Here is a 57,671-nt window from a genome sequence, read left to right on the forward strand (position 1 = left end):
CCAGACATCATCACCGCCTGCGCGCGGCCCAATATTCTGCCCTCCTCCACCAACCCGACGCTGCCCTACACCGTTAACACCATCGACGAACATCTGGACATGCTGATGGTCTGCCATCACCTGTCGCCGGATATCGCCGAGGACGTGGCGTTTGCCGAGTCGCGTATTCGCCGGGAGACTATCGCCGCCGAAGATGTCCTGCACGACATCGGCGCATTCTCGCTGACCTCGTCAGATTCGCAGGCCATGGGCCGCGTCGGCGAAGTCATCCTGCGCACCTGGCAAGTGGCGCACCGCATGAAGGTGCAGCGTGGTGCGCTGGAGGAAGAGACGGGCGACAACGACAACTTCCGCGTGAAGCGCTACATCGCCAAGTACACCATCAACCCGGCGCTGACCCACGGCATCGCCCATGAAGTCGGGTCGATCGAAGCAGGCAAACTGGCGGATCTGGTGCTGTGGTCGCCCGCCTTTTTTGGCGTGAAGCCTGCGACGATCGTCAAAGGCGGCATGATCGTCATGGCCCCGATGGGTGACATCAACGCCTCCATCCCGACGCCCCAGCCCGTGCACTATCGCCCGATGTTTGGCGCACTCGGCTCGGCTCGGCACCACACGCGTATGACGTTTATTTCACAGGCGGCATTCGACAACGAAGTGCCGCAGAAGCTGGCCCTGAAAAGCCAGATTGCGGTGGTAAAAGGCTGCCGGACGGTCAGAAAGGCCGACATGATCCACAACGATTTACAGCCCAATATCACCGTCGATGCCCAGACTTATGAAGTGAAGGTCGACGGCAAACTCATCACCAGCGAACCGGCGGACGTACTGCCGATGGCGCAACGCTATTTTCTGTTCTGAGGAGCCAAGATGCTGTATCTGACTCAGCGCGTCGACCACGCGCATAGCCTTACCGCCAGCGTCACGCTGCCGATTGACGTGCGGGTAAAAAGCCGCGCCAAAGTGACGCTCAGCGACGGGCGAGAGGCCGGGCTGATGCTACCGCGCGGCCTGCTGCTGCGCGGCGGGGACATTCTTTGCAGCGAAGACGGCAGCGAATTTATCGAGGTGATTGCCGCCGACGAAGGCGTCTCCGTGGTCCGCTGCGACGATCCATTCCAGCTCGCCAAAGCCTGCTATCACCTCGGCAACCGCCACGTGCCGCTGCAAATCATGCCCGGCGAGCTGCGCTTCCATCACGATCACGTCCTCGACGATATGCTGCGCCAGTTCGGGCTGGACGTGAGCTTTGCGCACCTGCCGTTTGAGCCAGAAGCCGGGGCGTACACCAGCGAAGCGCAGGGCCATCATCATCACGCTCACAGCCACTCGCACAGCCACTGATGACCCGAGACACGCAGAAGCTACGCCTGTTTCAACTCGCCAGCAGCAGCCTGCCGGTGGGCGGTTACAGCTGGTCACAAGGGCTGGAATGGGCCGTGGAAGCAGGCTGGGTGCAGGACAGCGCCGCCTTCGCACGCTGGCAGACGCAGCAGATGGAGCAGAGTTTTTTTCACGTCGATCTACCGTTGTTTGCCCGTCTATACCATGCCTGGGAGCGGGAGGATATGGAGGCCGCGAAACGCTGGACGGCATGGCTGCTGGCCTGCCGCGAAACCCGCGAGTTGCGTGAAGAAGAGCGCAACCGTGGCCAGGCTTTTACCCGTTTGCTGTACGACTGGCACCCGGAATGCCCCGGCGAATGGCGAGCTTTGTTCAACCAAAGTCAGCTGTGCGGCATGGCGTGGCTCGGCGTGCGCTGGCAGATGGAGTTGCGTGAACTGGCGCTGACGCTCGGCTACAGCTGGATTGAAAGCGCAGTCATGGCCGGGGTGAAACTCGTGCCGTTCGGCCAGCAGGCCGCGCAGAAATTAATTATGACGCTCTGCGAGCAGTACGCCGCAGGCGTTGAGCGGGGGCTGAACTGCCCCGATGAAGAGATCGGTTCCTCGACGCCGCTTGCGGCTATCGCCTCGGCGCGTCACGAAACCCAATATTCCCGAATTTTCCGTTCCTGAGGAGAAGCTATGGCCAGTTACAAACACCCGCTGCGCGTTGGCGTCGGCGGCCCGGTGGGCTCTGGTAAAACCGCCCTGCTGGAAGCGCTGTGCAAGGCGATGCGCGACACGTATCACCTGGCGGTTGTCACCAACGACATCTACACCAAAGAAGATCAGCGCATTCTCACCGAAGCGGGCGCGCTGGCCCCGGATCGCATCGTCGGTGTGGAAACGGGCGGCTGCCCGCATACCGCTATTCGGGAAGATGCGTCAATGAACCTCGCGGCCGTGGAAGCATTGAGCGAGAAATTCGGCAATCTGGATCTTATCTTCGTCGAAAGCGGCGGCGACAACCTCAGCGCCACCTTCAGCCCTGAGCTGGCGGATCTGACGATTTACGTTATCGACGTAGCGGAAGGGGAAAAGATCCCTCGCAAAGGCGGCCCGGGGATCACCAAATCCGATTTCCTGGTGATCAACAAAACCGATCTCGCGCCGTACGTTGGCGCATCGCTGGCAGTGATGGAAAGCGACACCAACCGCATGCGCGGCGACAAGCCCTGGACATTCAGCAACCTGAAGGCCGGAGAAGGCCTACAGACGATTATTGCGTTTCTGGAAGATAAGGGAATGCTGAAAGGGTGAATTGAGGTGCCGGGCGGCGCTGCGCTTGCACCGGCCTACGATATTTGCAGGCCCAGTAAGCTTGCATCGGCCTGCGGCATTTGTAGGCCCGGTAAGCTTGCGCCACCGGGCAGGATTAGCGGTGATGGAGCACCAGCGTTTCCTCTCTGCCGGGTTTCCCCTCCGGAGATTGCAGTGTCACGACCACCTCTTTTTGCAGCGGCAAATGGTGCGGACAGGCACCAAACACCTGCAACGTTTCGCCCGGCTGCAGCGTGGTTTTGTTCAGCGTCAGCGGCATTTCATCAGGCATCAGCCGGACATTGCGCTCCAGATGTATCGCTGTGCTGCCGCGATTGGTCACCGTGAGGATCTCCCCCTCGGCACGCCAGTCGAGCGAAGGTTTTTCCGTGGCCGCAGCCGCCGTACTGTGCTGAGCGGCAGCGCGTTCTGCGGCCTGAGTCAGACCCGACGAGACAAGCAGGATGACTGACACGGCGAACAGAGCCCCTAAGGTAATTTTCATGAATTGTTGTTCTCCTTAAAGCGGCCCCGCCAGCGCGGAGGGGCCGGATCAGTGGATTAAGGAATCGCCTCCCACAGGGCTGCCACGTCAGCCGGTGCCCAATGGGCCATCGACTTATGAGCCTGCAGGCAACGGTACGTTTTACCCTTGTAGCTCACCTCATTCCCCGGCTTGTAGTCGACGCCAACTTCCCACGCACCTTCTGGCTCAGGCGTCACGCTGCCTTCCTGGGTTTTCACATTCAGCGCCGCGCTGGCAAGCGATGTCTGACCTTTGCTGTTTTCCGCCACTACGGTGTAGCTGTAGGAGGTATTAGCAGTAAGGCCGCTGTCAGCAAACTGCGTGCCGGTAACAGAGTTAACCTTCACGCCATCACGTGAAACGTGATACTTCACGGCACCCGTCACGCTGCTCCACTTGATGGTTAAGTTGGTTTCCCCCGCGCTGTCCAGGCTCAGGCCCGTCGGAGCTGCCGGTGCTGTATCAGACACTTCACCGGTTTTCACTTCAAGAACGTTGCTTGCGCCGGAGATGTTACCCGCCGCATCAAAGGCTTTTACGGTGTAGCGATAGAGCACGCCGCCGAGTTCAATCTGGGTATCTGTCCAGCGGGTATCGGTGGCGGAACCCACGTCAACACCGTTACGCTGAACCTTGTAGCCTTTGACACCGACGTTGTCGCTTGACGGCTGCCAGGCAAGGGTAATGGTCTGCCCGTTATCCATCAGCTTCAGATCTGATGGCGCAGTTGGCGCGATGTCATCCACATCCGGGCGATCGCCGCCGCCCATCTCGTCTGCGCGCTGCTTCATCTCATTGAAGTAATCCACCTGCTGCGAGAGGGAAAGCTGCTGGTTGTTGGAGCCCAGCGTCCAGATGAAGAAGCCGCCGTAGCCCTGCTCTGCCTGCCAGCCCGCACGATTTACGTTATTGGTGCGGCTCTCCACGAAGCGCCCGTTCGGCCCCCACTGGTCGTTGATTGTCTGGCCGAGAACGATTTTGCTTTTGTCACCTACCGCACGGGCATAGTTGGCCATCGCCACATCATATTTGAAGTTCTGACCCGCGTCGTAGGCCATCACGTTGAAGAAGTCGAATACGTCCTTACCTTTGGTCAGCAACGGCAACGCCTCACCGTGGTGGCTTGAGCGAGCCGATTCAACGAAAGAGCAGTTCTCAGTCACGGTATTGGACTGGCAGGATTCCGGATCCGCCCCGACGTGATAAGTCGTGAGGCTGATAAGCTTTTGCGTACCACTTGCTTTCAGCAGTTCGCGCACGCGCTTCGCCAGAGCCAGCACGTTGTCATTCTCTTTTTCCGTCAGACGCGCCACTTTCTCGAAGTCGAAGTCGATCCCGTCCAGCTGTACGGTACCCGCCAACTGGTTCACGCCCATATCACACTGACCATTCCAGTTGGTGTGCAGGCAATCGCCAACCATCTCCTCCGGCTTCAGGTTTTTCTTGTAGACCGGGAAGTCGGTTTTCAACAGCTTGACCAGGTTTTGCGCCAGGGTTTCACGGGTCTGTGCATTGTCCAGATAAGCCCACATGGACTCATAGGTTTCGCCCCCGAAGGCCACCATCATCTTCTTGCCCGGCTGGGCCAGCTTTAACTGGGTCCAGGCGGTGTTGGCGGAAGCCTGAATGTACCAGGGATCGTAAGCCGGCATATCAACGATCTTATCGGAGCTGGCGATCGCGCCGCTGGCATCCCAGCCACCGAAAGAGAGCAGCAGCGTATTGGCCGTCACGTCTTTCAGGGTATCGACAGATTCAGCGTTGACGCCGCCCCAGGAGGTTAAATAGGAAACGGCACGCTGAGCGTCGGCGGCAAATGCCGACTGCGCCAGCAATGCGCCGCTGATGAGTAGAGGTAACGTTAATTTTTTCATTGCATATCCTTGTGAGCGATTTATTAAGCAACGTCCGTTGCCGTCGTCCATTGTGTTATTTATCGCATAAGAATACGTCGGGGATTGCGGATTTCATTCTCAAGAACAGACTCTGAAACAATAAGAAACATCTCCGCGCGGCTTGATAAGAAATTTCTCACCGCCGGTTCCCTTATTCGCCATAAAGAAAAGAGCGGGCACCTGTTTCCTCAGGTTTATTTCAGGAAAAATTCATTCTTTCCCCTTCCCCTTCCCTGATTAAGGACGTTATCTATGAAAATAAACACGCAGGTGTGGCACCAACAGGGTGGCTTCACCTTGCTCGAATTGCTGGTGGTGCTGATGATTATTGCGCTGCTGGCGGGGTTTGTCGGGCCAAAGGTCTTCTCAAACGTGGATTCGGCAAAAGAGAAAACCGCCGTCCGCCAGATGCGATCTTTGGCCGATGCGCTGGCCCAGTATCGCCTTGACGTGGGTCAGTATCCCAGTGAAACCGAAGGCCTGAGCGCCCTAACGGAGAAACCCTCTTCCGCTCAAAACTGGAACGGACCTTACCTCAGTCAGAAAGTACCTGCCGACCCCTGGGGCAATCCTTACCAGTGGCATAACCCTACCCGCGACAAAGAGTCGATTAATGAAGTGGATATTACTTCAAACGGCAAAGAGGGTAAGGTAATTACTTACGGATTCTGATGATGCTCCGCCATTTATTATTTATAGCGGCATTCATCCCCTTATTTTCCGCCAGGGCGAACTGCTGGACAGAGGCCGGAGCGCGTTACGGAATAGAACCCGAGTTATTACAGGCGATCGCCATTGTTGAATCCAATGGCAATATCACTGCGGTGAATAAAAATCGCGATGGCTCACTGGATGTTGGCCTGATGCAAATAAACAGCAGCCATTTTTCCGCCCTGCGTAAATTTCGTATTAGTCAAAAAGATCTCCTGGATGACCCCTGTCAAAGTGTCATGACCGGCGCGTGGATCCTGGCAGGCCAGATCCAGCAGTTCGGCTACACCTGGGATGCGGTGGGCGCCTATAACGCCGGAACGGCCAACACGCCAGCACGCCGCGCGCTTCGTCAACGCTATATAAAAAAAGTGGCTCCGCACTATGCTCGCCTTAAACGGCAGCGGCGCCACGTACAGTCGCCGGAATGAAATCATATACCGTTATCACCCTCACGGAGGGTAAACGCGTCAGCCAGACGGTGCTTGCCACCTCGTCTGACGATGCCGCACTTCGCGTGACGGCCCTTGGAGGGCTGGCGCTCAGCGTGCGGGAAAACCGGGCTCGTCGTGATAAACGCTTCCCGCTGAACCTCTTCCTGCAGGAGCTGATTGCTCTGCTTGAGGCCGGACTGGTGGTGGTAGAAGCCATTGAAGCGCTGCGCGAAAGCAGCCGCGATAGCGTTTCAACGCTGGTGCTGGAGACGCTGGTCAATCGCCTGTACGAAGGCGCGCAGCTCTCGCAGGCTATGTCTGCGCTGCCCGCGTTGTTCCCCCCCTTGCTTATCAACACCGTTGCCTCCTCTGAGCAAACCGGGCATCTGCCGGTTGCCCTTGCGCGCTTTCAGTATTACGAAGCGCGGATGGAAGCGCTGCGTAAGCGAATTAAGGCGACGATGCTATACCCGACCATCGTCATCAGCGCCGGGGGCGCCATTCTGGTGTTCCTGCTCGGCTTTATCATTCCCCGCTTCGCGACGGTCTTCGAGGGGATGAAGTCTCCCTCCACCAGCGCGCAGCTGATTCTCTGGTGGGGAAAGCTCACCCAGCACCACGGCCCGCTGCTGCTGGCTGGATGTGTCGCTGCCGTGACCGGCATTGTCCTTGCAGCGCGCAGCCCGCGTCTTCGCCAGGCCCTGTCTGGCCTGCTGCTACGGCTGCCGCAGCTTCGAGAGCAGTATCAGCTTTCGGTGCTGGTGCGCTTTTACCGCACGCTCGGCCTGCTCTTACAGGGCGGTTTGCCCGCGCCTCAGGCGCTGACGCTCAGCCGCGATGTGCTGCCCGCAAGCCACAGGCCGCAGATTGAACAGGTGATTCAGGATGTGGCCGCCGGAGAGTCCCTCTCCCGCATGCTCGAAGCGCAAAAGCTGACCACGCCCGTTGCCTGCCGCCTGCTACAGGTTGGCGAGCACAGCGGTGAACTGCCCGCCATGTGCGAGCGTATCGCCGCGTTCTACGACGAATCGCTGGAGCGGGCCATTGAAACCTTCAGCAAAATTTTTGAACCGGTCCTGATGATGATCGTTGGCGGCATCGTCGGCCTGGTGGTCTTTTTACTCTATATGCCGATTTTTGAACTGGCTGGAGGACTCCAGTAATGATCCTTTCCACTGCAACCATCCCGGGGGTCGATACGCTTGTCGCCCTCCCTGATGAGGCTCGCTGTCAGGCGCTGAGTGAGCTGCTGGACAGCTTTCCGGATGCCCTTGAGGAAACTGCCGAGGCTCTCGGCCTGATCCCACTGCCCGCCAAAAGCTTCAGCGAAGAAAATGAGGACTTCGCGTCAATCCCACTGACCGAAGCACTCAGCCATCAGGCGCTGCCGCTGCGGCTGGGTGACGCCCTGCACGTCGCGCTGACCGACCCGTTTTCGCTCGCCCTACGACAGTGGGCCTATAGCCTGAATGCGCTGCCTGCGCTGATGTCGCTCTCCGCACTCAACGCAAGGCTTGAAGCCCTTGGCAAACAGCAGCGAACGCTCGATCAGCTTGAGCAGCAAAACAGCGACGAGAGCAGTGAAGCGCAGTGGCTTGAAATCACTCCAGCGGCAATCGCCAGCGAACCCCATGCGGTCATCAAGTTAGTCAACGCCACGCTGTTCGATGCGCTACAGAGCCGCGCCAGCGATATTCACTTGAGCGCCGTCGCCGACGGATTGATGGTGAAGTACCGCATCGACGGCGTACTGCACGCCATTCGTCATTGCGCTGGCGTCCAGCAGGGGGAGCAGGTGATTTCGCGCCTGAAAGTCCTGAGCTGCATGGACATCTCCGAGCGGCGCATCCCGCAGGATGGTCGCTTCAAGGCACTCATCCTCCAGCGCCCGGTGGACTTCCGCGTCTCCATCGTGCCGGGTATTCATGGCGAAGATGCGGTGCTGCGCGTGCTGGACAAATCCCACGATCAGAACCTGCGCCTGGAAACCCTCGGCTTTGACGAGCACACCCTCTGCGCCATCCGCAGGCTAACGCATCTGCCGCACGGCATGGTGCTGGTGACCGGCCCGACAGGCAGCGGCAAGTCGACCACGCTCTACTCCGCCCTGAGCGAACTCAACGGTGGCGAAAGCAAAATCATCACTATCGAAGATCCGGTTGAGTATCAGCTTAACGGCGTGCTGCAGATCCCGGTCAACGACAAAAAAGGGCTGACTTTCGCCCGCGGCCTGCGCGCCATTCTGCGCCACGATCCGGACATCATTCTGGTGGGGGAGATTCGCGACGGCGAGACCGCAGGCATTGCCGTACAGGCGGCGCTGACCGGCCACGTGGTGCTTTCCTCGGTGCATGCCAACGATGTGTTCAGCGTTCTGGAGCGCTTCCTCTACATGCAGGTGGAGCCCGCCAGCCTTATCTCTGCGCTGAACGGCGTGGTCGCCCAACGCCTGGTACGCCAGATTTGCCCGGAGTGCGGCGAAGCCGCCCCGACGCCCGAAACCCTGCCCAAAACCTGGCACCCCAATCCCTTACAGGGGCTGACGCCACGCTGGCGACAGGGGCGCGGCTGCGAAGCCTGCCGGGGCAGCGGTTATCGCGGACGACTGGCGCTGGCGGAAGTGCTGCATTTCAGCGATGGCATTAAGGAGGCCATGCTGGCCCGCGCGCCGCTGCGCCAACTGCGTCAGGTCGCACTGGAGGATGGCTTTGTCCCGCTGAGCGATATCGCCTTGCGGGCCGTGGCAGAAGGCAAAACCAGCCTTGAGGAGATGAATCGTGTTATCGCTCACTAATAGCTGGTCCTGCGATATCTGGCCTCACGCGCTGCGCCTTCGCCTGGGCGAGCAGATCGTTGCCTGTCACCCGCGGGAAGATGAACCGCTGGCGACAGGGCTTGCGGCTCTGCTGGCCCTACGTAAGCGTGCCCTTCACTGGCGAGACAGCGTGTCTTTTTGCCTGGATACCGACGATTTGGCGTTCGGCATCCAGCCCTGGCAGCCGGGGATCACAACGCCTCAGGAACTGCTGAAGCTGGCGGAGTTACTGGCGATTCGCGAACGCCAGGGCCGCTGGCTGACGCGTTTTGAATCCGCCCCGTTCAGTGAATCAGCCCTGGTGGCAAGACTGAAACAGACGTGCTGGGAAACCCTGCGCACCGTGGCTAAGCAGGAGCGTTTGCGCTTTCTCGGCGTCACGACCCCCTTTCAGCCGCTGCTCAGACAGTACGGCAAAGCGCTGCCGGAAAATGGCCTCTTCGTGACGATCGGGCACCAGCACAGCCGCATTGCCAGCCGTCTGAACCACGCCTGGCATGAAGTGAGCACGCTGGCACTACCCCGCGTGGAGATGCGCCAGCAGCTCAGGATCGTCGCCCGACTGAGCGGGATGGCCGATTACCCGCAGTACGTCATCAATACGGACGATGGCAGGCCTCAAGTCATTCTTCCTCAGGAGAACCGCTTGTGAGACCGCTCTTTTCCCCTACGGCTCCCTGGGCCAGCCGGGCGGTGATCCTGGCCGCGCTGGTGAGCCTGCCGATCGTCGGACTGATAACACGGGAAGCCGTTCATCAACAGGCGCTTACGCAGAAGGTTACGCGGGCTGAACAGCAGCTGCGCCAGCGCCAGCAGATGCTGGACAAGCTGCACGAGACGCAGAAGCGTCGCGCACGTCAGTCACATCAGCTCAATGCCATTCCCCCGGCCATTCGCCTGATGGACAGCGTCGGCAGCGCGATGTCGCCGGAGATTGCGCTGTTAAACATTGATATCAATCCTTCGCAGCGCGACGTGCGGCTGACGGTCAACGCCACCAGTCTGCCCGCGCTGCTGGCCTTCAGCGAGCGCCTGCAGCAGCTCCCTGCCCAGGTGGTGCTGGAGAACCATCGCCCTTCATCAAGTGAAGCGAGCGGCTGGCCGCTGGCGGCAAGCCTGGATGTGCACTTTGTTACGGAGGAAGCCCATGCGACGAAAAAATAACGTAGCGGCGCTGCGCTGGCAGAGTGCGGTGCTCGTCGGGCGGACAGGAAAAATCCCACTGCTGCTGGGCTGTCTGCCCTGCGGGCTGCTGGCGTTCTGGCTGAGCAGCATGGCTCCGCAAAGTGACGTGCAGCGCCAGCAGCTGGAGAGGCTCGAGACACGCCTGGCGCTGCCGTTGCCAAAGAGCGAGGGGCAGCCAGAGCCGCATACCTCCATGAGCCAGAGCGAGTATCAGATGGCGGGCCTGGTGTTCGACAAGCTGCAGCAAAGTGGCCTGCAGGTAGAGGCCAGCCGCTATCAGCGGGAAAACGGCCCCGAGGGTGCGGCCCTGCGTCTCGACATTCCGCTGAAGGGGGAATACCTGCCGCTGGTGGAGGCGCTGGAGTCACTGAGCCGTACTCTGCCTTTGCAAATAGGGCAGATAACCCTGCGCCGCTCCGCAGTGGTGGAAACTCAGCTCGACGCTACGCTACAGCTGCATCTGTACAAGGAATTGCCGTGAAGCTCCCCCGCTATTTGCAGGCCGCGCTGGCCGCCACCGTCATCGCCGTCATCTGGAGCCAGTTTGTCGATGACGAGCCTTTGCCTGAGGCGGCCTTACTGGCCCCAAAAAACACCTTACCCTCAGCAAAGTCAGCAGTCGAGCCACTTTCCCGCCAGGCGCCGGGGCGTGCCGACCTGTTTGCCTTTGCACAGTCAGACAAGGCTTCTGAACCCACAGACGCCACGCCTCACGAGGAACCACAGCCACATACACCTGAGCTGCCGCTGAAGATCCTCGGCGCATGGTGGCGTCATCACCAGCGCACCCTTCTACTGACCGACGGCACGGAGACATGGCCTGTCTGCCGCGACTGTCGCGCCGAGGGGAAAATCTGGATTGGCAGCGAGCCGGTCAACGGCTGGATTTTAAAGGCGGTGGCCCAGGACCACCTTCTGTTTGAATGGCGACTCACCCACGCCGAGCGCAGGCTCGAGCTGGGGGATCTGCAATCGGAACCGACACGATAATCATGAAAACTAAACTTATTTTTGCCCTCATTACGCTGTGCTCACTGATGAGCGGCTGCGCACAACAGGCCCCCACGCCCGCCAAGCCTGGCGTAACAGCCTCGCCCGAAGTGCTTATCAAGCGCCTGAAAGAGATCGATCAGCAGCGCATTGCCGCCCCGCAGGACGTCTCCCTGCGCGCTGAACAGGCGGATATCACACAAAAGCTGGTTAACGACTACCTGAAGAGCGCAGACCAGGCCCTCCGGCAGAACAACCACACCCTTGCCGCACAGCGCTGGCAGGACGCCCTGGTTTATGAACCCGGCAACCTGCGCGCACGGCAGGGGCTGCAAAAAATCAACGCGCGCCGCGCGCTGGACACGCTCTATCAGAGTGCCGTCAGCTACAGCCAGCGCGACCCGGCAAGGGCGCTGCAAAAAGTACAGCAGGTGCTGGAAGAAGACCCTAACTGGCCGCAGGCGCGGGCGCTGCGCGATCACCTGCTGCGGGAAGTCGCCCGGATCAACCAGCCGGAAAACCGCCTCAATCGCGAGCTTCAAAAGCCGGTTTCGCTTAACTTCCGCGAACACAGCCTGTTGGCAATCTTCAACACCATCAGCCAGATGACCGGGGTGAATATCATCTTTGATAAGGATATTCCGCCCACGGCCACCGCGAGCCTGATTGCCAGAAGGACAACCGCCGAAGACGCCATCGACGTGCTGCTGCTCTCAAACAGCCTGCGTAAAAAAGTGCTTAACGGCCATACGCTGCTGATTTACCCGGCCACCCCGCAAAAAGAGAAGATTTACCGGGATATCGTGGTGAAAACGATCTTTCTTGGGTACGCCAAAGCGAAAGAGGTGAATGTCGCCCTGCGTAACATGGTGAAGCTCAAGGATGTTCACGTGGACGAACGCACTAACTCGGTGACCCTGCGCGGCTCTAAAGAGAGCGTGGAGAAAGCCGAGCGCCTGCTGGTGACCCTCGACAGACCAGAGGCGGAGGTGACGCTTGCCGTCGAGGTGCTGGAGGTCAACACCAGCGACATCGAAGCGTTGGGCATCAATCTGCCGCAGAAGATAACAGCAGGGTTAGGCAAGAGTGAAGGCGATAAGGGAGAGAGCAGCGGCCTGCCAATCAATGACATCAACAGTAACCACGTCCGCATCAATGTCGACAATATGTCCATCGACCTGAAAAAGGTGCTGGGCAATGCCCGGGTGCTGGCTAACCCGCGGATCCGGGTGAAAAACAACAAGAAGGCGCTGATCGATATCGGCGAAACTATCCCGGTGCTTACCAGCAACGTCCAGGACGGTTTTACACAGCAGAAGGTCGAGTATCAGGACGTTGGCCTGAAGCTGGAAGTCACGCCGGATATCAGCATGGATGACAACATCTCCATGGACGTGAAGTTTACCCTCAGCAGCCTTGGTACCGCCGAGAAAGGCGAAAAGGGCACAGTCTATTACCGCACTAACAAACGCGAGGCCAACACCACCCTGAGCAGCCTGAACGGCGAAACGCAGATGCTGGCAGGGCTGATTAAGCAGGATGAAAGCGATACAGAAAGCGGAACCCCATTGCTGAGCGAGATCCCCGGCCTGGGCCGGTTGTTTGGCAGCAAAGGGCATAACAAACAGCGCACGGAAGTGGTCCTGCTGATTACGCCAACCATCGATCGCTACCTCGATCTGCCCGGCAGCCACGTCAGCACGATTGAGATGGGCAGTGACGACCTGACCGGGGACGCCATTCAGCTTCGCGGTATCCCGACGCAGGAGAGCGAACCTGGCTTTAACGCGCCCGAACTTGCCCCTCCGGCGCACTTCCCTCCCCGCACGGCCACACTGCCACCGCCGGTGCTGGACGACAGCGCCGTGCTGAGCGGAGTGCGGTAATGAACAGTCAGCGGGGGTTTACCCTGATTGAGATGATCGTCACTCTCGGCCTGCTTGGCACGCTGGCGGCGGCGGCAACGCCGCTGGTGCGTCACTATCATCAGCAGCAGCAGGAAATCGAGCTAAGGGAATCCTTACGAACCCTGCGCGACGCGATTGATCGCTATCATCAGGCGAGCCTCGACGGGCGGATTGAGAAAAAGGCCCGTGAGTCGGGCTATCCGCCAACGCTCAAGGCGCTGACGGAGGGAATCATCGACCAGACTAACCCCAACGGCGGGCGGATCTACTTTTTGCGGCGCATCCCGCGCGACCCGGTGTGCAACTGCCAGGGGCGCAGCGATGAGGAGACATGGCGACTGCGGGCCTCAACTCAGCCGCCCGGTGATTTCAGCGGCGGAGGCAAAGACGTATATGACGTCATCAGCACCAGTACGGCCAGTGGTCTCAACGGAGTGCCCTATGCGCAATGGTGAGAAAGGATTTACCCTGATTGAGCTGCTGGTGGTGATGGCGATCATCGCCACCCTGATGACGCTGGTGGCCCCGCGCTTCTTTCAGCATGCGGACCGGGCAAAAGAGGTGGTACGGGAGCACAATCTGAACGCCCTGCGCAGCGCTATCGACCACTTTCGCCGGGATCGCGTTGTCGGCCCCTACAGCCTGGATGAGCTTATCGACGCAGGTTATCTGCGTGAGATGCCTCTGGATCCGCTGACTAACCGCCGGGACGTCTGGGAAGCGAAAACCGACGATGACGGCCAGATTGTCGACGTGGATGTGCCCCCCGGGAAGCCTCGCGAGACGTTTCATGACAGCTACTGAGCGCCAGGGCGGGTTCACCTACCTGCTCCTGCTGGTCGCAGTCTCGGTGCTGGCATTCTCATTGCTGAAAACTCAGGAAGTGCGGCAAATGCGCTACCGGGAACAGCAGGAGGCCGAGCTGCTGTTTCGCGGCGAGCAGTACCGGGCCGCCATCACAGCCTATCGGGCAGCAGCTAACGGCTGCTTTCCAGTGCGCGTCGAGCAATTACTGATCGACAAGCGAGGGCCGACAAGACGTTTTCACCTGCGTCAGGCCTGGCCCGACCCGCTCACCAACAGCAAGACCTGGGGGCTTATCTACGATCCCCAGGGACGCTGGATTGGCGTGCGCAGCCTCGGCAAGGGCACGCCACGTCGTAAAACGGGTTTTAGCCACGACGTAGAAACCTTTAAGAAAGCCAAAAGCTATTACGACTGGACGTTTAAGGTGGAGAGCGACCCGCAGGCACCGATGCCACGGGCATGTGGGCGGTGAAGAAAGTGAAAAGGGGCTGCAATATTTCCTTTGCAGCCCCTGCCTGACCATCGAGTAATGCCGGACTCACTCCTTTAGCTAAGCCTGTCCACCGGTCAGGGTTACATTAAGTTGATTTAACGTTTCTACCAATCACAGCTACTGGAACCGGTATTTTTAAAGGTTTTAGATTCAGTCGCTCCTCTGACTCCGTCTTTGTTTACGGGAGTCACATAGAGAGTCACCTCTCCCCAATACCCTAAAGTCACTCCCTGAACGTTTGATACGACATTGCCTGCCCATTTCCACTGGAAGATTGTGTTACCTTCATCGGCTCCTCCATTAGCATTGAAAGTATAGTTAGCGGTGATTCTGTTACATGCCCCGGTTTTGCCGTTGTATCCGAGATTTGTAGCAGAAGGAACTGGTTTAGGCCTGATGGTGACAGCACTACTAAAGATCTCAACACCGGTCACAGATTGCTCAGAACCTTTAGGCGTTACGCCAACACGCACATCGTAACCTGCATAGGAACTATCCACGCGGAAGCTCCTTTGTGTCGCATCAGATTTTCCTGCAGCAGACCAGCTTCCGGATGAGCCTGAACTCCTGTAGTACCACTGATAGCGGGAGTCGTCACTACCGGTGCCCTGAGCGTCATACCCCGTATAGCTTGCTGTCACTGTCGTGTCGGGTTGGACAGTTCCCTGAGGTGAGGTGCTCACAGAACCAATCTTAGGTGTGCCATAGACAGACGCAGAGCGGCTGAACACTTCGGTGCCCGTTACAGACTGAGCGCTACCTTTGGGAGTGACGCCAACCCGTACGTCATAGCCTGCATATGAACTATCCGGCGTAAAGACTCTTTGTCGGGCATCAGATTTTTGTGAGGCAACCCAGCTTCCGGATGAGCCTGAAACTCTGTAGTACCACTGAAAACGGGAATCGTCGCTGCCCGTACCCTGAGCGTCAAAGCCAGTGTAGGTTGCGGTCAGCTTTTCCCCAACAGAGAGCTTCGTTTTATCAATACTCACCGAAGTAATTTCAGGTACTCCTGACTGAACCACGTCAGTTTGCGATGAGGTCGCCGTGTGCGTTCGTTTCGAATCGGAGGCGTTCGTTGCCGTTACGCTAGCCGAAATACGCTTCCCGGCATCCTCTGGTTGCGTGGTATACGTATCTCCCGTTGCGCCAGAAATCGCTACCCCATTGCGCAACCACTGTGATGACGTATTGACAGTGATCGCCCCGTTATAAGTGATCTTTTCTCTAACGTTAATCGTATCCCCGACCAACAAATCAGACATTTTACTGAGTGTGACGTCGCTGACCGTCGGCGTCCCTGACGTGATAGCCCTGGTCGAATTGGATGTTTTACTGCCTTGTTTCCCCTTAAGATTTGTCGCTGTCACTTTGACTGAGAGTGTGGAACCAATGTCTGCACTCACCGGGGTATAGTTCACGCCTGTGGCCCCCGTAATGGCACTTCCCCCTCTCAGCCACTGGTATGTCAGCGTTGCAGTGCCGCCACCGTTTTCGCTCCAGCCAGCCCCGGCAGCCAGTTTATTGCCGGTCCAGTATTGTCCGGTGGCATTCACCGTCGCGCTGGTTATCTCCGGTACACCTGATTGCACCGCAGCGCTGGCAGGAGAGGTGTCCTGTCCTTTTTTACCCGCGCCGTTGGTGGCGATAGCCATTGCCGAAACGGTTGCGCCGATGTCTGCCGCTTGCAGCGTATAGCTGTTACTTGCCGCAGGTGCCGCGATGGCTGTCCCGTTGCGCAGCCATTGCCATGTCAGGGTTGCTCTACCGCCCCCATTTTCGTTAACGTCCGCGCTGGCCATCAGGCGATCGTCTACCAGCGGTGTCGACGATCCTGTGGAGGTGTATCTGGTGTTGCTGACCACCGGACTGCCCTTGAGCTGGACGCTGTCATCCCCCTTATGGCTTGCCACGTCGGCGGTGGCTTTAATGCTCCCGCCGCTTGTGGTCAGAGTCACCACCATTTTCCCCGTTCCGCTGTTATCGGTGCTCTCATCTTTCGTGGATGACGAAATCAGCGCAGGATTGTCGACGCTCCAGGCGATCTTTTCGTCAGGTACGGCAACGTTCAGCCTGTCCGTCGCCGTTGCGGTAAAGGTGATGGTTTTCACATCGTCCACTTCCACACTCTCGGCATCAGCGCTGACAACCACTTTCGCCACCTTACCAACAACCCGCTCCGTCAGGTCAGAGCTTCCAGAACCTTGATTTCCCGCAGCGTTAGTCGCCGTAACATAGAGATAGATCATCCTGCCGGTATCGCCTTCTGTCAGGGTGTAGGTGCTCCCCGTCGCCAGGCTAATCCCTGCCGATTCCGATCCCGTGTCGTAGGCCCAGTGATACGCCCAGGTCACCGCACCGCCGCCGTTTTCATTGGCTTTCAGTTCAGCAATGCCAAGCGTATCGCCGACTTTCAGCGCACGGGTTTTCGTCAGGGTCACAGTGGTAACTTCGGGGATCCCCTTCAGCACAATCGATTTATCGCCTTTTTTGCCGTCCACCGTTGCCGTCAGTTTTACAGTTCCGCCCATTTTTTGCGCTTTAACGGTCAGCGTGCCTTTACCCTGAGCGTCAGTGATGAGCGTTTTACTGCCCTCTTCAATGAGCGAAGGCTCATCGACTTGCCAAAGGATATTTTCGCGCGGAACTGGCTGCTTCCACTTATCTTTTGCCTCCAGGGTAAACGTCACGCTGTCGCTTCCGTTGGCGTTGATCGCATCTGCCGTGGCCGTGACATCAACGGTATCCACATGACCAATGACGGCTCGCGTGCTGTCAGACTGCCGGTTGTCTTTATTTCCTGCACCGTTCGTGGCCGTTACGTAGACAAAGATTTTCGCCCCGGCATCAGTCTCTTTCAGGGTATAGCTGCTGCCTGTCGCCCCGCCAATACCACCGGAATACGAGTCAGATTCGCGCCCCCATTGATAAGTCAGGGCCACATCGCCACCGCCATTCTCCTCGACGGCAACCTGATCAACTCGCACCACATCCCCAACTTTCAGCGCATCACTCTTCTCCAGCGTTACGAGTTTAATGACCGGAATACCCTTCAACGAGACGTCACTGCTATCCGTTTTGCCACCAATATCAGCAGTAATACGAAGCCCACCGCCCAGATTTTTGACCGTCAGCCTGAGCACGCCTTCACCATTGTCGTCGGTGAGATCGTCCTGCGACGTGACGGTCACCAGTTCAGCCTGGTCGACTTTCCAGGTCATTTTTTCCTCAGGCACCGCGACGCCATTTTTATCCTTCGCCACAGCGGTGAAGGTCAGCTCGCTGTGACCATCGGCGTTCACGCTACTGCTGCTCGACGTAACAACCACCTGGTTGATGAGGCCAATAATCTTGTCCGTTTTCCCGGACGCCTTGTCGCCCCGATTGCCTGCACCATTCTGCGCCCAACTCAGCACCGCCATTTGCGCCCCGGTATCGGCTTCCGTCAGGGTGTAATGATCGGAGGTAGCACCACTGATTAAGGATCCATCCCGTGTCCACTGCCAGCTCATGGTCACCGGCCCACTGCCGTTCTCCTCAACCTGATAATCCGCCACCCGCAGGGTCTCCCCCACCTTCAGCTTATGCATCCTGTCAAGGGTGACGCTGGTCACCACCGGGATACCGTTCAGGGCAATTTTGGCCTGTTTACGCTGCCCTTCGATTTCCACGCCAATATCAGCCTTTCCTCCGAGCGAGGCCGTAGTAAAGCGCGCGGTGGCTATACCCTCTTTGCTCGTTGTGATGATTTGATCGCTCAGCGTACCGAACTCAGCAGGCGGCGCAGTCCAGGTCACGCTGGCGTCCGGAACCACATTTCGGTGAGCATCGCGAGCGATCGCGGTCAAAATGGCACTGTTGCTGCCGTTGGCGGTGAGCGTATCCTGCGAGCTGCTCAGCTCAACGCTGTCCACCGTCCCAACCAGCACCTGAAGTTTTTTGGTGCTTTTACCTGCACTCACCTCAACTTCTGAAGGGGCAACCTCGGGCACGATCACCTTCGCGGTCACCTGCCCCTCAGGGTTGCTGTCACCGCTGGCCGCGCCGCTGAACTGGCCGCCTTTAATTTGCCACTCAATGGCGTTCTTGCGGGAAACCACAGGGTTATCAAAGCGGTCGAACAGCTCAGCGCTGACGTCCACCGCGCTGCTGCCTGCCACGGCACGTTCCGGCACGGTAAGCTCTGTGCGTGCCACGTCGCCTGCCGTCAGCGTGACCGGCGGAGCGGCGACATGCGCGTCACCAACATCAACGCTGACGTTCCATCCGTCAGCCACCTTCTGGGGTGCCGTCAAAGTCATTGAGGCGTGCCCCTGGTTATCCGTGGTGCCGTTGTACGTATCGCCATTGCTTTTCCAGATAACCGCCGTTGGCACGGTGAGCGGGGCACCATCCTGATCCGTTACCCGAATAGCAAAGTCCTGCGTCGTGGCGACTTCAGCCGTCGCGGGGATTTCAGTAAACTCCGTGGACAATGCCCGGGCGAAATCGACAGTGAGCTTCATCATTTCGCGCTGCGTCGAACCGTCGTCATCGCCAGCGCTGGCGTTGCTGAACCCAGCTGTGGCAGGGGTGAGCGAGGCTTCTATCTGATCCTGCCCCTCAGCCATAATCCCTTCCATTTTCACCAGCGCCTGACCGTGCGCGTCGGTCCGCACGCTGTTTTGCGACAGCTTGCCCAGCACGTTGGTGCTCTGCCAGTGAACCCACTGGTCCGCCAGCGGCGCGCCTTTATCATCTTTGACTTCCGCGACCAACAGCAGTGCGCCGTTGTCGTGGGCAAAGAATTTCACGCTGCCATCTGACCGAATTTCGCCCGGCGTCAGCAGGTGGTCGATACGTAACGCAGTCAACGTCGCGCTGCCGGAGATTTCCGCGGTACCTGCTTCACCACTGACGCCTTTCTTGTTCACTGGCGTGACCTGGAACACCAGTGTTTTCGTCATGTCTTCGGCGCGCACTTCCCAGTTCGCGCTGCCTTCTTTGAGCAGCTTCCCGCTGGCCTTATCAATCCAGCGAAGCTGTGTTTGGGCCGGATCTTCATCTTCCCCTTCGTTGCTGTCGTAGCGGTAGCTGCCCGTCAGGTTCTGGCCCGGAGACATCTCTCCGGCGATCGCCACTTCGGTCACCGATGGCGCAAAATCACCCGGCGTCACGGTGAGGTGGTAGCTTGCGGAGCTGAACACCTCACGATTCCCCGTCGGAGACGTTTCGGTGGCGGTGACTGTCACTTCGCCGCGCTGTTTCGGCGTGACCAGCCCACTGACCTCATCCACCCCGGCGATGGAGACGCTGGAGGAGGCATAGCGCACCACGCCACCCTTCCCGCCTTTCACCGCATGGCGCATCGGCACGCCCACCGGCGTGGATTTTTCCGTTGGCGTGAAGTACAGCCGCCAGTCTTTCTCTTTCTGCTTATACGCCAGCACGATGTTGTTATTGCGGGTGACGAATTCCGTGCGGGACTGCATCAGCGAAGGCATCGCCGTGGCCTCATCGGCAGAGAGCATCTGCGAAAGCTTGCGACCAAACTCCCAGTGGAAGTTCAGGCCGACGCTGAAATTGTCGCTCTGACCGCTGATAAAGCTCTGCTCCGCGTTAACGCTCAGCAGCGGAACAGGTTGCCAGTTCACGCCGAGCTTCAGGCCGTGCGGATTGCTGCTTGCCTCGCTGCGGCTGCCGTTCACATCAACCTTATCGCCGTACCACTGAAACCAACCGACAGTGGCAGAAACATGCTGCGAGAGCGCGGTATCAACATTGATATCCCAGCCGCGGGCCGCACGTTCATACAGCTCGTAGCGGGTCGGATCGTCGTTGAAGACGCTGTCGTCAGAGTGACGCCATCCGCTGACGGGCAGATAGTAGTTGGCGGAGGTGCGCACCCTGTCACTCCAGAGCTCGGCCCCCAGCCCCATCCGGCTGTGGTGCCGCGTAACGTCCTGGTCGAAGAACAGATTGCCGCCCGCGAGAAGATGTGGCGAAAAAGTATGTCTCAGCCCCAGGCCGAGATTGAGGATGTTGCGGTCATTCCAGCGATGGGCGCTCATCTGGGTGAACAGGATGTCGTCCTGCCAGATTTTAACCGGCCAGAGAAAATCCAGCCCCGCATCGCGGCTGTCGCTGTTGCCAAGGCCTACATCGGCCGTTACCCGCGCTTTACCGCCGGTGTGATTCAGCCAGCTTTCAACCTCCTGCGTCAACGCGGCGTTGACGGCGCTGTTGGCGGTGGAGCGCAGTGCATTGCCCGCCCCGCTCTGCTGAGCGCTGCCCCACGCCGCGGCCATCTGGTCACGCAGCCGGTCAGCGTCCTCGTCGGTGTCAGCAGCCTCGGTCGTGCGGGCTTCATTTCCCTGCGGCACGATGATCCACTGGCCCGCCAGCACCTTCATCTGCTCGGGGGATTTAACCCGCTGATTCAGCTCAAGCAGTCCGGCAGGCGTCGTACGCCCGCGAAACGCGACGTCGTCCAGAGACGCTTTGTCATCAAGCTTCACCAGAGTCACGAGGATATCGAGCTGGCTTTTTGGCCCGGACGCGGGCAGCAGCAGCCACTCATTCAGCGTCAGACCATACTGCTGCGCCAGCGCCTGCTGATTCAGCTCCAGGCCCTCTACTTCCGGCGCTTTCTCGCGCTCAATTTCCTGCCAGCTTTTGAAGAGCGGCTTATGATAAAGAATAAAATGGCGGGGTTGTTGTTCCGTCACATCCGGCGCGGTATTTGCCCGTGCCCCTGGCGGCAAAGTGAGAAGCAGAACGGAAAAAAGATAATGCGATAAAATTATCCAAACGGATAAGCGCTGGCGCAAAGAATAATGAGATTGGCTGGACATAGAAATCTACCCTGAAATGAATTCCGCGTTTTTCTAACGCTTGGTTCATTTAGTAGACATGCAATATACAGCGGACTCCATAGTGCTTTAAGGAGTTATTCGTGAGTATTTAAAGCGCGCGACAATCAGAATCATCCTATTATCTTAACTATTGCAAAAAAGAGTGTTTTGACCAAAAAAAAGCACCCGTTGCTCAGCGTAGTTCTATCCCGATGCACGCTGCGGGTGCAGAAAAGTTACAGAGGAAATGAGTAACTTACGGGGTCTAGCTTACTTCAGTGCGAGGCCTCACAGGCCACCTCAGGAAAATTATCCGATTAATATCAGGAAAATCAGAGAATCCCCCACTCACTTTCAGGGAGGCTTAGGATATTGCAGTCAGGGCTTATTCACCCCGGGTATTTTTCTTCATGTAGCAGAGCTACCTTTCAATCGAAATTATATTTTTCGTGATTACAATGAAGCCTGCTTATCAACTCTGAAAATGGAATCTGATATTTCGTTAATAATGAATTTAAAACCTGGAAAAACCGAGCAATTAATTCCATTCATGCTTAACCCCCTTCTTTATTTCATTTTCGATGGCATCCAACCCCGCCCTTCACCAGAAGATTATTCTTAATTTCCCCCAACAAAAGCCAAACCGTTTCTTCAAAAAGAATTTTCTCAATTGCTTATTCTGCCGTCTCATTCCATTGCCCGTTACGGATCGGTACTGTGTTTTGTCATTATTGATGCACTTTGAACAAGGAAAATGTTCATGTTAATACCTAAGAGAAAAGCTCTGGCGGCCGCTATCGGCAGCCTCGTGATGTCGACCTTCTCCGGCGCCGTATTTGCTCATGGCGCAATGGAAAACCCAAAAGCCCGCCAGTGGGAGTGCCACACTCAGGGCGGTCACTGGAATCCTTCTTCCATGAAAAGCGCCGCCTGTAAAGCCGCCCTGGAGGGCAGCCCGTCCAAACAGGCCGCCTTCGATAACTGGAATGGCTTCACGGGCTTTGCCCCAGGTTCACATACCGTGGCCGAAAGTGATGTGAAAGATGGCATGCTTTGCAGCGGCAGCAATGCAGGGTTTGCAGGCTTTAACTTACCGCGGGCTGACTGGACTAAGACCACAATCCAGCCAGATTCGCAGGGTAAAGTCGGCATGACCTACTACTACACCGCGAAGCACACCCCATCCTTCATTGAGTTTTACATCAACAAGAAAAACGTCGATCCGAACAAAAAAGCGCTGGGCTGGAATGACGTTGAGCTGCTGCAACGTTTTGATATCGGCGCCGGTGACCCGAGCGTTCGCCATACGGTCAACGTGACTATCCCGGAAGACCGTACTGGCACCGCGGTGATTTTTACCCGCTGGCAGCGTATTGATGCCGTTGGTGAGGGTTTCTATAACTGCAGCGACGTCAACATTAAATCCCGCGACGGCTCTGAAGTTCCGGGCGGCGGCGGTGAAGAAGAGGAAGGCGGTGATGAGAGCGGCTGGGTAAGCAAGGGCGACTTTATCACCGAGGCGCATCAGCCTGCCGTCGGTGAACAGGTCCGCTTCCGCCTGATGGGCGGCACCCGTGGCGACAACCTGGTGGATGTCTACCTGAAGATTACCGCGCAGAACATCAACAACAACCAGTGGGTGCTCGAGCTGGGCCGTGAGCTTAACCGCAACCACGGTAACGAACTGCAGATTGGCCAGCAGCAGGCCGACGACACCATCCGCTTTAACGAACAGAAACCACGTTCTAACCAGGTGTTCGTCAGCGACAAAGGCTATGGCTACGCCATTGAGATCGTGAAGAACGCCGACGCGCCTGCCATCAGCCTCGACCGTTACACGCTCGCACCGATTGCCACCACCAACAGTGGCTACAGCTATGCCGTGACCGGCAGCAGCGATAAGTCTGGCGTGACCTGGCAGTGGAAAAACGTCGCGGGCGACAGCCGCATTACTGCCAGCCCGGCAACCCAGGCCAAAACGCAGATCACCGTTCCCGGTGGCGTCCCTGGTGGCACCTCAGCGACCTTCGAACTGACCGGTAAAACCGCCAACGGAGCCACCGGGAAAGCAACGCTGAAGGTCAACGTGCTGGCGCCTCAGGTCGCACCGACTGGCCCGGCAAGCATTGAATCTGATAAAGGTGGCAAGTTCACCGCCAAAGCGAACTTCGACTACAACCAGGGCAGCGTCAGCTACAGCTGGTCACTGCTTAAAGATGGCCGCGAAGTCTCCGGCATTGATCAGAGCGGCAACGTGAAAAGCGGTCTGGCTGCGGGCAGCTACCAGGTCAAAGTCACGGCTGAGCTGGACAACGGTGAACGTAAAGCCAGCGGCACCACCGCCGTGAAGGTGACGGATAAAGAAGAACCGGGTACCGGCGACTACGAAAGTTGGGTGTCAGGTAAAACCTACACTCAGGGCAACACCGTGAGCTGGAACGGCGCGAACTATATCGCGGGCTACTGGACCACTGCGGAGCCGGGCAAAGGTGACAGCTGGAAGCTGCACAATAACGCCAAACCGGTTGCCTGGCTGTCCACCATGGTTTACGTAATGGGCAACGTCGTCAGCCACGATGGAAAAGTATGGAAAGCGAGCGAGTGGATTGGTCAGGGCACTGTCCCGGGTCAAAACGCGAAATGGAAACAGCAGTAATCCCCATAATACCGCCCGGCTAAAGGGCGGATAACGACCTCCTAGTTATCATTTTGGCACCGCCGGAGCCCCTTCTGTCGGTGCCTTTTTTTATTCGGATATCAATGAAACAACAGCATCCACCCCAGCGCCGCCGCGATGGGATAAGGGCCAAAGGCAAACGGCTCACCGGGCTTCACTTTCAGCAGCGCCAGCCCGGCGATAATCCCCAGAACGGAAGACGCGGCAACAATGTCGAGCAGCGCCGCAGGCCCAAGCCATGCGCCGAGCGCTGCCAGCAGCTTCATATCTCCCATCCCCATTCCCTCCTGACCCCGCAGCAGGCGAAAAAGGCGGGAAAGCAGCCAGGGCACGCCAAATCCGGCAATGGATGCCACAAGCGAATCGGGAAGCGCTACGTGGCTTTCACCGCTGGCGGCAAACAGTAGCGCCAGTGCCAGCAGCGGCAGGGTCAGCCTGTCTGGCAGCAGTTGAGTTTCAATATCAATAAAAAAGAGCGGCAACAGCAGCGTGACGGCCAACAGGTTGAACAGGCTCTGCGACGTAATGCCCTGCAGCGTAACGATCGCACAGAACAGCAGCGCCAGTATCCCTTCGACAAGCGGGTAACGACGGGAGATAGCCTGGCCACATTTGCAGCAGCGGCCCCGGAGCAGAAGCCAGCCCACCAGCGGAATGTTGTAGCGTGCCGGAATGGCATGTTTGCAGCGAGGACAGTGCGAGGCGGGCCAGGAGAGTGTCAGAGGCTCACCGTGAAGGATCCTCGGCAGACGCCAGATGATGACGTTGCAAAAACTACCAAAAACCGCCCCAAGCAGGGTAAAAAAAAGAATGAGCATAGGCTCTCCCGAACAAATGATTGTGAAAGGGTTAAAACAGACACCCTGATAATGACGTTGCGGATGCCTCTGCTTCGGTACGGCATCGGTTCAACGATCGGCTACCCTATAAATCAGACGACGACGGCAGGAGAATCATGCTGATGACCCGCACCATACTGCGCTGGGTGCTTTTTTCAGGCCTTTACAGCCTGCTGGCGCTGCTGAGTTTCTACAGCCGTGACGCCTGGAGTCTCTCGACCACGCTGTGGTTTCCTGCCTCGCTGCTGTTCGCCGTGCTGTGGCTGACGCCGATGCGGGACTGGCCGCTGTGGCTGGCCACCGCCGGATTGCTGCATATTTTTGTCGGCGTCTGGATGGGGCGCCCACTGGCGCTGGCCTCTCTCTTTGCGGTATTCGACCTGGCGGTATTTCCGCTGGGCGTTATCGCCTTTCGCTACAGCACACCTCTGCTGCGTCGGGCGCTGGCATCGCACCCGATAGCCAGGGAGCTGGCGTGGATAGCGTTGCTGATGCTTTGCACCTTCTGCGGCAGCGCACTGCTCAGCGTCTGTCTGCTGCTGGCGGGCTATCTTGTCGCGCCGCTGCACCTTATCTCCTGGGCACTGGCGGCATTGACCGGCGTGATAAGCCTGCTGCCGTTTCTGCGTGAACAGCGTGAATCACCGCTGACCCTTCGCCAGTCGCTTAGTGGGTGGCAAACGGCGGCTATTCTCACCGCCAATTTTGTCCTGCAGACGCTGATTTTCTTTACGCCGCTCGGGCTGTGGGTCCAGGGCGTTACCCCGCTGATGATCCAGCTCACTTTGCTGTTGCTCAGCGCGTTCGTGCTGTCCGGTCGGGGGCTTGGCATCCTGCTGATGGTTCAGTACCTGATTGTGGTACTGGCCACGCAGTATCGCGTGGGGCCTTTCTTCAGCCAGACGCCAGCGCTGGTCCCCGCCATGTGGCAGGCACAGTGGTATCTGGTGTTTGCGGCGATGTTGGCAAGTTGCCTGCATCAGTATCAGGCCTGGATGCGCCACCAGCTGTTGCAGGCCGACGGCACCGACGTCCTGATGTCCCGCTTTGCCCGCACGGGCAGCGGCGCGCTCTTTCGCCTGGAGATGCCTGAGGGCACGCTGCGCTGGCAAAGCAGCACGGCAGCGCTTTTTCCCGGAGAGCAGCAAACGCTCGGCACCCTGGCCCTGCTGGAGGCTCACTGCGATACGCCGTTTATGTCATGCTTCCAGCGGTGGTATGCGACGCAGAGTGAACCGCTGTTCGAGCAGGAGCTCTGGATGCAGCAACTGAATGGCCAACAGGCTCACTGCCTGCTGGCCATTTTGCGAGTGTCCGGTGAACCCTGGCTCACGGGTGGGCTAAGCCAGTACCCGCACAGGACTCATCACCCTGACGCACCTACAGCATGCGACGAAGGATCTCCGGCTTACCGCTGAGCGTGTATTTCACCACTGCCGTCACGTGTGCCAGCAGAATGACGCCCAGCAAAATGCAGCTGTAGCGGTGGATCGTAAAGAAGAACTCATTGATCACCGGCACGTTGACTGGCCGGGTGACCGGCAGCAGGCCAAACAGGTGATAATCTTTTTGCAGCATCAAAAAACCGCTGATCAGCACCACCAGAATGGTCAGATAGAAAACCTCATGGACAAAAACCACCAGCTGCTTCTTGCGCCGCGAGATTGACGCAGGCCACTCCACCGACGGGCGGAAGAAACGCCAGGCAAAGCGCACCAGCATAATCGGCGTCGCAATCGTGCCAAGGGACATATTCAGCACCGAGAAGAAGGTAAACCAGCGAGTTCCTTCCAGCGCGTGCAGGAGGTAGCCCATAAACATGGCATAGATAATGACCGCGGCCACCAGCCAGTGCAGGACACGGGTGAAGCTGTCATAGCGTGCAGGATAAGTTTGCATACTCAAAAACCTTAATAAGAGAGATTCAGCAAAATGGCCCCTGACGGAGCCATTCGGGTTACTCGGCAGCCCACAGGTTCACCGCCCGGTCAGGAGCCCAGTGGCTGGCGGCGGTATGCGCATAGGTGCAGCGGTAAACCTTGCCATCGTATTGCACCTTGTCACCCACCTCGTAGACTTTGCCCTCCGTGAAGGCACCGATCTGATCCGGTACTTCTTCCTCTTCTTCGTCATCCGTGGCCGGTATCGTCACCAGAACAGGCTGGCTGGGCGTTGCAAAATTGTTCGCCTCGTCATAAGCAATCACCGTGTAGCGATAGGTTTCGCCTGGCTTAAGCCCTTTGTCCTGCCAGCCGGTGTTGGCGGTCTCGCCAACTTGCGTGAGATCGCGCCAGACGGTGTAACCCGCCACACCGACGTTATCACTGGCAGGCTGCCATTCCAGATTCACGCGGCCCTCTGAGTAAACCGCCTTCAGGCCCTGCACCTGCGTCGGTGCCTGGGTGTCCTCTTTGTCATCCGGCACGTTGCCTTCTAGCAGGTCCTGATAGCGGCTTAAAAACTCGTAGCCGTAGTGCTGACCACTTTTCGTGGTGCCGTTATCCCAGTTGATCGACCAGGTCATCAGCCCCTTCACCGGTTCGTTGTTGGCTGCCAGACGAGCCATCGCGTTGTACAGGCTCTGAGCATCTTTGACGTAACCTGAGCCTGCCGCATCGGCGTTAGCAGGCAGGCCGATCACCAGCTTGTTGGCGGGGATCTGCACGTAGCCGCGGCTGCCGTTGGCAAGGCTGTCGGTCAGATAGTAGAGAAACAGCTCTTTGTGTCGGGCGCTGGTGCCGCCCTCCGCTTCCTGCGGCAGCCACCAGGCGCCGACCTCAGCAACTTCTTCCGGCTTGTCGATATTCACCCCATCACCGGCCTGGTTGTAGTACTGCGGTGCGATGAAGTCGTAAACACCGGCCAGGTTTTGCAGGTAGGCTTTATAGTTCACGCCGCGGTTTGCCTGCAGATAAGGGAACTCAGGCGCCATACTGATGATGAAATGCTTCCCCTGCTGCTGGTAATGCGCACGCACGATTTTCAGCGCCGCTGGAATAACGGTGCTGTTGTTCGCAGCGGCGATCGCGTCCTGCTCCAGATCGATGTCCAGCCCGTCAAAGCCGTAGGTTTCCACCAGGCGAATAATTTCGTTGGCTAGCGCCTGCTCCTGCCCTGCGCGCAGCTCAATATGCGCCTGAGCACCGCCAAGTGAAATCAGAACGGCACGCCCCTGAGCGTTCAGCTCTGCCACTTCGGCACGGAAGGCTTCGTCACTGGTGTTGTAAGGTCTGAAAGTCGGGATGTTGTCGGTTTGCCCCTTCATGACCTTCATAAAGGCAACGTTGACGACGTTAAAGCCTTTCGGCACTTCACGCAGGGACATATCCGAAGGCAGGCCGCCCTGATATCCACGCGCTTCATCTATCTCTTCGGGGTTAATACCCCAGTTATGCCAGTAGCCCACCAGAATCTTTTTCTGGCTGATATCTGGCATTTCAGAGGCCGCATCCTGGAACGCCGCGTGGCTGAGCTGGCTCGTGAGCATACCGCCCAGCATAAGGCTCAGGGCAATGGCATTTAAACGGCGATTTTTTTTCTTCAACATATTCATCCTGTCATGTTGTCAATGAATTTTCCCCCACAGGGTAGGAGATTGTTTTTCGACAAAACAGAAGAATGCCCGTGTTGAACATCAGACAGCGTTCACATCGACCAGGAAATATCTGCTCACCCTGCGTCGTGGTTATTTATACTCACACATCATGACCCAGTTATCATTAATCATCACCAGCCAGTCATCACGATTAATGGGTTTAAACAGCAGCGTTAAATCCTGATTGCCTTCACTTATCAAAAACGTTTTCGCAGGCAGCTGATCGCCCACTGCGATATTTATTGCAGCGACTTTGCCGTGAACCACATTGGCTTTGCGTCTGACATTATCCAGGACCAGCGTTCGGTTAAATACCTTGTTACCGTCAGCGTCTGAGCGAATACCAAAGAGCGTCAGGCGCGACAGTTTCGGCCACCAGGTAATCACGCCATTAAAACGATAAGGTCGCAGGCTCTCATCAATAAAATGCCCCTCACGAATAACGCTGGTGCAGGGTTCTGTCGGGGTGCTTTGCGCATCAAAATAGTGCCAACTGAGCCAGGCCAGAGCACCACCTAAAAAGAGCGCGCCGGTGACGGTCAGTACGAAGAGTAATAGTCGTAATTGCATTTTCCCTCCTTAGATAATTCTCCTTCACACTGAGCAACAAAGACTTTTGGCCCGTTGGTGGCGATATAAACGTTATTGATGCCCTCAGGGACTTCACGCTGCTTTTGTTCCAGCACGGAGCGATCGATGCTGCGTCGCGAGGAGAAATGAAAGGTCACCCCGTTAATCACCATGCTGTCCTGAAACGCCCGGGGGGCTTCCCTCATTGCGGGTACGATGGCCGGCGGCAGCAGAATCAACGCCAGACAAACGCCCAGCAGCAGCCTGTTGGCAAGCTTATTGGCTGGGGCGAGGCTCGCCGATGCAGGCTCCTCCGGCAAACCTGAGAGAACACAGTCCGGATGAGGTTCAGCAGCATCGCACTCGCTCTCTGTCGCGTCCCCGACCGCAGCCTCAGGTGCAGTTTCCGGCACTAACACCAGCCCATAGCGGGGAATCGTTTTGATAATGCTGCCCGGCAGGCCTGCAAACTGCAGCTTGCGCCTCAGCATTTTGATCAGCTGATGGTAGCTCGACTCGCTGACGATAGTGCCCTGGCTGTGCCATATCTCTTCAAAGATGGTCTCTTTTTTACATTTTCCGCTAATGATGAGTTCGAGCAGACGCCGCTCATTTGGCGTCAGATGAATATCTCCCTCCTCCCGGCTGGTCAGGCATGATTTCTCCGGCACGAACGTGACGGTAGATGAAAGAAAAATCTCTTCGCGATCCACGGGAAAGTCCTGGTAATTATCTGACTAACGGTTCAGGTACGAAAATGAAATACCTGTAATATTTATGAGACAAACGTAATCGGTATTATTCATGCTGATGCTGCAGCGACTCGCCGTTATGAATAAGGGGTTACCGTAACAACATCCCCCTACAATTGGTAGTGTCACTCTTTAGCGCCCGATTTTTATTCATGAGTTTTCTGAGCGCGACAGGTCATTACCCTGAGTTTATTATCAGTTTTTTATATTCAAAACCTGATAATCAGCCCATCACGCCGAGAATAGGGGAAAACATTAAGCAGAAGTTTCTTAAACCCTCAGGGCAGTTCCGGTATCCAGGCAAGAGACTTCCACTACTCAGGAAAAAATCCGTCAGGCAGAGTGTGAGAATAATAGTGATGGTCCTGTGCCCTGAAGTATCTGTGTTATGTTGTTTGGGCTTTATTACTGCATGCTTATTATTCCAGACAGAGGATGGTTGGAGTTTTATGGCTATTTATCTTTTTTCAGACGATCACTATTTTTCTTTCGGTCTGACCCGGCTGTTACAGAAGGAACATCTCACGCTGAAATGCTACAGCTGGGAAGCGTGGGGCCCGCAGTTTACGAAATTTAACCTTTTTCCCGGCGATATTCTGTTACTTGACGGCAGCACCACAGGATTCAACAAACACTGTATTTGCTTTCCTCTAAATCAGCAGATCGCCAAAATTTTCATTTTCTGTGATAGCCGAAAGGGGCTTATTCCCGTCTTTACCCGCTGGCAGTACGGCGATAAAAACATGCCTTACAGCGCCTTAACCCAGCAGCTTCATCGCCTGCTCGCGCAACCTGCATTGCAGAACTTTTGCCCCGGCAGGCTGACGGAAAGAGAGAGTCAGGTTCTGCTGCGGCTGTGGAACAAACTGCCCTATTACCGGATTGCAAAAGACCTGACAATTTCAGTGAAAACCATCAGCGCCCACAAAATTAATGCATTACGCAAGCTGGGCGTCGGCAGTATTCATGAGATCCTGAACTGAAACGCATTGCTGTACAGCGGCTTGCGGGTCGGTCTACACTGTAAAAAGTGACGTACAATGCCCGTTTTCATCTCCTTTTATCATCAATGCGTATGACGCTTTTAGCGGATCGGATGTCATGCAAAAAACCGTTCTGATTGCCGACGATCATCCTGTCTACCTGCTGGGATTACGAACGCTGCTGCAAACCCGCAGCGATCTTTATCGCGTGGTGCACGAGGCACTCAATTCTGACGAAGTCATGGACAAGCTGGCGCTCTCCCCCGTCGATATCATTATTACTGACCTGAGCATGCCCGGTGAACGCTTTCCTGACGGCCTGACGATGGTTCAGACCCTCGCCCGCCGCTACCCGCAAAGTATGATTGTGGTGGTCACGATGATAACCAACCCTGAACTGCTCGCCTCGCTGCGTCGCAGCGGCGTCCATGCGGTACTGAGTAAAAACAATCTCTCTACCAACCTCGTACAAGCGCTGCACAGCACGCAGTTGGGACATGTTGTGCCCGCGAAGCAGCAGACTCAGCTGACCCGCCGCGAAACGGAAGTTCTGCGTCTGATGCTCCGCGGGCTGACGGTGAATCAAATCAGCGAACAGCTCAACCGGACCAAGCAGACCATCAGCGCGCAGAAAATCAGCGCAATGCGCAAGCTCGGCGCCACCAGCGATTTTGAGCTTTTCCAGTGCGCGCAGAGCCTGGGTCTGGACAGCTAATATGCGTAAAGGCTTGCTCGCAGCGCTGCTGGTGCTCGCTGGAACAGGATTGCTGCTTATCCATTCGGCCAGGGCTGACGCATTGCGAATAGGCCTGCTCAACGCGCCACCGCCCTTTATGCAGCCCAAAGGAACCCCGGGCATTCTGGACGATGAACTCAGCATTCTGTTCAGTAATGCTCTCCAGCCACAAATCACTCGTTACGCCTCCCCGGCTGAGGGACTGAGCGCCCTGAAGCAGCGCCAGGTCGACCTGCTGATTGCCGCCCGTTCTCCTGCGGAAAACCTGGTGGCCAGTGAACCTATGCTGACGTTTCCCCTGGCCTCGCTCAGCCTGATCAACGGGAGCGGTGCCACCCTCTGCTTTCCCGAACAGCCGGTCGCGCTGACGCCTCCCTGCTCGCAGGTGGGCTCCTCCTCCACGGAAGAAAACGTGCGGCAGATGATTCTGGGCGATGCCCGCCGGGTAATTGCCCCGGAATTTATCCTGCGCAGCTGGCTTGCCCGCTCGCCCGCCACGACTCTGCTGCTGGAGCCGCAGGAAAATCTTCCGCCGCTGCACTTCCGGGGCTGGGCACTCCCGGAACGAACCGATGCGTTGGCAGAGCTGAATGCGCAGATTCGCGCCATGAACCCGGAAGATGCCCACTGGATGGAGGAGAAATGGCTACTGCCTGCCGGGAGCGTATTCAGCGCCCGTAATCCACCGGCCAATGAAAATGCGCCTCGCCTGACGCTGCGGGTGCTGCTCCCTGCCGCACCGCCACCGCTGGTGCAGCTGACGCCGGACGGACGGCTGCACGGCGTCTGGTACGAACTCTTACAGAGTCTGTTTCCGGCCAACCACTTTTCCCTCAACTTCAGGCTGGACACGACCCTGAACGCCCCGCCATCAGCTGGCGATCGGCCAAGCCTGCGGATTGTTGCAAGCCAGACCGCGCCCTCTGCCGAGGCTATCAGCTTTGATGCGCTGAGCTGGGGACTCGTCAGCCCCTCGAACAAGGCACTTTCCGGAGATATTTCGTCCTTACGGCACCGGCGGATTGCTGTTCTCGCCCATTCTCCCCTGAGCGCGCTGCTGAATAAGCGACTGCCCGCGGAGGAGCTTGTCCGGGTAAAAGACCTGCCTCAGGCCTTTGAGCTGCTGCACGCCGGGGGCGCCGATGGGATCGCGGGCGATGCCTACGCGCTTAACTACGCCCTGCGCCAGAGGGAAGAAAGCAGCATGCAGCTCACGCCTCTGAGCCTGCCGGACACGCCATTGTGGTTCGTCCCGGAGATAGCGAACCCGACGGATGCTCAGCGGGTGTCGGCGATCCTCGCCTCCGTCACCCGGGCCGATATCGTCAATCATCGGGCAAAGCCGCTGGCGGTCCTCACCGAACAGCCGCCTGCGCCGGATCGCTCGCTGTGGCTCATCATGCTGGCCATTGTCTCTTTCTGTGCGGCGCTGATCGCCCTGGTGGCCTGGAGTACTGCCCAGCGCCAGCGCCGACAGCGGGAGCAGGATACCGCCGCGCTGCACAACGCCCTGGCGCTGTGGCAAACGCTGATGAACAACGCGCCGGTACCGCTGTTTGTCTGCGATCCCTCCGGCAGACTACAGCGTTATAACGAAGCCTTTCTTCGCGTCCCCTTGCTGACCGAAGTGCCGGAAGAAGGCAGCCAGTTCTCGCGCCTTCCGCTCGGTGAGCTGGCGAGTCAGCTGGCGCTTCCCCTCAGACTGGCGCTGCTTAACGCCCCGGAGCCGCTGACAGGGGAAACGCGTTTTGCAGGTAACGACACTACGCTCTACTGGTGGCTGTGCCGTTATACCGATAACAACGGTCACCCACAGGGGATCGTCGGCGGCTGGGTCGACATCAGTGAAAAGGCGGCCCTGACCGCCGCCCTCAACGAAGCCCTTGAGAGAGCAAACCGCGCCAGCCATGAGAAATCGGACTTCCTCGCCCGCATGAGTCACGATATTCGCACCCCGCTCAACGCGGTGCTTGGCCTGCTGGAGCTCGAAAAAGGGCACAGCGACAACCTCAACGTCGCGTGGCAGGCAGCAGGCAGCCTTCGGGATCTGATCGGCGATATTCTCGACCTTTCACGCATTGAAGCGGGCGAGCTTCATCTTGAACCTGCCGTACATAATTTGTGGGAAACCCTGCACGCCAGCGCAGAGATGTTCTCTCACAGCGCTGCGGGTAAGAGGTTACGCTGGCATGCCACGCTCGCCCTCCCCCGCAACACGCTGTTCTGCTTTGATAAAGCCCGGCTGAATCAGATAGTGGCCAACCTGCTCGGGAACGCCATTAAGTACACCTCAGAGGGCGAGGTGCGACTCCAGGTCAATCAGGAGGGTGAATTGCTTCGCCTGAACATCAGCGACACGGGGATCGGGATCTCCCCACAGGCGATGCCCTCCCTCGGCAAGCCCTGGTTCCAGGCTGACCACTCGGTGCCCCAGAGTAGCGGACTAGGGCTCGCCATTTGCTATCAGTTGGTGGAGCTGATGGGCGGCAGCCTGACGCTAACCAGCGCCCCCGGAGAAGGCACATCAGCCACGGTATTGCTGCCGCTTCGGCCCGCAATTGCACAGCCCCAAACGGACAGCGAACCGGAAAACCTGCCGCTCAGGCAGGACAGCATCATGATCGTGGACGACTATCCGGCAAACCTGACTGTGCTTGGGCTGCAGCTGGAAAAACTGGGCCTGCAGGCTATCTCCTGCTCGAGCGCCAATGAAGCGCTTGCGCACCTTGCCAGTCATCCGGTGGAAGTGTTGATCACCGATTGCCAGATGCCTGGCATGGACGGCTACCAGCTTGCCTCGTTGATTTTACTGAATGATATCGCCGGGCTGATTGAGGCACCGCGCGTCCTGCTGGGATGTACAGCCAATGCCCTGCAGGAAGAGAACGACCGGGCGCGGCATGCGGGCATGGATGCGCTGCTGCGCAAACCACTGACCACCGGAGATCTACGCCAGGCGCTGGCAGAATGGGGGTCTCCTGAGGACGATACGCCCGATCCAGAAGGCCTCTGGCAGCTGGCCGACGGGCGCCGGGAGGTGATTGAACTGATGCACCAGCAGATGAGTGAGGCCATCAGGCAGGATCTACTGGCGCTCAGCGAAGAAGGGCTTACCGCGGAAAAGCTGAGCCATTCGGCGCACCGGCTGAAGGCTTCCTGGAGCCTGTTTGCGATGCGTGAAACGGTCCGCCGCTGCCAGGCAATAGAAGCCTTACCCGAACTGCTCAGCGCAGGCATTCTGGAGCCTGACAGGCTTCCCCTTCTCGCCGAACGCTTCTCCAGCCTCATGCGCGACAGCCTGGCCCGGCTGGATAAGCGGCTGGGAGAATTATCTGACAAGTACTAAAGAATGCTCTCTATGAAGGCGGTATCTTTCTTCGCATTCGACGACAACGTCCTTATCGTCCCCTTTTTTCCGGAGAAATGACCATGAATATCCGTCTTGCTATCGCCGATGAACACACGATTATTCGCCGTGGCGTGCTCTCGATGATCATGAACATGCCCCCCCTGTCAGGCGATTTGGTTTCGCGAACGGAGTTCAGCGTGGTGGGTGATACCTCATCCCCTTCCGGGCTGCTGACGCTGCTCTCCAGCCAGGAGGTGGATATTCTGTTTCTCGGTTTCTCCTTAGCGACCTGGAAAAGCCCGAACCCGATCAGCGGCATGGACGGTGTGCTGCTCATCAAATGGCTGAACCGCAAATATCCGCAGCTGAAAATCGTGGTGCTCTCCCCTTATAAAAATACGCAGCTTATCCGGATGACGCTCGAAGCGGGGGCCAAAGCCTACATCAGCCGCGACACCTGCGAGAAGACGCTCAGCCGGGCGCTAAGTTCAGTGGTGAACGGTGAAGTGTATATTGAGCGTGAGCTGATGAATTCGCTTTTTCAGTCGGGAAAGCAGGCCGAACAGGAGCTCTCGCCAAGGGAAATCGACGTGCTGCGCATGCTCTGTAAAGGGCTCAATCTGACCGAAATTGCCCAGCAAATGCACCTCAGCAATAAAACAGTCAGTGCCCATAAGCTGCGCGCGATGGAGAAAATGGGCGTCAGCAGCGACTGCCAGCTCTACTGCCTGCTTGCCAAAACCCAGATGTTTGACATCGCCATCTAAAAAAAACCGCCTGGAAGAAGGCGGTAGGGCAACACAGGCCAAAATTGCACTCTCAAAAAAGGGGAAGAGAGGCAGCGGTCGCAGGACTCATTCGGGTTCAAAAGTGATAGTTCATCTCCAGCCACCAGGTACGTCCCGGCTCAGCAATCTGCTGCCGGGAGGCGTAGCCAAACTCGCTGGCTCCGGCCAGATTCAGGTGCTCGCTATAGGCTTTATTCAGCAGGTTATCAATACCGGCGCTGAGCATCAGATTGTTGGTCACGGCGTAATCCGCATTCCAGGCCAGCACGCCAAACCCGGCGCTCGGGCCGAAATCTTGTCCCACTACGTTGCCCTGCTGTTTTGCCACCCGGTGCTGCGGTGCAACCCCTCGCCACATCAGGCCGGTACTCCAGCTATCCTGCTCATAATTAATCCCCAGTCGCCCTTCCAGCGGCGGCATCTGCGGCAATGGCGTGCCGTCAGAACGGTTTTCGCCCCAGGCGTAGTTGAGGGTACTTTCCAGCGTCCAGTGCGGCGCAAATTGCCAGCTGGCACCGGTTTCGCCGCCCATCACGGTGGCGTTGATATTGCTGGCCTGAGAAGGCACGCGACTGTAGTCAAAGAGGATGTAGTCGGCAATGCGCCCCACATAAACCGAGGCCCAGGCGTTCACCTCGTCGCCCTTAAACTGCAGGCCGCTGTCCCACTGTAGCGTCTTCTCACTTTTCAGCGTGCTGAAGCTCTCCTTGCCGGCTTTTCCGGAAAAGAGCTCCCAGTAATCGGGGAAACGCTCGGTGTAGCCAATGCCGCTGTAGATCATCACCGGCGCATCAGGGAGCAGAAACTCATAGCGGGCAAACGCCCCCGGCAGGACGCTGCTGCGCGAGCCCTGAGACTGGGCGCGCTTATCGTCCGCTTTAATGCTGTCCAGGCGCGCCCCGACGATCGCGGTGCTGTCATCGCTGACCGCCTGGCGAAGCTCACCGAACGCGCCAAACTGGGTGAACACGGCATCGTCACGCCACTCTCCGCCACTCTTTTTACGATGTGACTTGCGCATCACATCCGTTCCGGCGGTAAGTTGCGTGGTTTCATCTTCCCAAACGCCGCTCAGACGGCTGCCCCAGGTGACGCCCCCGACTTCAGTACTGCGCTTCGGCCCCACAGGCTCACGCAGGCTGTAGTTATCCATAATATGGTCGGTGTCGTTGTAGTAGCTCTCGAGACTGATCTTACTCAGGGTGTCGCTCAGGTTGTATTTTTCCAGCTTCACCGTCGCACTGCGGCGTGCAAAGCGGCTGCCGTCCATCATGCGCCCGGCGTAGCGAGCCTTGCCGTCACCGGCACTCGCACTCACTTCCACCAGGGTATCGTCATCCGGCGTCATCCCGACGGTCACGCCGCCATTCCATTTGCGCCACAGGCTCGGGACGACCTGCCCGTTACCGTCGCGATAGTCGTCCGATACCGAACGGTTACCGTCGAGACGAACATAGCCGGAGGCGTTGCCGAACGCGGCGTTGACGTTCTGATCCGAGCGTCCGTTTGCCCCCTGAAGCAGGTCGACAGAGCCCTTGATGCCCGGCTCACTGAACAGCTCTGGCTGGCGCTCGAAAAGCAGCGTTCCCGCAGGTGCCATCGGCCCGTGCGTTACCGTTTGTGGGCCTTTGATCACCGTCAGCGTGTCGTAGCTTTTGGGCGTAATGTATGCGGTTGGCGTATCCATGCGCGAACCGCAGCCCCCCTGCACCGATGCGCCGTCAGTCAGAATATTGAGCCGGGAACCGAACATGCCCCGCAGAACGGGATCGCCATTGCTTCCCCCGCTGCGCACAACAGAAAAACCCGGAATGGTTTTCAGCAGATCCGCCCCGTCGCTCGCCGGAACCGGCTGCCGGGGAGTCTGGGTCGAGGTGATAAGCCTGCCCGGATCGCGATCGGGCGCGGTGACGGTCATGACCTGTTCGGCGGTGGCCGGAAAGGCTGCAGCGCAGCAGAGAGCCAGCAGCAGCGGACGGGATGCTATCCTGGTGCGTTTCCCGCGCACGGGGACAATAGACATAATCAGTTTCCGTTGAATCAAGTCCGAAAAATAGTGTGTCTATTGTTGTGAAACGACGCGGGGGAATACACGCCAGACGGGCAAGAAAGGCCCCGGCAAATTCAGGAAATATCTGGAAGGTACAGGAAATGCCGGGAAGCCCCGGCATTAAACCATCAGGCGGCAGGCAGCTCAGCCAGCGGCCAGCGCGGACGAACTGTCACGCCTAAATCAGCATTAACGCCCGTTTTGAGACGCACCATACCGGCATAGGCGATCATCGCGCCGTTGTCGGTACAAAATTCCGGACGCGCGTAGAACACTTCCCCACCGCGTTTTTGCATCATCTCAGCAAGCTTCGCACGCAGAGTGCGGTTGGCGCTCACACCGCCCGCCATGACCAGACGCTTGAAGCCAGTCTGATCCAGCGCGCGGCGGCATTTGATCATCAGCGTATCCACCACCGCATCTTCAAACGCACGGGCGATATCGGCGCGGGTCTGGTCGTCGTTGCCGTTCGAGCGAATGGTGTTCGCCGCGAAGGTTTTCAGGCCTGAGAAGCTGAAATCAAGGCCCGGACGATCCGTCATCGGACGCGGGAAGACAAAACGCCCTTCTGTGCCCTGAGAGGCCATTTTTGACAGCATCGGGCCGCCAGGATAATCAAGGCCCAGCAGCTTCGCCGTTTTATCGAAGGCTTCACCTGCCGCATCATCAATGGACTCGCCGAGCAGCTCGTATTCGCCAATGCCCGTCACGCTGATAAGCTGAGTGTGACCGCCGGAGACCAGCAGCGCCACGAAAGGGTATTCCGGCGGGTTATCTTCCAGCATCGGCGCCAGCAAATGCCCTTCCATATGATGAACGGCAATGGCCGGTACGTTCCATGCGAACGCCAGCGCGCGGCCCACGGTTGCGCCAACCAGCAGCGCACCGACCAGGCCCGGACCTGCGGTATAGGCCACGGCATCAATCTCTTTTGCCGACAGATTGGCTTCTTTCAGCGCGGCCTGAATCAGCGGCACGGTTTTACGCACGTGGTCGCGGGAGGCCAGCTCCGGCACAACGCCGCCGTAATCCGCGTGAAGTTTCACCTGACTATACAATTGGTTGGCTAAAAGCCCCTGTTCGTCATCATAAATAGCGATGCCGGTTTCATCGCAGGATGTTTCGATTCCCAGTACACGCATGGTTCGTTTTACCTCATTTCAATACCGCGCAGTGTAGGGCGAATGCGGGTTGATGTATACCCTCGGGGCCGACTTCGTGTATACTCGTGCCCCTTACAAAAGTCCCGTTCAAAAACGGCATTGGTGCTTTACAAAGCAGCGACAGTTGCAGTAAAATTCCGCACCATTTTGAAATAAGCTGGCGTCGATGCCAGCGGCAAACCGAATTTATAAAGGTGAGAGTTACATGCCGGTAATTAAAGTACGTGAAAACGAGCCGTTCGACGTAGCACTGCGTCGCTTCAAACGTTCATGCGAGAAAGCAGGTGTTCTGGCTGAAGTTCGTCGTCGTGAGTTCTATGAAAAACCAACGACCGAACGTAAGCGCGCTAAAGCTTCTGCTGTGAAACGTCACGCGAAGAAACTGGCTCGCGAAAACGCACGCCGCACTCGTCTGTACTAATCTGTTAAGAGCGCACGCTCTTAATCCAGACTGAGTTCAAGCTGTAAAGGCCGTGCTTCCGGAAGGAATGCGCGGCTTATTTTCGTTTATGTATTGGTAAAACTTAACGGGGCTTATGGCTGGACGTATTCCACGTGTCTTTATCAATGACCTGCTGGCGAGAACCGACATCGTCGATCTGATCGATGCGCGCGTTAAGCTGAAAAAGCAGGGCAAGAACTATCACGCGTGCTGTCCGTTCCATAACGAGAAAACCCCCTCTTTCACCGTTAACGGTGAGAAACAGTTTTATCACTGCTTCGGCTGTGGTGCGCACGGCAACGCCGTCGACTTTCTGATGAACTACGACAAGCTCGAGTTCGTGGAAACCGTCGAAGAGCTGGCGGCCATGCACAACCTCGAAGTGCCGTATGAAGCAGGCTCCGGTCCGACCCAGATAGAACGCCATCAGCGGCAAAGTCTCTATCAACTCATGGACGGCCTGAGCGCATTTTATCAGCAATCCCTGAACCAACCCGTCGCCGAACCTGCGCGTCAGTACCTGACGAAGCGCGGTTTGAGCAGCGAAGTCATCGCCCGATTTGCGATTGGCTATGCGCCGCCGGGCTGGGACAACGTCCTGAAGCGTTTTGGCAACAACCGTGAAAATCAGCAGTCGCTGACCGATGCGGGCATGTTAGTCACCAACGATCAGGGCCGCAGTTACGACCGTTTCCGCGAAAGGGTGATGTTCCCCATCCGCGATAAGCGAGGCCGGGTGATTGGTTTCGGTGGCCGCGTGCTGGGCGATGGCATGCCGAAGTACCTTAACTCCCCGGAAACCGATATTTTCCATAAGGGCCGCCAGCTGTATGGCCTTTATGAAGCGCAGCAAACCGAAGCTGAACCGCAGCGTCTGCTGGTGGTCGAAGGCTATATGGACGTGGTGGCGCTGGCGCAGTACGACATTAACTATGCCGTCGCATCGCTGGGCACCTCCACAACGGCCGACCATATTCAGCTGCTGTTCCGGGTGACCAACAACGTTATCTGCTGTTACGACGGCGACCGTGCAGGCCGCGATGCCGCATGGCGAGCGTTGGAAACCGCGCTGCCGTATATGACCGATGGCCGTCAGCTGCGCTTTATGTTTCTGCCGGACGGCGAAGACCCGGACACGCTGGTGCGTAAAGAGGGCAAAGCGGCGTTTGAAGCGCGGATGGATCAGGCACTGCCGCTCTCCACGTTTCTGTTCAACAGCCTGATGCCGCAGGTCGATCTGAGTACGCGTGATGGTCAGGCCATGCTCAGCACGCTGGCGCTACCGCTGATTACTCAGGTGCCGGGCGAAACGCTGCGCATTTATCTGCGCCAGGAGCTGGGCAAGAAGCTTGGTATTCTGGACGACGCGCAGCTTGAACGTTTAATGCCAAAACAGGCAGAAAGTGGCGCTGCCCGCCCCGCGCCACAGCTAAAACGCACGACCATGCGTATACTAATAGGGTTACTGGTGCAGAACCCGGAGCTTGCCGCTCTGGTGCCACCATTGACCGGGCTTGATCCGAAAAAGCTGCCCGGGCTTGGCTTATTTTCTGAACTGGTCAACACTTGTTTGTCGCAGCCTGGGCTGACAACCGGCCAGATGCTTGAACAGTATCGCGGCACAAATGAGGCCGCAACCCTTGAAAAACTGTCGATGTGGGACGATATAGCAGATAAGGAAATTGCTGAACAAACCTTCACCGACTCGTTAAACCATATGTTTGATTCACTGCTGGTCCAGCGGCAAGAAGAGTTGATAGCTCGCGACCGCACACACGGGTTAAGCAGTGAAGAACGCCGGGAGCTCTGGACGCTAAACCAGGAACTGGCCAAAAAATGAATTCAACGGCTTAAGTGCCGAATATCAATCGGGAAGCCCCCGAAAGCCGCCCCGAGGCGCAGCGGCAATAATATAAGCAGGCCCTCGCTTTAAAAGTCGGTAAACGAGTTTCGCCGACCGACACCAATCAATGAATTAAGTGTGGATACCGTCTTATGGAGCAAAACCCGCAGTCACAGCTCAAGCTTCTTGTCCAGCGTGGTAAGGAGCAAGGCTATCTGACCTATGCCGAGGTCAATGACCATCTGCCGGAAGATATCGTCGACTCCGATCAGATCGAAGACATCATCCAAATGATCAATGACATGGGCATTCAGGTGATGGAAGAAGCACCGGATGCCGATGATCTCCTGCTGGCTGAAAACTCAAACAACACCGACGAAGACGCGGAAGAAGCGGCTGCCCAGGTGCTGTCCAGCGTTGAATCCGAAATCGGGCGTACCACTGACCCGGTACGCATGTACATGCGTGAAATGGGTACCGTTGAGCTGCTGACCCGCGAAGGCGAAATCGACATCGCCAAGCGTATCGAAGACGGCATCAACCAGGTGCAGTGCTCCGTTGCAGAGTACCCGGAAGCGATCACTTATCTGCTTGAGCAGTACGATCGCGTGGAAGCGGAAGAGGCACGCCTCTCTGACCTGATCACCGGTTTCGTCGATCCGAACGCAGAAGAAGACATGGCGCCAACCGCCACCCACGTCGGTTCTGAGCTCTCCCAGGAAGAGCAGGACGATGACGAAGATGAAGACGAAGAAGATGGCGACGACGACTCCAGCGATGACGACAACAGCATCGATCCGGAGCTGGCACGCGAGAAATTCGGCGAGCTGCGCACCCAGCACGAACTGACCCGCGACACGATCAAAGCCAAAGGCCGTAGCCACGCCGCGTCTCAGGAAGAGATCCAGAAACTGTCTGAAGTGTTCAAACAGTTCCGCCTGGTGCCAAAACAGTTCGATTACCTGGTCAACAGCATGCGTATCATGATGGAGCGCGTCCGTACCCAGGAACGTATCATCATGAAGCTGTGCGTTGAACAGTGCAAAATGCCGAAGAAAAACTTCATCACCCTGTTCACCGGCAACGAAACCAGCGAAACCTGGTTCAACGCCGCCGTGGCGATGAACAAGCCGTGGTCTGAAAAACTGAACGACGTAAAAGAAGACGTTCAGCGCGGCCTGCAGAAGCTGCAGCAGATTGAAGAAGAGACCGGCCTGACCATCGAGCAGGTAAAAGACATCAACCGTCGTATGTCCATTGGTGAAGCGAAAGCCCGCCGTGCGAAGAAAGAGATGGTTGAAGCGAACTTACGTCTGGTGATTTCCATCGCCAAGAAGTACACCAACCGTGGCCTGCAGTTCCTGGACCTGATTCAGGAAGGCAACATCGGCCTGATGAAAGCGGTTGATAAGTTCGAATACCGTCGCGGTTACAAGTTCTCCACCTACGCTACCTGGTGGATCCGTCAGGCGATCACCCGCTCCATCGCGGATCAGGCGCGCACCATCCGTATTCCGGTGCATATGATTGAGACCATCAACAAGCTCAACCGTATCTCCCGCCAGATGCTGCAGGAAATGGGCCGCGAGCCGACGCCGGAAGAGCTGGCCGAGCGCATGCTGATGCCGGAAGACAAGATCCGCAAAGTGCTGAAAATTGCCAAAGAGCCAATCTCCATGGAAACCCCAATCGGTGACGATGAAGATTCACATCTGGGCGATTTCATCGAGGATACCACCCTCGAGCTGCCGCTGGATTCGGCGACCACCGAAAGCCTGCGTGCGGCAACGCACGACGTGCTGGCGGGTCTTACCGCGCGTGAAGCGAAGGTGCTGCGTATGCGTTTCGGTATCGACATGAACACCGACCACACGCTGGAAGAAGTGGGTAAACAGTTCGACGTAACCCGCGAACGTATCCGTCAGATCGAAGCGAAGGCGCTGCGTAAGCTGCGTCACCCAAGCCGCTCTGAAGTGCTGCGTAGCTTCCTGGACGATTAATTTCGCCAGGCTCCGACGACAGAAAAGCCACACTTACGTGTGGCTTTTTTTTTGCTCTCAAGCACCGCTTTCCCCACGCAATTTGCAGATTTAGCCTGACCTCTGAGCGCTTATGCGACTTTTGAACCTGGCTGCCCCCGCTCTATACTCATCGCCGCAGAATTTCCCCCTGTAATATTAAGTTTTTTCCTTTTAATGGCGCTTAGAGATGAGGTGAATCAGACACCGCATCACGTCGTGATTTCCCTTTAGACTATGAAAACCTCGCAGGAATCAAAAACACAATGAATAAAACCTGGCTTCTGATGCTTTGCATCGCGCTGGCAGGCTGTGCCAACCAACCGCAAAATACGCCAAAATCCGTAGTCACGCCTCCCCCTGCCCAGCCAGTCGTGGTGGAGCCACAGCCCGCTGCCGCACAAACCGTCAGCAACGAACCAACGCTTACCGCCAACGACGCCTGCGTGAAGCAACTGACCGCGCTGAAAACCTATAATCCGAAGAGCTATAAACGCTACAGCGGTGAAATGCAGGTCCTCACCCGCAAAACCAGCAGGTACCTTGCGGTGAAAGAAGATGTGAACCCGCAGATTGAGGATCTGGTGACCGGCGCCTACGACTCGCACATGAAATCGCTTTGCTACCGCATTCAGAGCACGCTGGGACAGACGATGATCAACCAGGCGAATCAACTCTAATCTCGCCAGGCCCGGCGCCTGACGCCGGGTTACAGCCCGCGCGCGATTAATGCCTGATCCAGCTCGCTGAACGCCTCAACCAGTTTATCCAGCTTGATCCGGCTTAAGCCGCTGGTGTTGGGTAAAACCCAGACCTCAGTGTCCCCGACGGTCACCTGCTGCTTGCCCCACTGCGCACCGCGCTGGCTGAACGCCTGCTCAAAGGCCTGCTTGCCAAGAATCGCCAGCGCTCTCGGCTGGTAATCCTGCATTTTAGTGATAAGCCCTCGCCCGCCTTCACGCAACTCCTGGAGCGCAATCTCGTTCGCCTGCACCGTGGGCCGCTCGACCAGCTTAGTCACCCCACAGCCGTAATCCAGCATAAGACTGGCCTCTTCCGGTTTGAGCTGTCTGTCGGTAAAGCCCGATAAATGCAGCACTTTCCAAAAACGGTTCGCCGGATGAGCAAAAGGTAAACCCAGATGCGCGGAAGATTTACCCGGATTGATCCCGCAGAACACCACCCGCAGGCCGGGCTGAAGAATATCGTTAACCATGACATCACTCGTCTGAATGTAGAGTGAAGAAAGTATAAGGGATTGATAAGCCATTGTTTATAAAAACAGCACACGCAGTGGTTGGTGCTGGATTGCGCGCGGCAGTTCCATTATAATTCCCCGCCACGGCCCCTTAGCTCAGTGGTTAGAGCAGGCGACTCATAATCGCTTGGTCGTTGGTTCAAACCCAACAGGGGCCACCAAATTTAGCTTTAGATTCATATGATTAAGCCACTCGGATGAGTGGCTTTTTTTGTCGCCCGCATCCGCAGTGCCCCCTCTTTGCCTTACAAGCAACTGAAACCATCGGGTAACCAAAACTGAATCACAGCTCTCACATTGCAAACGTTCTGCTCATCCAGATGTTTGAATTGAGGTAAGGTAGAGGCTCGCGAGTGTCGCTCAGGGATAGCGGATATTGTGAGAATAACAGTTCAAAGCAGCAGAATGTCTTTCATCGTTACTCAAGACAGGAAAAACCACATCTTTCCAGTCAGCAAAGAGCTCTATGAGTCTCTGCCTGATGATAAAAAAGATCGCTTGTTTAGTGATTGTTATGGCGCATTTCGGTTTGTGCAGGACAAAACAGATGCCGAATTATCGACAGGACGATTCCCGCGCGTTTTGCGCCACACCTTCGCCAGCCACTTCATGCTAAATAGTGGTAACATACTTGTGTTACATAGAATTCTTGTTCATAAAGATATTAAAACGACGATGCTTTACTCGTATTTTTCACCAGATCACTTAGAAGATACTTTACGACTTAATCCACTAGCAGAAAAAAAATGAATATAAAAATTAATTTTTATTCCTGGGCAGCTTTTTCAGCTTATTCAATCGTTAATGGCCTCATATACTCATGGGCTTTTTGGGATAAGTTTGATATTAACATACTACAATACACATCAATCCAAGATTTATTACCGTCGATAATTTTTTTGATAACCCTCCCAATTGCAGCTCTTATTTTATATTTCATTTTTATACATTACTGGAACAAAATAAATGACTACATGCTAAAATTAGCGTTCAACCAAATTCACGCTTTTTATGCAACATCTCGCCCCTACAATTTGAAGAAAATATTAGATTACCTCTATGACGCAATGGTCATTACAGGTACAGTCTTAGTTCTTATTTTCACACCAAATAGTGTAAGAATAACAATAATAATCACTCTGGTTTCGTTTGCTATTTATAAATTCACCCTATTAAAAACAAACTTTTTCTCTGAACTTGGCGAATATAGAAGCGTTGTATTATTAATATTAGCAACCATTCCTGTCATAATTATGCTTCTTGCTGAATACAATGCTGATAAAATATTAAGCGGGAAAGATACATTTATCGTAAAATCAGACTCTTTATGTACAAGTGATGATAACAACAGCTATAGATATATAGCTTCTATTTCTGATAAAGCCTTTTCCATTTCTACTCATGATGGGTCTATTTGTATTTCCAAGTATAATTACTTAAAGCTTACGCGTGAAAAAAACACTGAATTCAAAGGCGAAACCTCAGTCAATAAAATATAAGGAATAGAAAAAATGAGATTATACAGAAGAAGATTAAAAAGAATTTTCATTTCCATTCTAAAAGCAATGACTGCAATTATTATTTTGTTAACTCCCATAGCTCTTTACCTATCAAAATTCAACAATGGATTATCCATAAACAATCAAGACTGGGGGGCATTTGGCTCATATGTAGGTGGCATATATGCTCCACTTGCAGCAATTATAAGCGTATTTATCTTAGTCAAAACATTACATTCAATGGATAGCCATAACAAAGCAATGCAAGCACACTTAAATAGGGATAAAGAACTTGGGAACATAAAATGGTTAACAGACCTTTTGAGAAGTATGTTAGATAAAAAATATGAAACTGGACACAATACTTTCTATAGTTCATTAAAATCTCGCTTAGAACACAAACTGAGGCACAACTACAATCCAGATTCTGCTATCATCAAAAATGAAGCAATGGAATTAATGGATGCTAACAAAGAATTATTTATAAATGAATCCATTATATTTAATGATTTATTTTACAGAGTCACTCATATTGATGATACAAACGATGGAGCTATTAGCAGCATGATTTTAATTGCAAAGTTATCTCCAGAAGAAAGATTTTGGTTAATGCAATATGCTAAGGCCCATGAACATCGCGCGGCAAAAGACTTAAGGTTCTGGAACAGTTTTGAAGATCTTCCTGCATCATTTTCGTCACTCCTTAAATCATGAGTGTCACTTAAACTAAGGGTTACTGCCTTGTATTTTCATAATAACTATTTTATTTTTATATAACCTATTGTTTTCCCGATACCCATAATGATTCTCATAATCGCTTGGTCGCTGGTCCAAGTCCAGCAGGGGCCACCAAATTTAGCTTTAGATTCATATCATTAAGCCACTCGAAAGAGTGGCTTATTTGCGTTCTGAGAGTTGATTGGCGGTAAGAACTAAACGCCGTAATACCAGGAATATCTTCACCAGAAACGCAAAACTTCTTCCCTTAACTCTCCCGAACCCAACAAGGTGTTTTCAGCTGCTCCGTCAGCAGATAAACAAGGTCATGCAGTAAGCCTGCTAATTCCGTTTCCGTTTTAGCATCCAGCACGTTAGCGATGAGCGTGGCAGTTAGCGCGCGAGTGTAGCCCATTAGACAGGATGGCTCGTACCAGCAGTCCGGCACCGCTGATGGAGGCAGAACATCCGCCGTCAGCGCCGCAACCAGATGCTCGGGAAGGTCGCTGTCGCAGCGTTCAGCAAGCTTTTCCAAAGCGTGAGCAAGCCGTCCGCACAGCGCTAGTCTCCCGATACGATCGTCGGTTTCAACCAGCACGCTGGCAAAGGTGCAGCAGAGATCGGCGACGTCAAAAAGATCGAGGGAATCCGGGAAAGGAGCTAACAGCACCTGTTGAGTCGTTAGGTGTTCAGGGTCAGAACTAAAGAGGGTGGGAGTGGTATCCATAAGGTGAATCTCCGTTGAGTTTTTTAAACCACCACCGAAGTTCCTACGCTCCAGGTGATGGCGCTGACGGGGGTAGGAATACCGGACTCAACGAACCGGCCAGCCTTTCGGCTGCCCCGCCAGCGCCACCATTGATATTACAGAGATGTGCACTGGCCTGACACAAAAAAATCTGTGTCATCGCTGAGATTGTCAGGTTCCTACGCCCGGCTACGGATTTTGCCGCAGCAGCCACATCCTCTCGCAACGCATCCCATAGAGAAAGAGCTTCAAAGCCTTCTCCCTGTATTTATTCCGGTTTTGCGAGGCGCTTTCAGCGTTTCCCCATTTAATTGCAGCGTTTCAGCAAAATAACTTATCAATATAGCAAGCTGAGCAAATTGATGATGAATAAACTCTGGCGTCCTCCCTGACGCCATCAGCGGTTATATCCCTGCCCACCAAAGCCGTAGCTTCATCCCCCAGCCGCTGGTAAACCCCGTCGTCACGGATTTCACCTCGCCTTTCGAAATCACCACCAGCGTCGGCGTCACCTGAATCTGCCACAGCCTGGAGAGCTGTCCCTGTTCGTCGTTCACCACCGGCATGGCGTATTTTTTCTTATCCAGCCAGTGGGAGAGGGTCGCGTCATCGCCGGAACGCAGGGCGACGGTCACCACGTTATCGCCCTGCTCCGCCATCGCCGCCACCGATGGCGTGGTGTAGCGGCACACGCCGCACCATGTCGCCCAGACATAGACCAGCAGCGGACGATCCTGACTCAGTTCTGTAAAGTCGATCGTTTTGCCGTCCAGCGTCTGAAGCGGCGTATCGCTGAATGCCGCAGGCAGGGCGGGTTTGCGGAACTGATCCATGACGAACATCGCCGCGGCCGCGATGAGCAGCAGCACTACGCCCTCGCGCAGCCAGCGTTTGAGCTTAGCTCGCATCGGCTTTCGCCAGCTCTTCTTTCACCAGCGCCTCCAGATCTGCGTACGGGATCGCACCCGGCACCATGGTTTTGCCCACCAGCGTCGCCGGGGTGCCCTGCACGCCCAGCACCTGGGAAAGAATCAGGTTCATTTGCAGCGTTTCGGCGCTTTGTGCGTCGGCTTTGATAGCTGCCGTGCCGGTTTTCTCCTGCGCCGCCTGAATGGAGGCATCATCGTGATAGCCCTTCTTCGACATCAGCCGCTGATGCAGCGCCCAGAACTGCTGCGGCTGCTGTCGCCAGGCCGTCAGAGCAATGCGCGCCGAGTTGGCGGAGCTTTCACTGCGAAACGGCAGCAGCTTCACGACCAGCTTCACGTCCGGGTATTTATGGACAATTTTCTCCAGCTCCGGGTCGAACTGCTTGCAGTACGGGCAGTTGTAATCGGTGAAGCTCACCAGCGTCAGGCGTGGTTTTTCAGCACCTATTGACGGTGTATTCGGGTCGTTCCACAGCAGATTTTCCAGATCCGGCTCTGCGGCAAAGCTCAGGGTTGATACACAAAACAGCAGAATAAAAGTCAGAATACGCATCGTTATTGTCCTTTGGCGTCGGTGAGGGTTTGCAGCACGTCATCGCGGCTTAACAGCGGCGGCAGAATGCGACCCTGTTCCAGCCCCGGACCATAAATTTGATTGAACGGGATAGCCACGCTCTTGCGGGCGCGAAGAAACTCGCTGATGGTTTCAGACGGGCGGCTCCAGTCGCCTCTGAGGGCAACCACGTCATCCGCCGTCAGCGCCTTCTGCACATCCTCACGCAGCAGCACGTTGAATTTGTTGGCTTTACAGGTCACACACCAGTCGGCGGTCACGTCGACAAACACACGCTTGTTCTCCGCCAGCGCTTTGGTGATGGCCTGCTCGCTGAGCGGCTGCCAGGCGATACGATCTTCCACCAGGCTTTTGCTCTCGCCGCGCAAGAAAGGGAAAGCCACGGCAATGGCGACCAGGGCGACAAGAGCAGAAGAAGAGGCAATGCGCCAGCCCCAACGCCAAAGCGTGCCGAGCAGTAGCGCAACGGCGACGATGGCCAGCAGCGTCAGCGTCATGCTCTGGCCGATATGAACCGCGAGCAAACTGCCAAGCCACAGCGCAGAACCGAGCATCATCAGCCCCAGAATCAGCCGCACGACGTTCATCCAGCGCCCCGGACGCGGCAGATGCAGCGCCAGCCCCGGCCAGGCGGCAATCAGCAGCCACGGCAGGCTCATGCCAATACCCATAGCGAAGAACAGGCCCCACAGTAACGGCAGCGGCGCAAGCAGCGCGACGGACACCGCCGTACCGAGAAACGGCGCGGTACATGGCGTCGCCAGCAGCGTGGCAAACGCGCCCTGTAAGAAATGCCCGCGCAGGTTGTTGCCGCCTCGTGTGGCGAGGAAAGTCGTCGCCCCGGAGGAGAGTCGGATCTCAAACAGGCCCAGCAGGCTGGCGCTGAACAGCACCATCACCAGCGCCATCCCGGCGATAAACCACGGGTTCTGGAACTGAATGCCCCAGCCGAGCGCCTGGTTGCTGAGGCGCAGCGCCGTCATCATCAGCGCCAGCGCGAGGAAAGAAGTGACTATCCCCGCACTGGAGGCCATAAACTGCTGGCGCACGCTGCGGCGGTCGGCTCCCTGTGCCTGCACGATGCTGCCAAGCTTCATCGCCAGCACCGGCAGCACGCATGGCATCACGTTGAGGATAAGCCCTCCCGCCAGCGCCATCAGCAATACCCATCCCAGTGAGAGCGAAGCGTCTGCCACGCTGGCTTCGCCCACGCTCAAGTGGCTTTCCTGTGCCTGCCCACTGTCGGCTAACACAATGGAGAGCGTTTTACCTCTCAGGTCCGGCGCGGCTTCACCCCAGCCGTCGCTTACAGGCAGCGTCGCCGTCAGCTTTTCACCGTCGATTTTGTAGCTGGGCTTGCCAAAATCGGTGTCCGGGAAGGTATCGATAAACAGTTCAGGCTTCTGCCATCCCGCTTCACGGATGGCGGTTACCGTCAGTTTGCCCGCGCCGTAACCCGCCTCAAGCTGCGAAGTCAGGCCGTCCTTCAGCGGCAACGTGCCCATCGCGCGGGTAAAGTCGTAGCTGAAGCTCTTATCCGCTGGCGCTTTCAAATCCAGCGAGAAGGGATAATCAGTCAGGATGCAGACGTTGCTGCACGTCGAGAGCGTCAGCACGCCGCTGAGCTTCTCTGGCAGTTTGCCATGCAGGGTTATCGGGAACGTGACGTTGCCGTGGTAGCCCTGAGTGGAAATGCCCGCCACCTCAAAACGCTGAGGCACCGGCCAGCGCCAGTCCATCTCCAGCGGTGTTTGCCACTTGATGGCGGGCGCGATGCCGCCTTCCCCCGGCGAGCGCCAGTAGGTTTTCCAGCCTTTTTCGAGGGCGACGTCCAGCAGCAGACGGGGATCGCCGTCGGGCTGAGGTTCCGCCCGCAGCCGGACGCTGGCATGATTGTTATCGGCGGCGCGCAGCCAGCCCGAGTCGGCGGCATGGCTGACGGGCAGCCATAGCCAGAGCAGGCAGAGCACAAGCTGCCTGAAAAGGGTTTGCATAATTTTTCTCCGTAAATGATTGATAAACCTGAGTTGTCAGGCGATCAGTCACTCACGGAAGACGCACAATCGCAGATGCACCCGTAATCGGGGAGGAGAAATGACCCGCGGCGGCCACTGGCGCTCCGGGCGCTGCGGCACGGCGGCAAGCACCGCCATCAGCAGCGTGATAGCAAACAGCGCACCTTCAAACATCACCGGCGGCGTCGCCAGCAGGGATTTGGCGCTTAACTCGCACGGCGTAACGGGCGAGTCGGCATCATTGCTTTGCTGTTGGGCAGTCTGCTGCGCGACGGGAGAGGCATTCATGACCAGCGCGTGCACGCCAGCCATGCGCTGCGCGGTGCAAACCAGCACCACCAGACAAGCCAGAGCGACAAGAAGAAATGCGTTGCGCGGTCGTTTAATCATAAATGCCTCAGGGATTTTCGAGGCTTATCTTAGCGGCAGTTGCTGTGGCGTGCTGTAAAGAAGTGTCTGGATGACAATGGCCCGGTTGACAGCATCTGGTCACCGCCCGGCGACGCTCCACTTGCCGGGCCTACGAATCCAACAAACTTTGTCGGTTTTGTAGGCCTGATAAGCGAAGCGCCTTCAGGCAAAAAACTCAGTTATTCACCGGAATCACAGCGCCTTTATATTTGGTGCGGATCCAGTCCTGAATCTCTTTGGAGTGCAGCACTTTCACCAGTTCGACGATGTCTTTTTTCTTCTCGTCGCCGCGATGCACGGTGATGATGTTGGCATACGGGTTATTTTCACCGCTCTCAACGGCAATAGGATCGTGAACCGGGTCGAGGCCCGCGTCGATGGCGTAGTTGGCGTTGATCACCACCGCGTCGCCTTCGTCGTTGTTATACATCTGCGGCAGCAAGGAGGCTTCCACGTTCGGCAGGAACTTCAGCTTTTTCGGGTTCTCCACGATGTCGCTGATCCGCGCCGTCACTTTATCAATGCCTGGCTTCAGCTTAATAACGCCCTCTTTCTCAAAGATGGAAAGGATGCGCCCTTCTTCTGACACCGCATCACGCATGATGATTTTGCCGCCTTCCGGCAGATCCTTCAGCGATTTGTATTTCTTTGAGTAGATGCCGATCGGTTCGATGTGGATCGCCCCGGCGCTGACAAAGTCATACTCTTTGTCGCCCGCATGGTCCTTCAGCACGCTGTTCAGATACGGAATGTGCTGGAAGTAGTTGGCGTCGATTTCACGGCCCGCCAGCGCGGTGTTCGGCAGGATGTAGTCCTGGAAGCGTTTGATTTCCAGATCGATCCCTTCTTTCTTCAGAATCGGTTTTGCCTGCTCCAGAATTTCTGCATGCGGCACGTTGGAAGCGCCCACGGTCAGGGTGTCGGCCCAGGCGGAAAGGCTCAGGGCGCTCAGAGTGGCGGCGGCAATCAGCGTCAGTGTTTTTTTCATGATGTGTGGTCCCAAAGAATTATCGTTTATCCAAAAGAGAAGTCAGAACGTCGCCGCAGAACTGAATGATGAAGACGATGACGAGGATGGTCACCGTCGCCACCAGGGTGACGTCGTTATGGTTACGCTGGAATCCTTCCAGATACGCAAGATTGCCTAAGCCACCTGCGCCAATCACGCCCGCCATTGCGCTGTAGCTCACCAGCGCAATCAGGGTGACGGTAATCCCCGACACCAGCGCCGGGGAAGACTCCGGCAGCAGCACGCGGAAAATCAGGGTCGACAGACGCGCGCCCATGGAGCGGGTCGCCTCAATCACACCTTTGTCGACCTCACGCAGGGCGATTTCCACCAGCCGTGCGTAAAACGGGGCCGCGCCTACAATCAGCGCGGGTAGCGCGGCGTTCGCGCCAAGAATGGTGCCGACGATCGTCTTGGTGAACGGGATCAGCAGGACGATCAGGATGATGAACGGAATGGAGCGGAACACGTTCACCAGCACGGAAATAACGCCGTAAACCGCGCGGTTGTGGAACAGGCCGCCTTTGGCAGTCAGAAAGAGCGCCAGTCCGAGCACAATGCCGAGGACAAAGGTCGCCGCGCCGGAGAGCGCCGTCATGTAGAGCGTTTCCTGAGTGGCCGCCCACAGCGAGTCGAGATCGAGATGCGGGAACCATTGTTCAGTCAGGGTCAAATCAGCCACGTTTAATCACCTCGCCGTCGATATCGCTGTGCTGCAAATCCGCGAGGATGTTGTTCAGCTGTTCTTCCGTCGCCACCACGTGCAGCCAGAGCTGGCCGAACACGCCGTGCGCTGTCTGGGTCATCTTGCCGTGGAGAATGTTAAAAGGCAGGCCATAGCGCAGCGTCAGCTCGCCAACAATCGGCTGGTGCGTGCTGTGACCGGTAAAGGTCAGCTTGATCACGCTGCCCTGCAATTCCTGCGCGAGCGCAGGGTTGAAGGCGTCGTCCTCGGCGTACTGGCTCACCTGGCGCACAAACTGTTGGGTAATCGGCTGCTGCGGATGCGTGAAGACGCGAATAACTTCGCCCTCTTCCACCACTTTGCCGTTTTCCATCACCGCCACGCGGTCACAGATTTTGCGCACCACGTGCATTTCATGAGTGATCAGCACGATAGTCAGGCCGAAGCGGCGGTTGATATCGAGCAGTAAATCCAGAATCTGATCGGTGGTCTGCGGGTCGAGCGCCGAAGTAGCTTCATCGCACAGCAGTACGTCCGGGCTGTTCGCCAGCGCCCGGGCAATGCCGACGCGCTGCTTTTGCCCACCGGAAAGCTGCGCCGGATAGGCGTTTTCGCGCCCGTTCAGCCCCACCAGGTCAATAAGTTCCGCCACGCGGGCTTTGATTTGCGCTTTTGGCGCCCCGGCAATCTGCATGGAAAACGCAATGTTTTCGCTGACGGTGCGCGACCACAGCAGGTTGAAGTGCTGAAACACCATGCTGATTTTCAGGCGCGCCCGGCGCAGCGTTTCACCTCTGGCGGCAGCAATGTCCTGGCCGTTGATCAGCACGCTGCCGGAAGTGGGCTTTTCCAGGCCGTTCAGCAGGCGAATCAGGGTGCTTTTTCCCGCGCCACTGTAACCGATGATGCCGTAAATCTGCCCTTTATCGACGGTCAGGCTGACGTCGTCAACGGCGGTGATGGGCGCTTTGCCGTGGTCAAAAATTTTGCGGATCTGGTTAAGTACAATCATTATTTTTAGATGTTTAGAGCTATAGACGTCTGGAAGGTAGCATTAGAGCGATGAATAACTCAACAACAAAATCCGCATATGCTTATGCCGCAATGTGCTAACTGCCCTTTTGCAATTTATAGCTGTCAGTTGTGGTTAAGGTTTTAGATTAAGTTGAAGTGTTAACCAACTGAAATAAGAGGACATATAATGGTGTTTATCCGCTGACAGCTATCCGGACGCAGTGGTAATCTGCCTGCCACTCCGCAGGCCAGGAAGCAGAGCTTACGCGTCATGAACAAACCCATTAAACGGCTGGAAATCATCAAGAATGCGATTGAGCTGGAGGACGATGAAATCGTCCAGGGCCAGCTTGTCCGGCTGAAGAAAGAGCCGCTGGACGAGGCGCTCAGTGCTATCGTGCAGGCGCTGGAAGCCCGCCGCTATGCCGACGCCATCACCGCTATCAGCGCGTGGCTGCAAAGCCAGCGGGCGCTGACGGCCTGGCAGGATCCACAAATTGCCGCCAGCAAGCTGGAGCTGAAAACCCTGGAGTCGGAGCTGCAGGATCTGGTCGATCGGCGCAACGCCCGTATTCAGCGACTGGATGATTTCAACGATCTCTACATGACTCGCCTCGGCCCGCTGATGACGGAGATCCTGCGCCTGCGCAAAGTGCTGGCGGAGAAAATGCTGCGTCGTCAGCTGCGTGAAGGCAGCCGCAGCGAGCCCGTCAACGAAGAATCCGCCCGTCAGGCCGATGCCGCAAGCCAGGACTATGAATCGTATCGCCAACGCCACCAGGAAGCACAGCAGCACCAGGCCGCCCAGCAGCGACTGGCGGAGTCCGAGCGTCAGGAGCTCAAGCGCCTGTGGCGACAGGCCAGCAAGCTGTGCCATCCGGACCTGGTGGCCGACGCGCTGAAAGCGGAGGCGAACACGCTGATGGTGAGGCTCAATCAGGCCCGCCAGCACGGCGATCTCGCCACGGTGCGGACGATCCTCGCCAGACTTATGCAGGGCCAGCAGCCACAAATGGCAAGCGTTCGCCTCAACGAGCTGGCTCCGCTTCGCCAGCGCATCAATGAAATTCGTCGGCAGATTCAGGCGCTGCATCTGGAACTGTCGGGGCTGGAAAAGGAAGGCGCGTGGCAGTTAGTCACCACGCTTCGCGATCCGGAAGGCTATTTTCAGCAGCAGGAGAAAGCGATGGGCAACACCATCCGCACCCTGGAAAAGCAAATTGTCGACGCGGGGTTTGATGAGGTGGCATGAGTTGTAGGCCAGTGCAAGCGCAGCGCCGCCCGGCGCAATAATGGATATTCGATTAGATGTGTTGGTCCGAGCGCGCCCTCTCCCCGGCCCTCTCCCAATAGGAGAGGGAGTAAGTCAAAACCCTCACCTTTCAGATCCCTCTACCAATCGCAGAGGGAGAAAGTCAAAACCCTCACCTTGCAGTTCCCTCTCCCAATAGCAGAGGGAGAAAGTCAAAACCCTCACCGTGCAGTTCCTTCTCCCAATCGCAGAGGGAGAAAGTCAAAACCCTCACCGTGCAGTTCCCTCTCCCAATCGCAGAGGGAGAAAGTCAAAATCCTCACCGTGCAGTTCCCTCTCCCCTTGGGAGAGGGTTAGGGAGAGGGGCTGGCTGGGTCACTTCTTATGCCAGTAAGCCTGCGAACGCACCAGCTGCGGGTCTATCTCATCGGTAACAAACTCGTCCAGTAGCGATTTCACTACCGCGCCTTCGCCAGTGAGCCACAGGAAATAATCTTCCTCAGGCACCTTCAGCGCCGCCAGTTTCTCCGCTACCGCTTCTGCGCTATGTCCAACTACCCAGTCAATCTCAAAGCCGCAGTCGGCGAGATAATCCTGATAAGCGGCATCCGCCACGGTGACGATGGCTTTCACCTGCGGGCGCGCTGGAAGCTGACGCAGTGCCGCAAACCGACGCAGTAGCGCAGGCATCCCGGACTCATCAGCCACGTACAGCTGCCACGCATAATCTTCCGGCACCACCAGCGAACCGCGCGGGCCACCTATAGTCAGTTTGTCGCCCACTTTTGCCGCCACCGCCCACTGGCTGGCAATCCCACCGTCATGGATGAAGAAATCGTAGGCCAGCTCATTTTTTTCCGCGTTAAACAGCGGCGTGTAATCACGTGTCTGCGGGCGCACGCCGTCCGCCCAGACGATGCCTTCATCAGTCACAGTTGGCGGAGTGAAGTGGCTGCCCGGCTCCGGGAAAAACAGCTTGGTGTGATCGTCAAACCCGGCTGAGGTAAAGCCGTCCAGCGCTTCGCCGCCCAGCACGATCCGCTGGAAAGCCTGGCTGATGCGCTCGACGCGCAGCACGGTCAGCTCACGAAAGCGCAGTTCGTTGCGCACGCGCTTCGGGTATTTTTTGTCGGTCAGGGTCGCCATCGGAAGCCTCTTTATTGTCTGTTATTTTCATTAAGTCTAAATGATAATAATTTGCAACAAAACACAAAAGGGCAGCTTGTGCGATCAGTGCAGCACCGCCACCGCGTCCTGCAAGCGCCCGGCGCGGTGTTTCACCATCGCTGAGACGTGGGCGCTCTCTTCCACCAGCCCGGCGTTTTTCTGGGTGATCGCATCCAGCTCCGCCACCGCGCGGGTGAGATCCGCGAGCCCCGTCGCCTGTTCAGACGTCGACAGGCTAATCTGCGCAATCAGTCCGGTAACGTTGCGCACCTGGCTCACGATGTCATCCATTGTTTTCCCGGCGGCGTGAACCTGATCAGAGCCGGACTGCACCTTGCTGGCGCTGGCGTCGATCAATTTGCGAATGTCGTTGGCCGCACTCGCGCTGCGGCTAGCCAGATGGCGCACTTCGCCTGCCACCACCGCAAAACCTTTGCCCTGCTCTCCGGCACGCGCCGCTTCCACCGCCGCATTCAACGCCAGAATATTGGTCTGGAAGGCAATATCGTTGATAAGTTTGGTGATTGAGCCGATGCGCTGGGTGCTGTCGGCAATCTCGTCCATGGTTTGCACGACCCTGTGCATTGCCTGGCCGCCATGGGTAGCCGCTTCGCTCGCCGTATTCGACAGCTTGTCCGCCGCCGTGGCCGTTTCGGCATTGCTCTGCACCGACGCTGCCATCTGGCTCATGGTCGCCACCGTCTGCTGCACGTTTTCCACGGTCTGTCGGGTGCGTTCGTTCAGTGAGCTGTTGCCCTGTGCCAGGGTTTCGCTGCCCTGCCGCACGCTCGCCACCTGGCCTGAAACGTCATGAATCAGCCAGCGGCACATCAGCCCCAGTTGGCCGACAGAGCGCAAAATCAGCCCCAGCTCGTCGCTGCGATTAAGGTGGCTGACGCTATTGCGCTCGCCGGTTGCCACGCTCAGCGCCTGACGTGCCACGTTCTCCACCGGGCGCACAATCTGCCATTCGATGAACATGTTTCCTGCCAGCAGCATCAACGTGCTGACCAGCCACACCAGCCAGTGTGAACCGGTACCGAGCAGCGCCGCTGTTAGTGCCAGCCAGGTAAGTCCCATAGCGCCGCGTACTCGCCAGCGCAGCGGCATACCCGGTAATTTCCCCCACCAGCGTTTGCTCACCACCAGCCCTTTGCGCACACGCTTCGTGCAGCGCCCATCGTTGAGCGCCTTATATAATGACTCTGCGGCAGCAATTTCTTCCGGTTGTGCTTTGGTGCGAATCGACATATAGCCGCTGATTTTTCCGTCGCGCACCATCGGCACCGCGTTGGCCCGCACCCAGTAATGGTCACCGTTCTTGCGGCGGTTCTTAACGATGCCGGT

At 56.7% G+C, this 57,671-nt stretch carries 51 protein-coding genes and 1 tRNA gene (2 of these 52 running past the window's edge); 31 read left to right on the forward strand and 21 right to left on the reverse strand.

Annotated features, from left to right (window positions below):
- The 4 genes in view from ureC to ureG are tightly spaced (at most 9 nt apart) and all read left to right on the forward strand, a layout consistent with a single transcriptional unit that may run on beyond the window.
- A protein-coding gene (ureC, locus tag CRO87_RS06880) for an urease subunit alpha (protein WP_097162191.1) crosses the window boundary here: on the forward strand, positions 1-861 show its 3' portion. Its footprint begins 843 nt before the window's first position; the window shows 861 of its 1,704 coding nt (coding positions 844-1,704); the start codon falls outside the window, past its left edge; it ends in the stop codon at positions 859-861.
- A 9-nt stretch (positions 862-870) separates the two neighbouring features.
- The gene (gene ureE / locus CRO87_RS06885) at positions 871-1,344 is read left to right on the forward strand and encodes an urease accessory protein UreE (protein ID WP_097162192.1); all 474 of its coding nucleotides are present in this window, start codon (positions 871-873) and stop codon (positions 1,342-1,344) included.
- A complete protein-coding gene (locus CRO87_RS06890; RefSeq protein WP_097162193.1) occupies positions 1,344-2,018 on the forward strand; it encodes an urease accessory protein UreF in 675 nt (224 codons plus the stop codon). The genes ureE and CRO87_RS06890 overlap by 1 nt, the downstream gene beginning before the upstream one ends.
- 9 nt (positions 2,019-2,027) lie before the next feature.
- Positions 2,028-2,645: an urease accessory protein UreG gene (ureG, locus tag CRO87_RS06895; RefSeq protein WP_097162194.1), complete on the forward strand. Its 618-nt coding sequence runs from the start codon at positions 2,028-2,030 to the stop codon at positions 2,643-2,645.
- A gap of 115 nt (positions 2,646-2,760) precedes the next feature.
- Here the strand turns inward: ureG and CRO87_RS06900 are convergent, their stop codons facing one another.
- Both CRO87_RS06900 and CRO87_RS06905 read right to left on the reverse strand, forming a co-directional pair.
- A complete protein-coding gene (locus CRO87_RS06900; RefSeq protein WP_097162195.1) occupies positions 2,761-3,150 on the reverse strand; it encodes a hypothetical protein in 390 nt (129 codons plus the stop codon).
- 56 nt (positions 3,151-3,206) lie between these two features.
- The gene (locus CRO87_RS06905; RefSeq protein WP_217992664.1) at positions 3,207-5,045 is read right to left on the reverse strand and encodes a carbohydrate-binding protein; all 1,839 of its coding nucleotides are present in this window, start codon (positions 5,043-5,045) and stop codon (positions 3,207-3,209) included.
- A 273-nt stretch (positions 5,046-5,318) separates the two neighbouring features.
- On the opposite strand from CRO87_RS06905, the gene gspG reads away from it, so the two are divergent.
- Genes gspG through CRO87_RS06965 form a run of 12 tightly spaced genes read left to right on the forward strand, consistent with a single transcriptional unit; the run spans position 5,319 to position 14,387 of the window.
- Positions 5,319-5,738, forward strand: coding sequence for a type II secretion system major pseudopilin GspG (gene gspG, locus CRO87_RS06910; protein WP_097162197.1), 420 nt, complete (start codon positions 5,319-5,321; stop codon positions 5,736-5,738).
- A gap of 2 nt (positions 5,739-5,740) precedes the next feature.
- Positions 5,741-6,208, forward strand: a complete 468-nt coding sequence (locus CRO87_RS06915) for a lytic transglycosylase domain-containing protein (RefSeq protein ID WP_097162198.1) — start codon at positions 5,741-5,743, stop codon at positions 6,206-6,208.
- Positions 6,205-7,374: a type II secretion system F family protein gene (locus CRO87_RS06920; protein WP_097162199.1), complete on the forward strand. Its 1,170-nt coding sequence runs from the start codon at positions 6,205-6,207 to the stop codon at positions 7,372-7,374. The genes CRO87_RS06915 and CRO87_RS06920 overlap by 4 nt, the downstream gene beginning before the upstream one ends.
- Positions 7,374-9,005: a GspE/PulE family protein gene (locus tag CRO87_RS06925; RefSeq protein WP_097162200.1), complete on the forward strand. Its 1,632-nt coding sequence runs from the start codon at positions 7,374-7,376 to the stop codon at positions 9,003-9,005. The genes CRO87_RS06920 and CRO87_RS06925 overlap by 1 nt, the downstream gene beginning before the upstream one ends.
- Complete coding sequence (locus tag CRO87_RS06930) at positions 8,989-9,678, forward strand: hypothetical protein (RefSeq protein ID WP_097162201.1); 690 nt, start codon at positions 8,989-8,991, stop codon at positions 9,676-9,678. The genes CRO87_RS06925 and CRO87_RS06930 overlap by 17 nt, the downstream gene beginning before the upstream one ends.
- Complete coding sequence (locus CRO87_RS06935) at positions 9,675-10,190, forward strand: hypothetical protein (protein ID WP_097162202.1); 516 nt, start codon at positions 9,675-9,677, stop codon at positions 10,188-10,190. Before CRO87_RS06930 ends, CRO87_RS06935 begins: the two co-directional genes overlap by 4 nt.
- Positions 10,174-10,692, forward strand: coding sequence for a hypothetical protein (locus CRO87_RS06940; RefSeq protein ID WP_097162203.1), 519 nt, complete (start codon positions 10,174-10,176; stop codon positions 10,690-10,692). Before CRO87_RS06935 ends, CRO87_RS06940 begins: the two co-directional genes overlap by 17 nt.
- The gene (locus CRO87_RS06945) at positions 10,689-11,201 is read left to right on the forward strand and encodes a hypothetical protein (RefSeq protein WP_097162204.1); all 513 of its coding nucleotides are present in this window, start codon (positions 10,689-10,691) and stop codon (positions 11,199-11,201) included. Before CRO87_RS06940 ends, CRO87_RS06945 begins: the two co-directional genes overlap by 4 nt.
- Before the next feature lie 2 nt (positions 11,202-11,203).
- The gene (locus CRO87_RS06950; protein ID WP_097162205.1) at positions 11,204-13,087 is read left to right on the forward strand and encodes a secretin N-terminal domain-containing protein; all 1,884 of its coding nucleotides are present in this window, start codon (positions 11,204-11,206) and stop codon (positions 13,085-13,087) included.
- Positions 13,087-13,563, forward strand: coding sequence for a type II secretion system protein (locus CRO87_RS06955; protein WP_097162206.1), 477 nt, complete (start codon positions 13,087-13,089; stop codon positions 13,561-13,563). The genes CRO87_RS06950 and CRO87_RS06955 overlap by 1 nt, the downstream gene beginning before the upstream one ends.
- On the forward strand, positions 13,550-13,912 hold the full coding sequence (locus CRO87_RS06960) for a type II secretion system protein (RefSeq protein WP_097162207.1): 363 nt from the start codon (positions 13,550-13,552) through the stop codon (positions 13,910-13,912). The genes CRO87_RS06955 and CRO87_RS06960 overlap by 14 nt, the downstream gene beginning before the upstream one ends.
- The gene (locus tag CRO87_RS06965) at positions 13,899-14,387 is read left to right on the forward strand and encodes a hypothetical protein (RefSeq protein WP_097162208.1); all 489 of its coding nucleotides are present in this window, start codon (positions 13,899-13,901) and stop codon (positions 14,385-14,387) included. Before CRO87_RS06960 ends, CRO87_RS06965 begins: the two co-directional genes overlap by 14 nt.
- 125 nt (positions 14,388-14,512) lie before the next feature.
- Here CRO87_RS06965 and CRO87_RS06970 read toward each other — a convergent pair whose 3' ends face one another.
- Positions 14,513-21,115 carry an inverse autotransporter beta domain-containing protein gene (locus CRO87_RS06970; protein WP_176504268.1) on the reverse strand — a complete coding sequence of 2,201 codons (6,603 nt, stop codon included), beginning with the start codon at positions 21,113-21,115 and terminating at the stop codon, positions 14,513-14,515.
- 886 nt (positions 21,116-22,001) lie between these two features.
- On the opposite strand from CRO87_RS06970, the gene CRO87_RS06975 reads away from it, so the two are divergent.
- Complete coding sequence (locus tag CRO87_RS06975) at positions 22,002-23,897, forward strand: lytic polysaccharide monooxygenase (RefSeq protein WP_176504269.1); 1,896 nt, start codon at positions 22,002-22,004, stop codon at positions 23,895-23,897.
- Positions 23,898-23,998: 101 nt separating this feature from the next.
- Here CRO87_RS06975 and CRO87_RS06980 read toward each other — a convergent pair whose 3' ends face one another.
- The gene (locus tag CRO87_RS06980) at positions 23,999-24,736 is read right to left on the reverse strand and encodes an A24 family peptidase (protein ID WP_097162211.1); all 738 of its coding nucleotides are present in this window, start codon (positions 24,734-24,736) and stop codon (positions 23,999-24,001) included.
- Positions 24,737-24,879: 143 nt separating this feature from the next.
- Here CRO87_RS06980 and CRO87_RS06985 point away from each other — a divergent pair, with 143 nt between their 5' ends.
- On the forward strand, positions 24,880-26,175 hold the full coding sequence (locus CRO87_RS06985; protein ID WP_141398678.1) for a hypothetical protein: 1,296 nt from the start codon (positions 24,880-24,882) through the stop codon (positions 26,173-26,175).
- Here the strand turns inward: CRO87_RS06985 and CRO87_RS06990 are convergent.
- The 4 genes from CRO87_RS06990 to CRO87_RS07005 form a co-directional block, all read right to left on the reverse strand.
- Complete coding sequence (locus CRO87_RS06990; RefSeq protein ID WP_097162213.1) at positions 26,138-26,656, reverse strand: cytochrome b; 519 nt, start codon at positions 26,654-26,656, stop codon at positions 26,138-26,140. The genes CRO87_RS06985 and CRO87_RS06990 overlap by 38 nt on opposite strands.
- A 58-nt stretch (positions 26,657-26,714) precedes the next feature.
- The gene (locus tag CRO87_RS06995; RefSeq protein ID WP_255252493.1) at positions 26,715-28,304 is read right to left on the reverse strand and encodes a glycosyl hydrolase family 18 protein; all 1,590 of its coding nucleotides are present in this window, start codon (positions 28,302-28,304) and stop codon (positions 26,715-26,717) included.
- A 138-nt stretch (positions 28,305-28,442) separates the two neighbouring features.
- Positions 28,443-28,922 carry a hypothetical protein gene (locus CRO87_RS07000; RefSeq protein WP_097162214.1) on the reverse strand — a complete coding sequence of 160 codons (480 nt, stop codon included), beginning with the start codon at positions 28,920-28,922 and terminating at the stop codon, positions 28,443-28,445.
- Complete coding sequence (locus CRO87_RS07005; RefSeq protein WP_097162215.1) at positions 28,892-29,635, reverse strand: helix-turn-helix domain-containing protein; 744 nt, start codon at positions 29,633-29,635, stop codon at positions 28,892-28,894. Before CRO87_RS07005 ends, CRO87_RS07000 begins: the two co-directional genes overlap by 31 nt.
- Before the next feature lie 191 nt (positions 29,636-29,826).
- On the opposite strand from CRO87_RS07005, the gene CRO87_RS07010 reads away from it, so the two are divergent.
- From CRO87_RS07010 to CRO87_RS07025, 4 genes are all read left to right on the forward strand, one after another.
- Positions 29,827-30,657: a helix-turn-helix transcriptional regulator gene (locus CRO87_RS07010; protein ID WP_141398679.1), complete on the forward strand. Its 831-nt coding sequence runs from the start codon at positions 29,827-29,829 to the stop codon at positions 30,655-30,657.
- A gap of 118 nt (positions 30,658-30,775) precedes the next feature.
- On the forward strand, positions 30,776-31,372 hold the full coding sequence (locus CRO87_RS07015; RefSeq protein WP_097162217.1) for a response regulator transcription factor: 597 nt from the start codon (positions 30,776-30,778) through the stop codon (positions 31,370-31,372).
- 1 nt (position 31,373) lies between these two features.
- Complete coding sequence (locus CRO87_RS07020) at positions 31,374-34,739, forward strand: ATP-binding protein (protein ID WP_097162218.1); 3,366 nt, start codon at positions 31,374-31,376, stop codon at positions 34,737-34,739.
- 83 nt (positions 34,740-34,822) lie between these two features.
- Positions 34,823-35,509, forward strand: a complete 687-nt coding sequence (locus tag CRO87_RS07025; protein WP_097162219.1) for a response regulator transcription factor — start codon at positions 34,823-34,825, stop codon at positions 35,507-35,509.
- Positions 35,510-35,606: 97 nt separating this feature from the next.
- Here CRO87_RS07025 and CRO87_RS07030 read toward each other — a convergent pair whose 3' ends face one another.
- Entirely contained in the window at positions 35,607-37,553 is a 1,947-nt protein-coding gene (locus tag CRO87_RS07030; RefSeq protein WP_097162220.1) for a TonB-dependent copper receptor, read from the reverse strand.
- A gap of 155 nt (positions 37,554-37,708) precedes the next feature.
- Positions 37,709-38,722 carry a tRNA (adenosine(37)-N6)-threonylcarbamoyltransferase complex transferase subunit TsaD gene (tsaD, locus tag CRO87_RS07035; protein WP_097162221.1) on the reverse strand — a complete coding sequence of 338 codons (1,014 nt, stop codon included), beginning with the start codon at positions 38,720-38,722 and terminating at the stop codon, positions 37,709-37,711.
- A gap of 226 nt (positions 38,723-38,948) precedes the next feature.
- Here tsaD and rpsU point away from each other — a divergent pair, with 226 nt between their 5' ends.
- The 4 genes from rpsU (at position 38,949) to CRO87_RS07060 (ending at position 43,726) form a co-directional block, all read left to right on the forward strand.
- Complete coding sequence (gene rpsU / locus CRO87_RS07045) at positions 38,949-39,164, forward strand: 30S ribosomal protein S21 (protein WP_001144069.1); 216 nt, start codon at positions 38,949-38,951, stop codon at positions 39,162-39,164.
- A 115-nt stretch (positions 39,165-39,279) separates the two neighbouring features.
- Positions 39,280-41,025: a DNA primase gene (dnaG, locus tag CRO87_RS07050; protein ID WP_097162222.1), complete on the forward strand. Its 1,746-nt coding sequence runs from the start codon at positions 39,280-39,282 to the stop codon at positions 41,023-41,025.
- A gap of 155 nt (positions 41,026-41,180) precedes the next feature.
- On the forward strand, positions 41,181-43,028 hold the full coding sequence (rpoD, locus tag CRO87_RS07055) for an RNA polymerase sigma factor RpoD (RefSeq protein WP_097162223.1): 1,848 nt from the start codon (positions 41,181-41,183) through the stop codon (positions 43,026-43,028).
- 284 nt (positions 43,029-43,312) lie between these two features.
- On the forward strand, positions 43,313-43,726 hold the full coding sequence (locus CRO87_RS07060; RefSeq protein WP_097162224.1) for a hypothetical protein: 414 nt from the start codon (positions 43,313-43,315) through the stop codon (positions 43,724-43,726).
- Positions 43,727-43,755: 29 nt separating this feature from the next.
- Here CRO87_RS07060 and mug read toward each other — a convergent pair whose 3' ends face one another.
- Entirely contained in the window at positions 43,756-44,262 is a 507-nt protein-coding gene (gene mug / locus CRO87_RS07065) for a G/U mismatch-specific DNA glycosylase (RefSeq protein ID WP_097162225.1), read from the reverse strand.
- A gap of 127 nt (positions 44,263-44,389) precedes the next feature.
- On the opposite strand from mug, the gene CRO87_RS07070 reads away from it, so the two are divergent.
- The 4 genes from CRO87_RS07070 (at position 44,390) to CRO87_RS07085 (ending at position 46,517) form a co-directional block, all read left to right on the forward strand.
- Positions 44,390-44,465: transfer RNA gene (locus CRO87_RS07070), tRNA-Ile, on the forward strand.
- Positions 44,466-44,709: 244 nt separating this feature from the next.
- Complete coding sequence (locus tag CRO87_RS07075; RefSeq protein ID WP_097162226.1) at positions 44,710-45,054, forward strand: tyrosine-type recombinase/integrase; 345 nt, start codon at positions 44,710-44,712, stop codon at positions 45,052-45,054.
- Complete coding sequence (locus CRO87_RS07080) at positions 45,051-45,803, forward strand: hypothetical protein (protein WP_097162227.1); 753 nt, start codon at positions 45,051-45,053, stop codon at positions 45,801-45,803. The genes CRO87_RS07075 and CRO87_RS07080 overlap by 4 nt, the downstream gene beginning before the upstream one ends.
- 12 nt (positions 45,804-45,815) lie before the next feature.
- Positions 45,816-46,517: a hypothetical protein gene (locus tag CRO87_RS07085; protein WP_097162228.1), complete on the forward strand. Its 702-nt coding sequence runs from the start codon at positions 45,816-45,818 to the stop codon at positions 46,515-46,517.
- Between the two features lie 271 nt (positions 46,518-46,788).
- Here CRO87_RS07085 and CRO87_RS07090 read toward each other — a convergent pair whose 3' ends face one another.
- From CRO87_RS07090 to CRO87_RS07125, 8 genes are all read right to left on the reverse strand, one after another.
- Positions 46,789-47,247, reverse strand: a complete 459-nt coding sequence (locus tag CRO87_RS07090) for a hypothetical protein (RefSeq protein ID WP_097162229.1) — start codon at positions 47,245-47,247, stop codon at positions 46,789-46,791.
- A 425-nt stretch (positions 47,248-47,672) separates the two neighbouring features.
- Positions 47,673-48,176, reverse strand: coding sequence for a protein disulfide oxidoreductase (locus CRO87_RS07095; protein ID WP_097162230.1), 504 nt, complete (start codon positions 48,174-48,176; stop codon positions 47,673-47,675).
- Positions 48,166-48,750 carry a DsbA family protein gene (locus tag CRO87_RS07100; RefSeq protein ID WP_097162231.1) on the reverse strand — a complete coding sequence of 195 codons (585 nt, stop codon included), beginning with the start codon at positions 48,748-48,750 and terminating at the stop codon, positions 48,166-48,168. Before CRO87_RS07100 ends, CRO87_RS07095 begins: the two co-directional genes overlap by 11 nt.
- Positions 48,751-48,752: 2 nt before the next feature.
- On the reverse strand, positions 48,753-50,765 hold the full coding sequence (locus CRO87_RS07105; RefSeq protein ID WP_097162232.1) for a protein-disulfide reductase DsbD: 2,013 nt from the start codon (positions 50,763-50,765) through the stop codon (positions 48,753-48,755).
- A gap of 48 nt (positions 50,766-50,813) precedes the next feature.
- Complete coding sequence (locus tag CRO87_RS07110; protein ID WP_097162233.1) at positions 50,814-51,176, reverse strand: copper resistance protein; 363 nt, start codon at positions 51,174-51,176, stop codon at positions 50,814-50,816.
- Positions 51,177-51,372: 196 nt separating this feature from the next.
- The gene (locus tag CRO87_RS07115) at positions 51,373-52,185 is read right to left on the reverse strand and encodes a MetQ/NlpA family ABC transporter substrate-binding protein (protein ID WP_097162234.1); all 813 of its coding nucleotides are present in this window, start codon (positions 52,183-52,185) and stop codon (positions 51,373-51,375) included.
- A gap of 19 nt (positions 52,186-52,204) precedes the next feature.
- A complete protein-coding gene (locus CRO87_RS07120) occupies positions 52,205-52,873 on the reverse strand; it encodes a methionine ABC transporter permease (RefSeq protein WP_097162287.1) in 669 nt (222 codons plus the stop codon).
- A 7-nt stretch (positions 52,874-52,880) separates the two neighbouring features.
- Positions 52,881-53,903, reverse strand: a complete 1,023-nt coding sequence (locus tag CRO87_RS07125) for a methionine ABC transporter ATP-binding protein (RefSeq protein ID WP_097162235.1) — start codon at positions 53,901-53,903, stop codon at positions 52,881-52,883.
- A gap of 273 nt (positions 53,904-54,176) precedes the next feature.
- Here CRO87_RS07125 and CRO87_RS07130 point away from each other — a divergent pair, with 273 nt between their 5' ends.
- Positions 54,177-55,157: a DNA repair protein gene (locus CRO87_RS07130; RefSeq protein WP_097162236.1), complete on the forward strand. Its 981-nt coding sequence runs from the start codon at positions 54,177-54,179 to the stop codon at positions 55,155-55,157.
- Positions 55,158-55,532: 375 nt separating this feature from the next.
- Here the strand turns inward: CRO87_RS07130 and CRO87_RS07135 are convergent, their stop codons facing one another.
- Both CRO87_RS07135 and CRO87_RS07140 read right to left on the reverse strand, forming a co-directional pair.
- Positions 55,533-56,303, reverse strand: a complete 771-nt coding sequence (locus CRO87_RS07135) for a siderophore-interacting protein (protein WP_097162237.1) — start codon at positions 56,301-56,303, stop codon at positions 55,533-55,535.
- Positions 56,304-56,387: 84 nt separating this feature from the next.
- Positions 56,388-57,671 carry the 3' portion of a PAS domain-containing methyl-accepting chemotaxis protein gene (locus tag CRO87_RS07140; protein WP_097162238.1) on the reverse strand. The gene runs 237 nt beyond the window's last position, so only the last 1,284 of its 1,521 coding nucleotides appear in the window; the start codon falls outside the window, past its right edge; the stop codon is at positions 56,388-56,390.

This window comes from Enterobacter sp. CC120223-11 (assembly GCF_900215375.1).
In the GTDB taxonomy this organism is placed as follows: Bacteria; Pseudomonadota; Gammaproteobacteria; order Enterobacterales; family Enterobacteriaceae; genus Scandinavium.

Coding starts and splice junctions, on each gene's coding strand:
- ureE (WP_097162192.1), top strand. CDS start 871: ATGCTGTATCTGACTCAGCGCGTCGACCACGCGCATAGCCTTACCGCC.
- CRO87_RS06890 (WP_097162193.1), top strand. CDS start 1,344: ATGACCCGAGACACGCAGAAGCTACGCCTGTTTCAACTCGCCAGCAGC.
- ureG (WP_097162194.1), top strand. CDS start 2,028: ATGGCCAGTTACAAACACCCGCTGCGCGTTGGCGTCGGCGGCCCGGTG.
- CRO87_RS06900 (WP_097162195.1), bottom strand. CDS start 3,150: ATGAAAATTACCTTAGGGGCTCTGTTCGCCGTGTCAGTCATCCTGCTT.
- CRO87_RS06905 (WP_217992664.1), bottom strand. CDS start 5,045: ATGAAAAAATTAACGTTACCTCTACTCATCAGCGGCGCATTGCTGGCG.
- gspG (WP_097162197.1), top strand. CDS start 5,319: ATGAAAATAAACACGCAGGTGTGGCACCAACAGGGTGGCTTCACCTTG.
- CRO87_RS06915 (WP_097162198.1), top strand. CDS start 5,741: ATGCTCCGCCATTTATTATTTATAGCGGCATTCATCCCCTTATTTTCC.
- CRO87_RS06920 (WP_097162199.1), top strand. CDS start 6,205: ATGAAATCATATACCGTTATCACCCTCACGGAGGGTAAACGCGTCAGC.
- CRO87_RS06925 (WP_097162200.1), top strand. CDS start 7,374: ATGATCCTTTCCACTGCAACCATCCCGGGGGTCGATACGCTTGTCGCC.
- CRO87_RS06940 (WP_097162203.1), top strand. CDS start 10,174: ATGCGACGAAAAAATAACGTAGCGGCGCTGCGCTGGCAGAGTGCGGTG.
- CRO87_RS06950 (WP_097162205.1), top strand. CDS start 11,204: ATGAAAACTAAACTTATTTTTGCCCTCATTACGCTGTGCTCACTGATG.
- CRO87_RS06955 (WP_097162206.1), top strand. CDS start 13,087: ATGAACAGTCAGCGGGGGTTTACCCTGATTGAGATGATCGTCACTCTC.
- CRO87_RS06960 (WP_097162207.1), top strand. CDS start 13,550: ATGCGCAATGGTGAGAAAGGATTTACCCTGATTGAGCTGCTGGTGGTG.
- CRO87_RS06965 (WP_097162208.1), top strand. CDS start 13,899: ATGACAGCTACTGAGCGCCAGGGCGGGTTCACCTACCTGCTCCTGCTG.
- CRO87_RS06975 (WP_176504269.1), top strand. CDS start 22,002: ATGTTAATACCTAAGAGAAAAGCTCTGGCGGCCGCTATCGGCAGCCTC.
- CRO87_RS06980 (WP_097162211.1), bottom strand. CDS start 24,736: ATGCTCATTCTTTTTTTTACCCTGCTTGGGGCGGTTTTTGGTAGTTTT.
- CRO87_RS06985 (WP_141398678.1), top strand. CDS start 24,880: ATGACCCGCACCATACTGCGCTGGGTGCTTTTTTCAGGCCTTTACAGC.
- CRO87_RS06990 (WP_097162213.1), bottom strand. CDS start 26,656: ATGCAAACTTATCCTGCACGCTATGACAGCTTCACCCGTGTCCTGCAC.
- CRO87_RS06995 (WP_255252493.1), bottom strand. CDS start 28,304: ATGTTGAAGAAAAAAAATCGCCGTTTAAATGCCATTGCCCTGAGCCTT.
- CRO87_RS07000 (WP_097162214.1), bottom strand. CDS start 28,922: ATGCAATTACGACTATTACTCTTCGTACTGACCGTCACCGGCGCGCTC.
- CRO87_RS07010 (WP_141398679.1), top strand. CDS start 29,827: ATGAGTTTTCTGAGCGCGACAGGTCATTACCCTGAGTTTATTATCAGT.
- CRO87_RS07015 (WP_097162217.1), top strand. CDS start 30,776: ATGCAAAAAACCGTTCTGATTGCCGACGATCATCCTGTCTACCTGCTG.
- CRO87_RS07020 (WP_097162218.1), top strand. CDS start 31,374: ATGCGTAAAGGCTTGCTCGCAGCGCTGCTGGTGCTCGCTGGAACAGGA.
- CRO87_RS07025 (WP_097162219.1), top strand. CDS start 34,823: ATGAATATCCGTCTTGCTATCGCCGATGAACACACGATTATTCGCCGT.
- CRO87_RS07030 (WP_097162220.1), bottom strand. CDS start 37,553: ATGTCTATTGTCCCCGTGCGCGGGAAACGCACCAGGATAGCATCCCGT.
- tsaD (WP_097162221.1), bottom strand. CDS start 38,722: ATGCGTGTACTGGGAATCGAAACATCCTGCGATGAAACCGGCATCGCT.
- rpsU (WP_001144069.1), top strand. CDS start 38,949: ATGCCGGTAATTAAAGTACGTGAAAACGAGCCGTTCGACGTAGCACTG.
- dnaG (WP_097162222.1), top strand. CDS start 39,280: ATGGCTGGACGTATTCCACGTGTCTTTATCAATGACCTGCTGGCGAGA.
- rpoD (WP_097162223.1), top strand. CDS start 41,181: ATGGAGCAAAACCCGCAGTCACAGCTCAAGCTTCTTGTCCAGCGTGGT.
- CRO87_RS07060 (WP_097162224.1), top strand. CDS start 43,313: ATGAATAAAACCTGGCTTCTGATGCTTTGCATCGCGCTGGCAGGCTGT.
- mug (WP_097162225.1), bottom strand. CDS start 44,262: ATGGTTAACGATATTCTTCAGCCCGGCCTGCGGGTGGTGTTCTGCGGG.
- CRO87_RS07075 (WP_097162226.1), top strand. CDS start 44,710: ATGTCTTTCATCGTTACTCAAGACAGGAAAAACCACATCTTTCCAGTC.
- CRO87_RS07080 (WP_097162227.1), top strand. CDS start 45,051: ATGAATATAAAAATTAATTTTTATTCCTGGGCAGCTTTTTCAGCTTAT.
- CRO87_RS07085 (WP_097162228.1), top strand. CDS start 45,816: ATGAGATTATACAGAAGAAGATTAAAAAGAATTTTCATTTCCATTCTA.
- CRO87_RS07090 (WP_097162229.1), bottom strand. CDS start 47,247: ATGGATACCACTCCCACCCTCTTTAGTTCTGACCCTGAACACCTAACG.
- CRO87_RS07095 (WP_097162230.1), bottom strand. CDS start 48,176: ATGCGAGCTAAGCTCAAACGCTGGCTGCGCGAGGGCGTAGTGCTGCTG.
- CRO87_RS07100 (WP_097162231.1), bottom strand. CDS start 48,750: ATGCGTATTCTGACTTTTATTCTGCTGTTTTGTGTATCAACCCTGAGC.
- CRO87_RS07105 (WP_097162232.1), bottom strand. CDS start 50,765: ATGCAAACCCTTTTCAGGCAGCTTGTGCTCTGCCTGCTCTGGCTATGG.
- CRO87_RS07110 (WP_097162233.1), bottom strand. CDS start 51,176: ATGATTAAACGACCGCGCAACGCATTTCTTCTTGTCGCTCTGGCTTGT.
- CRO87_RS07115 (WP_097162234.1), bottom strand. CDS start 52,185: ATGAAAAAAACACTGACGCTGATTGCCGCCGCCACTCTGAGCGCCCTG.
- CRO87_RS07125 (WP_097162235.1), bottom strand. CDS start 53,903: ATGATTGTACTTAACCAGATCCGCAAAATTTTTGACCACGGCAAAGCG.
- CRO87_RS07130 (WP_097162236.1), top strand. CDS start 54,177: ATGAACAAACCCATTAAACGGCTGGAAATCATCAAGAATGCGATTGAG.
- CRO87_RS07135 (WP_097162237.1), bottom strand. CDS start 56,303: ATGGCGACCCTGACCGACAAAAAATACCCGAAGCGCGTGCGCAACGAA.